General features: G+C 35.7%; 51 protein-coding genes, 2 tRNA genes, 1 pseudogene and 1 other annotated feature (2 of these 55 cut by a window edge). Of the genes and pseudogenes, 48 read left to right on the forward strand and 6 right to left on the reverse strand.

The features are described 5' to 3' along the window. Positions 1-505, forward strand: the final stretch of a protein-coding gene (gene pheT / locus GH741_RS09465) for a phenylalanine--tRNA ligase subunit beta (RefSeq protein ID WP_153736559.1). It extends 1,922 nt beyond the left edge of the window; 505 of the gene's 2,427 nt are visible here — the last part of the coding sequence; the start codon falls outside the window, past its left edge; it ends in the stop codon at positions 503-505. A 41-nt stretch (positions 506-546) separates the two neighbouring features. Here pheT and rnhC read toward each other — a convergent pair whose 3' ends face one another. Beyond that, positions 547-1,476 carry a ribonuclease HIII gene (gene rnhC / locus GH741_RS09470; protein ID WP_153736560.1) on the reverse strand — a complete coding sequence of 310 codons (930 nt, stop codon included), beginning with the start codon at positions 1,474-1,476 and terminating at the stop codon, positions 547-549. A gap of 124 nt (positions 1,477-1,600) precedes the next feature. Here rnhC and zapA point away from each other — a divergent pair, with 124 nt between their 5' ends. The 11 genes from zapA (at position 1,601) to uvrC (ending at position 14,080) form a co-directional block, all read left to right on the forward strand. Next, positions 1,601-1,861: a cell division protein ZapA gene (gene zapA / locus GH741_RS09475; RefSeq protein WP_338079332.1), complete on the forward strand. Its 261-nt coding sequence runs from the start codon at positions 1,601-1,603 to the stop codon at positions 1,859-1,861. A gap of 6 nt (positions 1,862-1,867) precedes the next feature. Next, positions 1,868-2,422, forward strand: coding sequence for a CvpA family protein (locus GH741_RS09480; protein WP_153736562.1), 555 nt, complete (start codon positions 1,868-1,870; stop codon positions 2,420-2,422). Positions 2,423-2,583: 161 nt separating this feature from the next. Then, positions 2,584-4,314 carry a DNA polymerase/3'-5' exonuclease PolX gene (polX, locus tag GH741_RS09485; RefSeq protein WP_153736563.1) on the forward strand — a complete coding sequence of 577 codons (1,731 nt, stop codon included), beginning with the start codon at positions 2,584-2,586 and terminating at the stop codon, positions 4,312-4,314. A 6-nt stretch (positions 4,315-4,320) separates the two neighbouring features. Continuing rightward, the gene (locus GH741_RS09490) at positions 4,321-6,663 is read left to right on the forward strand and encodes an endonuclease MutS2 (protein ID WP_153736564.1); all 2,343 of its coding nucleotides are present in this window, start codon (positions 4,321-4,323) and stop codon (positions 6,661-6,663) included. A gap of 124 nt (positions 6,664-6,787) precedes the next feature. Further along, a complete protein-coding gene (locus tag GH741_RS09495; RefSeq protein ID WP_153736565.1) occupies positions 6,788-7,195 on the forward strand; it encodes a DUF350 domain-containing protein in 408 nt (135 codons plus the stop codon). A gap of 236 nt (positions 7,196-7,431) precedes the next feature. Next, complete coding sequence (locus GH741_RS09500; protein WP_153736566.1) at positions 7,432-9,138, forward strand: AMP-binding protein; 1,707 nt, start codon at positions 7,432-7,434, stop codon at positions 9,136-9,138. Between the two features lie 120 nt (positions 9,139-9,258). Continuing rightward, entirely contained in the window at positions 9,259-9,840 is a 582-nt protein-coding gene (locus GH741_RS09505) for a TetR/AcrR family transcriptional regulator (RefSeq protein ID WP_153736567.1), read from the forward strand. A gap of 77 nt (positions 9,841-9,917) precedes the next feature. Further along, a complete protein-coding gene (locus GH741_RS09510; protein WP_153736568.1) occupies positions 9,918-10,691 on the forward strand; it encodes an electron transfer flavoprotein subunit beta/FixA family protein in 774 nt (257 codons plus the stop codon). Positions 10,692-10,705: 14 nt separating this feature from the next. Continuing rightward, on the forward strand, positions 10,706-11,686 hold the full coding sequence (locus tag GH741_RS09515) for an electron transfer flavoprotein subunit alpha/FixB family protein (protein WP_153736569.1): 981 nt from the start codon (positions 10,706-10,708) through the stop codon (positions 11,684-11,686). 189 nt (positions 11,687-11,875) lie between these two features. Beyond that, on the forward strand, positions 11,876-12,190 hold the full coding sequence (trxA, locus tag GH741_RS09520; RefSeq protein WP_153736570.1) for a thioredoxin: 315 nt from the start codon (positions 11,876-11,878) through the stop codon (positions 12,188-12,190). Positions 12,191-12,280: 90 nt separating this feature from the next. Next, positions 12,281-14,080 carry an excinuclease ABC subunit UvrC gene (gene uvrC, locus GH741_RS09525; protein ID WP_153736571.1) on the forward strand — a complete coding sequence of 600 codons (1,800 nt, stop codon included), beginning with the start codon at positions 12,281-12,283 and terminating at the stop codon, positions 14,078-14,080. 37 nt (positions 14,081-14,117) lie between these two features. On the opposite strand, the gene GH741_RS09530 is transcribed toward uvrC, so the two are convergent. After that, on the reverse strand, positions 14,118-14,552 hold the full coding sequence (locus tag GH741_RS09530; protein ID WP_153736572.1) for a YslB family protein: 435 nt from the start codon (positions 14,550-14,552) through the stop codon (positions 14,118-14,120). A 271-nt stretch (positions 14,553-14,823) separates the two neighbouring features. Between GH741_RS09530 and GH741_RS09535 the strand changes: the two genes are divergently transcribed. From GH741_RS09535 to racE, 8 genes are all read left to right on the forward strand, one after another. Continuing rightward, positions 14,824-15,444, forward strand: a complete 621-nt coding sequence (locus GH741_RS09535; protein ID WP_153736573.1) for a succinate dehydrogenase cytochrome b558 subunit — start codon at positions 14,824-14,826, stop codon at positions 15,442-15,444. A 37-nt stretch (positions 15,445-15,481) separates the two neighbouring features. Next, a complete protein-coding gene (sdhA, locus tag GH741_RS09540) occupies positions 15,482-17,233 on the forward strand; it encodes a succinate dehydrogenase flavoprotein subunit (RefSeq protein ID WP_153736574.1) in 1,752 nt (583 codons plus the stop codon). A gap of 18 nt (positions 17,234-17,251) precedes the next feature. Next, positions 17,252-18,013 carry a succinate dehydrogenase iron-sulfur subunit gene (gene sdhB, locus GH741_RS09545; RefSeq protein WP_153736575.1) on the forward strand — a complete coding sequence of 254 codons (762 nt, stop codon included), beginning with the start codon at positions 17,252-17,254 and terminating at the stop codon, positions 18,011-18,013. 114 nt (positions 18,014-18,127) lie between these two features. After that, entirely contained in the window at positions 18,128-18,571 is a 444-nt protein-coding gene (locus GH741_RS09550) for an acyl-CoA thioesterase (protein WP_153736576.1), read from the forward strand. A gap of 223 nt (positions 18,572-18,794) precedes the next feature. Next, a complete protein-coding gene (locus tag GH741_RS09555) occupies positions 18,795-19,019 on the forward strand; it encodes a helix-turn-helix domain-containing protein (protein WP_153736577.1) in 225 nt (74 codons plus the stop codon). 213 nt (positions 19,020-19,232) lie between these two features. Continuing rightward, positions 19,233-20,708, forward strand: coding sequence for a potassium/proton antiporter (locus GH741_RS09560; protein WP_338079371.1), 1,476 nt, complete (start codon positions 19,233-19,235; stop codon positions 20,706-20,708). A 50-nt stretch (positions 20,709-20,758) separates the two neighbouring features. Beyond that, a complete protein-coding gene (locus GH741_RS09565) occupies positions 20,759-21,223 on the forward strand; it encodes a MarR family winged helix-turn-helix transcriptional regulator (protein ID WP_240795455.1) in 465 nt (154 codons plus the stop codon). A gap of 13 nt (positions 21,224-21,236) precedes the next feature. Beyond that, on the forward strand, positions 21,237-22,052 hold the full coding sequence (gene racE / locus GH741_RS09570) for a glutamate racemase (RefSeq protein WP_338079334.1): 816 nt from the start codon (positions 21,237-21,239) through the stop codon (positions 22,050-22,052). On the opposite strand, the gene GH741_RS09575 is transcribed toward racE, so the two are convergent. Continuing rightward, a complete protein-coding gene (locus tag GH741_RS09575) occupies positions 22,036-22,386 on the reverse strand; it encodes a hypothetical protein (RefSeq protein WP_205677321.1) in 351 nt (116 codons plus the stop codon). The two genes, racE and GH741_RS09575, sit on opposite strands and share 17 nt — an antisense overlap. Before the next feature lie 441 nt (positions 22,387-22,827). On the opposite strand from GH741_RS09575, the gene GH741_RS09580 reads away from it, so the two are divergent. The 12 genes and pseudogenes from GH741_RS09580 (at position 22,828) to yihA (ending at position 35,798) form a co-directional block, all read left to right on the forward strand. Then, positions 22,828-23,946: a GerMN domain-containing protein gene (locus GH741_RS09580; protein ID WP_153736581.1), complete on the forward strand. Its 1,119-nt coding sequence runs from the start codon at positions 22,828-22,830 to the stop codon at positions 23,944-23,946. Between the two features lie 145 nt (positions 23,947-24,091). Further along, positions 24,092-24,844: a ribonuclease PH gene (gene rph, locus GH741_RS09585; protein WP_153736582.1), complete on the forward strand. Its 753-nt coding sequence runs from the start codon at positions 24,092-24,094 to the stop codon at positions 24,842-24,844. Between the two features lie 21 nt (positions 24,845-24,865). After that, positions 24,866-25,456 (forward strand): XTP/dITP diphosphatase, encoded by a 591-nt coding sequence (locus GH741_RS09590; protein WP_153736583.1) that lies wholly within the window; start codon positions 24,866-24,868, stop codon positions 25,454-25,456. 33 nt (positions 25,457-25,489) lie between these two features. Then, positions 25,490-25,987 carry a YfcE family phosphodiesterase gene (locus GH741_RS09595; protein WP_338079335.1) on the forward strand — a complete coding sequence of 166 codons (498 nt, stop codon included), beginning with the start codon at positions 25,490-25,492 and terminating at the stop codon, positions 25,985-25,987. A 214-nt stretch (positions 25,988-26,201) separates the two neighbouring features. After that, a tRNA-Gly gene (locus tag GH741_RS09600) sits at positions 26,202-26,275 on the forward strand. Between the two features lie 175 nt (positions 26,276-26,450). Then, positions 26,451-26,524, forward strand: a tRNA-Arg gene (locus GH741_RS09605). Positions 26,525-26,702: 178 nt separating this feature from the next. After that, positions 26,703-27,659, forward strand: coding sequence for a tetratricopeptide repeat protein (locus GH741_RS09610; protein ID WP_153736585.1), 957 nt, complete (start codon positions 26,703-26,705; stop codon positions 27,657-27,659). Positions 27,660-27,836: 177 nt separating this feature from the next. Continuing rightward, positions 27,837-29,123 (forward strand): trigger factor, encoded by a 1,287-nt coding sequence (gene tig / locus GH741_RS09615; RefSeq protein WP_153736586.1) that lies wholly within the window; start codon positions 27,837-27,839, stop codon positions 29,121-29,123. Positions 29,124-29,583: 460 nt separating this feature from the next. After that, positions 29,584-30,861 (forward strand): annotated as a pseudogene (gene clpX / locus GH741_RS09620) (ATP-dependent protease ATP-binding subunit ClpX). 187 nt (positions 30,862-31,048) lie between these two features. Continuing rightward, positions 31,049-32,713: an ATP-dependent protease LonB gene (lonB, locus tag GH741_RS09625; protein WP_153736587.1), complete on the forward strand. Its 1,665-nt coding sequence runs from the start codon at positions 31,049-31,051 to the stop codon at positions 32,711-32,713. A 159-nt stretch (positions 32,714-32,872) separates the two neighbouring features. Next, positions 32,873-35,206 carry an endopeptidase La gene (gene lon, locus GH741_RS09630; RefSeq protein ID WP_153736588.1) on the forward strand — a complete coding sequence of 778 codons (2,334 nt, stop codon included), beginning with the start codon at positions 32,873-32,875 and terminating at the stop codon, positions 35,204-35,206. Further along, positions 35,193-35,798, forward strand: coding sequence for a ribosome biogenesis GTP-binding protein YihA/YsxC (gene yihA / locus GH741_RS09635; protein WP_153736589.1), 606 nt, complete (start codon positions 35,193-35,195; stop codon positions 35,796-35,798). Before lon ends, yihA begins: the two co-directional genes overlap by 14 nt. A 63-nt stretch (positions 35,799-35,861) precedes the next feature. Here yihA and GH741_RS09640 read toward each other — a convergent pair whose 3' ends face one another. Beyond that, complete coding sequence (locus tag GH741_RS09640; protein WP_153736590.1) at positions 35,862-36,344, reverse strand: LiaI-LiaF-like domain-containing protein; 483 nt, start codon at positions 36,342-36,344, stop codon at positions 35,862-35,864. Between the two features lie 267 nt (positions 36,345-36,611). Between GH741_RS09640 and hemA the strand changes: the two genes are divergently transcribed. The 8 genes from hemA to GH741_RS09680 all read left to right on the forward strand — a co-directional run bounded on the left by hemA (position 36,612) and on the right by GH741_RS09680 (position 45,980). Further along, positions 36,612-37,985, forward strand: a complete 1,374-nt coding sequence (gene hemA, locus GH741_RS09645) for a glutamyl-tRNA reductase (protein ID WP_153736591.1) — start codon at positions 36,612-36,614, stop codon at positions 37,983-37,985. A gap of 15 nt (positions 37,986-38,000) precedes the next feature. Continuing rightward, positions 38,001-38,816 carry a cytochrome c biogenesis protein CcsA gene (gene ccsA / locus GH741_RS09650; protein WP_153736592.1) on the forward strand — a complete coding sequence of 272 codons (816 nt, stop codon included), beginning with the start codon at positions 38,001-38,003 and terminating at the stop codon, positions 38,814-38,816. A gap of 30 nt (positions 38,817-38,846) precedes the next feature. Then, complete coding sequence (gene hemC, locus GH741_RS09655) at positions 38,847-39,776, forward strand: hydroxymethylbilane synthase (protein WP_153736593.1); 930 nt, start codon at positions 38,847-38,849, stop codon at positions 39,774-39,776. Continuing rightward, entirely contained in the window at positions 39,776-40,564 is a 789-nt protein-coding gene (locus tag GH741_RS09660) for a uroporphyrinogen-III synthase (RefSeq protein WP_153736594.1), read from the forward strand. The genes hemC and GH741_RS09660 overlap by 1 nt, the downstream gene beginning before the upstream one ends. A gap of 9 nt (positions 40,565-40,573) precedes the next feature. Continuing rightward, positions 40,574-41,557, forward strand: a complete 984-nt coding sequence (gene hemB / locus GH741_RS09665) for a porphobilinogen synthase (protein ID WP_153736595.1) — start codon at positions 40,574-40,576, stop codon at positions 41,555-41,557. A gap of 4 nt (positions 41,558-41,561) precedes the next feature. Then, on the forward strand, positions 41,562-42,848 hold the full coding sequence (gene hemL, locus GH741_RS09670) for a glutamate-1-semialdehyde 2,1-aminomutase (protein ID WP_153736596.1): 1,287 nt from the start codon (positions 41,562-41,564) through the stop codon (positions 42,846-42,848). 902 nt (positions 42,849-43,750) lie between these two features. Beyond that, positions 43,751-44,860 (forward strand): stage VI sporulation protein D, encoded by a 1,110-nt coding sequence (gene spoVID, locus GH741_RS09675; RefSeq protein ID WP_153736597.1) that lies wholly within the window; start codon positions 43,751-43,753, stop codon positions 44,858-44,860. Positions 44,861-44,957: 97 nt separating this feature from the next. Further along, positions 44,958-45,980 carry a protein kinase family protein gene (locus GH741_RS09680; RefSeq protein WP_153736598.1) on the forward strand — a complete coding sequence of 341 codons (1,023 nt, stop codon included), beginning with the start codon at positions 44,958-44,960 and terminating at the stop codon, positions 45,978-45,980. Here the strand turns inward: GH741_RS09680 and GH741_RS09685 are convergent. Further along, the gene (locus tag GH741_RS09685) at positions 45,977-46,165 is read right to left on the reverse strand and encodes a hypothetical protein (protein WP_153736599.1); all 189 of its coding nucleotides are present in this window, start codon (positions 46,163-46,165) and stop codon (positions 45,977-45,979) included. The genes GH741_RS09680 and GH741_RS09685 overlap by 4 nt on opposite strands. A 130-nt stretch (positions 46,166-46,295) precedes the next feature. Next, positions 46,296-46,534 (forward strand) — a binding site (T-box leader). 114 nt (positions 46,535-46,648) lie between these two features. Between GH741_RS09685 and GH741_RS09690 the strand changes: the two genes are divergently transcribed. Next, a complete protein-coding gene (locus tag GH741_RS09690; protein ID WP_153736600.1) occupies positions 46,649-49,300 on the forward strand; it encodes a valine--tRNA ligase in 2,652 nt (883 codons plus the stop codon). 121 nt (positions 49,301-49,421) lie between these two features. Then, positions 49,422-49,871, forward strand: coding sequence for a hypothetical protein (locus GH741_RS09695; RefSeq protein WP_153736601.1), 450 nt, complete (start codon positions 49,422-49,424; stop codon positions 49,869-49,871). On the opposite strand, the gene GH741_RS09700 is transcribed toward GH741_RS09695, so the two are convergent. Further along, positions 49,872-50,765: an ATP-grasp domain-containing protein gene (locus GH741_RS09700; protein WP_153736602.1), complete on the reverse strand. Its 894-nt coding sequence runs from the start codon at positions 50,763-50,765 to the stop codon at positions 49,872-49,874. It abuts the gene before it with no gap. Positions 50,766-50,864: 99 nt separating this feature from the next. Between GH741_RS09700 and GH741_RS09705 the strand changes: the two genes are divergently transcribed. The 6 genes from GH741_RS09705 to GH741_RS09730 form a co-directional block, all read left to right on the forward strand. Further along, entirely contained in the window at positions 50,865-52,157 is a 1,293-nt protein-coding gene (locus GH741_RS09705) for a bifunctional folylpolyglutamate synthase/dihydrofolate synthase (protein ID WP_153736603.1), read from the forward strand. Positions 52,158-52,298: 141 nt separating this feature from the next. Continuing rightward, positions 52,299-54,023, forward strand: coding sequence for a sensor domain-containing diguanylate cyclase (locus GH741_RS09710; RefSeq protein WP_170287599.1), 1,725 nt, complete (start codon positions 52,299-52,301; stop codon positions 54,021-54,023). A 223-nt stretch (positions 54,024-54,246) separates the two neighbouring features. Continuing rightward, positions 54,247-54,669 carry a type IV pilus modification PilV family protein gene (locus tag GH741_RS09715; RefSeq protein ID WP_153736605.1) on the forward strand — a complete coding sequence of 141 codons (423 nt, stop codon included), beginning with the start codon at positions 54,247-54,249 and terminating at the stop codon, positions 54,667-54,669. A 10-nt stretch (positions 54,670-54,679) separates the two neighbouring features. Further along, positions 54,680-55,126 carry a type II secretion system protein gene (locus tag GH741_RS09720; protein ID WP_153736606.1) on the forward strand — a complete coding sequence of 149 codons (447 nt, stop codon included), beginning with the start codon at positions 54,680-54,682 and terminating at the stop codon, positions 55,124-55,126. A gap of 9 nt (positions 55,127-55,135) precedes the next feature. Further along, positions 55,136-56,581, forward strand: coding sequence for a DUF7305 domain-containing protein (locus GH741_RS09725; protein ID WP_153736607.1), 1,446 nt, complete (start codon positions 55,136-55,138; stop codon positions 56,579-56,581). A gap of 32 nt (positions 56,582-56,613) precedes the next feature. After that, on the forward strand, positions 56,614-57,671 hold the 5' portion of the coding sequence (locus tag GH741_RS09730) for a GspE/PulE family protein (protein WP_153736608.1). It continues 577 nt past the right edge of the window; the window shows 1,058 of its 1,635 coding nt (coding positions 1-1,058); its start codon is at positions 56,614-56,616; its stop codon lies off the right edge, out of view.

Here is a 57,671-nt window from a genome sequence, read left to right on the forward strand (position 1 = left end):
ATTAAATCTTTCGGTTGAATATAAGCAGGTGAAGATAGACGGAATGCACCCTGGAAGAACTGCTCAAATTTATTTACAAGAAAGACCAATTGGTTTTCTTGGTCAAGTGCATCCCAAATTACAAAAAGATTATGATTTGAAAGACACATACGTATTTGACATAGATTTGGACTATATTTTTGAGCTACATGATATCGAACCTAGCTTTTTAAAAATTCCACGTTATCCTTCTATTTCTAGGGATATAGCACTAGTAGTAAAAGAAGAAGTCTATGCAGGTGCTATTCAGTCTACTATTGAAGAGGCTGGCGGTTCACTTGTAAAAGAAGTTCAAGTATTTGATGTGTATCAAGGTGAGCATTTAGCTAAAGGTACAAAATCGATTGCATTCAATATCCTATATTTAGACCCAGAGAAAACCCTAAAAGATGAAGAGGTAGAGAAATCTTATCAAGCAATTCTATCTGCTGTACAAGATGTGCATCAAGCAGAGTTAAGAGGATAATAAGAAAGAGGCTGTCATCAATGACAGCCTCTTTCTTATTATCAATAATGTTTTGCTTTTTCCGTATTGGCAAAGTGAATTTTGGCATACTTTGAAAGCTCATCTAGACCGATGTTACGTAAGATACCACCAGCAACTTTATCTACTTTTTGAGAGGCTCCTTTTGGTAAGGTTACCCCTGCTAAGTCTGATAGTTTATCCATTTCCTTCACAAAACTAGCCCTTGCAATTATCGAACCAGTAGCTACGGCAATCGAGTGACTTTCCGCCTTGGTCATGAAATAAACGTTCTCCTGAAGCACTTCTCGTTCCGATTTAAGATGGTTTTTATAGCTGTGTGGTAGGGAAAATTGGTCAATTAAAATACCTACTGGCTTATTTGGTTCGATTTTTTTAAGTAGCTTTGTGATGGCATGATGATGTAGCATCGTTTTCATCTTTCCTTGTGTCCAACCCTTACTTTGAAGCTTATTATATTTTTCATTATGTAATATTACTAATGAATAAGGAACTTTCATTTTAACTATTTCTTTTGCGATTAATTGTATTTTATCATCGGTCAAGTTCTTTGAGTCTTTTACACCAATTTCTTTTAGTAATGGAATTTGCTCTTTTTTAACGTAAGCAGCAGCTACAGTAATTGGACCAAAATAATCACCGGTTCCAGCCTCATCAGATCCGATATGTGAAGAAGTAAAGAGTGAGGATGGGGGGGCATAGGAATGTGCTGATTTTAGGGTGCCTTTCTTGTTCTCAGAAGTAGTTTGTTGAACGCTCCCCCATTTAGCTGCTTCGGTTTCAGGTGATGCTCCTTGAAATAGAACCTTTCCGGACTTATATGCAGTAATTGAACTATTACTTGTTTTTGCTGAAAATATTGCTCCTGGTGGGGCAGCTTTTAAAGAGTTTTTGTAAAAAGATTTTAATTCTAGTATTTTTTCCTTAGATAGTATTAAGACGATTTGTGGCATAGTATCTCTCCAATTCTTTAATTATTCCATTATACCAATAATAAAGCCGTCAGAATAGTTTCCTAAATGATAGTCTTCATGTTAATATTAAATTTAGGATTTGATAGAAACGGGGGGTATAATCGTGTCCCAAACTGATAAAACACGTACTACGGTTGACATATATGGTAGATCCTACACGATAGTTGGTACAGAGAGAGCGCACCATGTAAGAATGGTCTCTAGTCTTGTTGACCAAAAAATGCGTGAAATTCATGATGCAAACAAAAGCTTGGACACTACCAAATTGGCTGTTTTAACAGCGGTAAATACAATGAATGATTATTTGAAACTGAAAGATGAATACGCAGAACTACTTGGTTCAATAAAACAGAAAGAGGATTAAGAAAAAATGATTGATATTATATTATTGGGAATACTAATTCTAGGTATTTTTATTGGTTTAAAAAGAGGATTCATTCTGCAATTATTCCACTTAATTGGTTTTTTTATTGCATTTATTGTCTCTGTTCTTTATTATGACAAGTTGTCGTCAAAATTGGATTTATGGATTCCGTATCCAGATTTACCCGAAGATGCTACATGGGCTGTTTTTCTAGATACGTTACCACTAGAATCTGCATTTTATAATGGTATCGCTTTCGTTGCAATCTTTTTTGCAACAAAGATTGTTTTACAAATCCTAACATCTATGTTGGACTTTGTTGCAGACTTACCTATTTTAAACTCAATTAATGTAATATTGGGTGCAATTTTAGGCTTTGTTGAAACATACTTTATTTTGTTTGTTTTTATTTACATATTGGCGTTGGCCCCTGTTGAATTTATTCAAAATCGACTAGAGAGCTCATCGATTGTTACGTATATGGTTGATAGCACCCCTTATATCTCAAACCAGATCAAAATTCTTTGGTTTGAACATGTAGTAACTTTGTTAGAACGTTAACTTCCTTGGATTTTAGGGTGACAATTTGATGTGACGGGATTAATATATTCAGGAGAGAAACCCTTGCGGACAGTAAAGCAAGGGTTTTATCTACTTTAAGGTTAGTTACTCGTTAAATAAGAGTGGTCTTCATTAGATTATTTTTAGGAGGATTATTGAAGATGTCTATAGATAAAAAAGATGTTATCAAATTACTCGAATCTATATCAGTTTATTTAGAGTTAAAAGGAGAAAATTCATTTAAGATTGCTGCTTATCGTAAAGCAGCCCAAGCCTTAGAATCAGACGATAGGTCTTTAAATGAAATAGATGACTTTACTAAGATTAATGGAATTGGTAAGGGAACCTCGACTGTAATTCAGGAATTTATTAGTAATGGATTTTCGGATACATTGCAGCAGTTACAGGAAGAGGTACCTAAAGGCTTAATTCCATTGCTACAATTGCCAGGGTTAGGTGGTAAAAAACTATCAAAGCTATATCAAGAACTAGGTGTGACAGATGCTGCTTCACTAAAAGCATCATGCGAAAAAGGTGAGGTTGAGAATTTAAGTGGTTTTGGCAAAAAGACAGCTGAAAAAATTCTTAAGGGATTAAGTGAAGTATCTAATCGTCCGGAACGTTTACCAATTGCATTTATGCTACCAATAGTTGATAAAATTGAAAAAATATTAAGTGAGATAGATTCAATCAACAGGTTTTCACGTGCAGGTAGTGTTCGGAGAATGAGTGAAACAATTAAAGATTTAGACTTTATTATTGGTTCCGAACAGCCGCTAATTGTTAGAGATGAATTGTTGGAGATAAAAGATATTAAAAACATAATTGCTTCAGGTGAAACAAAGGTTTCGATTGTTTTGGATGTAGGCTATGATGTGAATGTTGATTTTCGTATTGTCTCACCTAAGGAATTTGCTACTACATTACATCATTTTACAGGTTCCAAGGAACATAACGTCGCTATGAGACAGCTTGCGAAATCACAAGGCATGAAGATTAATGAGTATGGGCTTGAAAACGTAGAAACTAGCGAAATAATAACTTTTGATAGTGAAACAGATTTCTTTAAACACTTTGGTCTCAATTATATCTCACCAGAGCTTAGAGAAAATAAGGGTGAAATAGAGGCGTTTCGTTCGCAAGTTCCTCTTGTCACACAAAAAGATGTTCGTGGTGACCTACATATGCATACGACATGGAGTGATGGAGCACAGTCGATAGAGGAAATGGTAAACATGGCCATTAGCCGGGGATATGAGTATATAGCTATTACTGATCATTCAAAGTTTTTGAAAGTAGCTAATGGTCTTGATGAAAAGAAAATACGTAGGCAACGAGAAGAGATAAATCGACTAAATGACAAATATAAGAACTTTCATATTTTTGCGGGAATAGAAATGGATATCTTACCTGATGGAACATTAGACTTTTCGAATGAATTTTTAAAAGAAATGGATTATGTAGTTGCTGGGATTCATTCTAGCTTTAATCAATCAAAGGATAAAATTATGAAACGTTTGAATTCTGCCCTAGAGAACCAGTATGTGAATGTAATTGCTCATCCTACTGGGAGATTGATTGGTCGAAGAGAAGGTTACCAGGTGGATGTCGAGCAGTTAATCATGGGTGCTAAGGAAACGGGAACTGTACTTGAGTTAAACGCTAATCCTAATCGTTTTGATTTATCGTGGGAATGGATAAAACTTGCGCAGGAAAATGGAGTTAATATTGCTGTTAATACTGATGCGCATAGCTACACGACACTAAATAATATGGAAGTAGGAATAGGGATTGCCCGTAAAGGATGGTTACGTAAAGAAACGGTAATTAATACCTGGACCAAAGAAGAGTTGAAAAAACTTTTTCATAGCAAAGGATTAAAAAAGGAGTAACTTGTCATGAATAGTCGAATATTTAATGTCTTAGAATATAACAAAATAATAGAAATGCTAAACTCTCAGGCTGCTTCTAGCCTAGGAAAGCAAAGAACAGCATCATTAAAGCCTTCGATAAATTTAGAAGAAGTGATTCAATTACAAGACGAGACTGATGAAGCTGCTAATGTTTTACGGTTAAAAGGAAATGTTCCTCTAGGTGGAATTTTTGACATTAAACCAAGTATTAAAAGAACCATCATTGGTGGTACTTTAAATCCACATGAATGTCTTGATGTATCAAGTACAATTTATGGTGGTAAACAAATAAAAAAATTCATCGAAGATATAGAAGAGATGGAACTACCTATCTTAAGAGAGTTAGTTAGTCAAATCCTCCCTCTAAATGAATTAGAGCGAATAATTAAAAGTTGTATTGATGATAACGGCCATGTCATGGACAGTGCATCAGATAAACTCCGTACAATACGGTCAAAAATAAAAACAAATGAAAGTCGTGTGCGCGATAAGCTGGATTCGTACACGAAATCGAAAAGTAAAATGTTATCAGATGCCATTGTTACCATACGTAATGATCGTTATGTTTTACCTGTGAAACAGGAATATCGTGGTTCCATTGGCGGAATCGTTCATGATCAATCCTCTTCCGGAGCAACTTTGTTTATTGAACCACAATCAGTTGTAGATTTAAATAATCATCTTCAGGAAGCAAGAGTGCAAGAAACTCATGAGGTTGACCGAATTTTACGTGGCTTATCCGAAAAAATTGCTGATAGTGAATCCTATTTGTTTCAAAATGTTGAAGCGTTAGCGCAAATAGATTTTATGTTCGCTAGGGCAAAATTGGGAAAAAGCATGCGAGCATCCATGCCTAAAATGAATGACAAAGGCATTATTAAAATGAAGCAAGGTAGACACCCCTTAATAGATGAAGACGAAGTAGTACCTAATGATGTTGAAATAGGAGAGTCGTACACTTCAATTGTTATCACTGGTCCAAATACAGGAGGAAAAACAGTAACATTGAAGATGGTTGGGCTATGTACATTAATGGCTCAATCCGGATTACAAGTTCCGGCTTTAGATGGTTGTGAAATGGCGGTTTTTTCCAATGTTTTTGCTGATATTGGTGATGAACAATCGATTGAGCAAAGCTTAAGTACCTTCTCATCTCACATGACTAATATCGTCAATATATTAAAACATGTTGACCACCAGACGTTAGTGCTATTTGATGAACTTGGTGCTGGTACGGATCCCCAGGAAGGTGCAGCTCTTGCAATGTCTATTTTAGATGAGGTTGTTAGACGAGACGCTAGAATTATTGCGACGACCCACTATCCTGAATTAAAGGCATACGGCTATAATAGAAATGGAGTAATCAACGCGTCTGTAGAGTTTGACGTACAGTCGTTAAGGCCTACTTACCGTTTACTTATTGGTGTACCTGGTCGTAGTAATGCATTTGAAATATCTAAAAGACTTGGATTAAACGAAGATATCATTGAAACTGCTAAAACTCATATTGGTACTGATTCCAAGAGTGTTGAAAATATGATAGCGTCACTAGAAGAATCAAGAAGAGGCGCAGAAAATGATTATCAAGAAGCAGAACAGGTGTTAATTGAGGCAGAGGAATTAAGGCAAGATTTACAACACCAGTGGGCACAGCTTGAAAAGAACCGTGAGGATATCTATAAGAAGGCGGAGCTAAAGGCTGAAAAGGCATTGCAAAAAGCTAGGGAAGAAGCAGAGCTAATTGTATCTGAGATGCGAAATATGAAAAATCAAGCTAACTTGAAAGAACATGAATGGATTGAAGCGCGAAAAATGCTTGATGAAGCACAGCCTAAGTTAACAAAAGCCCAGAAAGAAAAAGTGAAAAAAACGGATATTGAAAAAGATCTACAAGCTGGAGATGAAGTCAAACTTCTTTCATTGAACCAAAATGGTACGGTCATCGAGAAAATTAATGATAAAGAATTTCAAGTGCAGGTTGGTATTATGAAAGTAAAAGTAAAACGTAAGGATCTTCAATTTATCAAACGTGAAGAACCATTAGTAGAAAAGCCAATTGCCACAGTTAAGGGATCAAACTATCATGTTAAGACAGAACTTGATCTAAGAGGAGAACGTTATGAGGATGCAATTCAGCAATTAGAAAAGTATATTGATGATGCTTTGCTTGCAGGTTATCCTAGTGTATCTATCATACACGGTAAAGGCACAGGAGCTCTTAGAACAGGTGTTCAAACCTACGCTAAGAAACACCCACATATTGAATCCTATCAAGCCGGAGGAATGAATGAGGGCGGAAGTGGAGTAACTGTGATAAAATTTCGTTAATAGTGTAGTAACTATTGACACCGACTTATCCAATTTACGTTCATAAGAATGAGTTGATAATTAACTTCAGTTAGGATATAGATACAAAAAAAAAAGAGATAATCCTAGAATAGGAGGAGAAAAAATGAATAGCTTCTGGGAAAATCCATTTGTAGAAACAGCTGCAAGATATAGTGTAGCTGTCTTATGTTTGGTTGTGTTTTTGGCTATTTTTGAGATTGTGACTTCTTATAAAAATTGGGAGGAAATAAAAAATGGCAATTTCGCAGTCGCTATGGCCACAGGTGGAAAAATTTTTGGTATAGCTAATATTTTCAGGTATTCCATTGAGCATAATGATACGTTAATTGAGAGTATAAGCTGGGGAAGTTTTGGTTTTTTGCTATTGTTATCTGGCTATTTTATTTTTGAATTCTTAACTCCTACCTATAAGATTGATCAGGAGATCGCTAAGGATAATCGCGCCGTAGGATTTATCTCTATGATTATTTCAATTGGTTTATCATTTGTAATAGGGGCAAGTATTGGATAGAAGGAGAGAACTTAGGTGAAAACTCTAGCTAGAGTATTAATTTGCATTGCGTTATTATTTTTCATTATTGGAATTGTTTTTATCATTCAGTCCATGTAAAGGAGTCGTTTTTAACGGCTCTTTTACTTTTTTCGGTAGCTGTTCGATAAAAAAAATTAAACTAAAAAGTAATTAATATTTAAAAAATTGTGAAAAGTGGTTATAATGGAATTAATTAGAGAAAAGGAGGTAGTTGAATGAGTGAATTACGTGAAAAGGTTTGGCTTTCACACTATCCATCTGAAATACCTAAAAGTATTGCTTACGACGAAAAGCCTCTCCATGTTTTCTTAGAAGAAGCGACAAAACAAAACCCAAAAATGAAAGCGCTTCATTTTTTGGGGAAAGAACTAAGTTATGAAGAGGTTTATACGCAATCTAAAAAACTAGCAGCTTATTTACAGCAACTAGGGTTAGAAAAAGGGGATCGGGTTTCAGTTATGCTACCAAACTCTCCACAAGCCGTTATAAGTTATTATGGTATCTTAATGGCAGGTGGTATAGTTGTTGAAACAAACCCCCTTTATCAAGAAAGAGAATTAGAGTATCAAGTAAAAGACTCTGGCTCGAAAATGATTATTTGTTTAGATTTACTCATGCCAAAAGTTCTTAAGGTTAAGGAATCGACTTCGTTAGAACATGTAATTGTTACCGGAATTAAGGATTATTTACCATTTCCTAAAAACCTTCTTTACCCTTTAGTTCAAAAAAAGCAAGGTACTACAGCCGTTAAAGTGAAACAGTCTGCAGAACTCCATCCTTGGACATCAATAATTGCTAAAGAAGAATCTGAGTTTATAGAGCATGTTATAAATCCTAAAGAAGACTTGGCACTATTACAATATACTGGTGGAACGACCGGATTTCCTAAAGGTGTTATGTTAACTCACTATAATTTGGTATCCAATGTTCAAATGTGTAAAGCTTGGCTTGGAAAAGAAAGAGAATCACAAGAAACAGTCTTAGGTATTCTTCCATTTTTTCACGTTTACGGTATGACGACAGTCATGAACTACTCTGTATTTACTGGCGCGAAAATGATTTTAGTACCAAAGTTTGATGCTGAGGATTTGTTGAAGACGATTGAGAAGCAAAGACCTTCAGTTTTTCCTGGAGCCCCAACTATATATATAGCATTGTTGAATCATCCCAAGATAAAAGAGTTTGATCTTTCATCGATTGAGGCATGTATAAGCGGTTCTGCACCATTACCAACAGAAGTTCAGGAGGAGTTCGAACGTGTTACTGGTGGACGATTAGTTGAAGGTTATGGATTAACGGAATCATCACCTGTAACCCATTCTAATTTCATAGCACCAAACTTAGTTCATGGCGGTATCGGAGTGCCCTGGCCCGATACAGAATCCAAAATAGTAGTTATGGGTACGGACGAAGAGGCAGAGCAAGGAGATATAGGTGAAATAGTAGTTAAGGGTCCTCAAGTGATGAAGGGTTATTGGAATAATCCAGAAGAGACAGAACAGGTACTAAGAGATGGATGGTTATTTACAGGAGATATTGGTTACATGGATGAAAATGGATGTTTTTATGTAATGGATAGGAAAAAAGATATGATCATAGCAGGTGGATACAACATATATCCTCGAGAAGTAGAAGAAGTTTTATATGAGTATGAGGGAATCCAAGAAGTTGTAGTTGCTGGTATTCCTGACCCTTATAGAGGTGAAACTGTCAAAGCCTACATTGTAACTAAATCTGGTTATCATTTACATGAGGAATCTTTAGATGAATTTTGTAGGGAACGAATGGCTGCATATAAAATTCCTAGAATTTATGAGTTTAGGGAAGAGTTGCCGAAAACAGCTGTTGGTAAAATTTTAAGAAGAAAATTAGTTGATGAGGAAAGAAACAAGTTAAGTGAGATAAAGGATCAATCTGTTTAAGGCTTGTTTTATTTAGTAAATAAGACAGGCCAGATAGTCTTGACAAAACAGTATAGAGGATATAAGATAAATATGAATGAATAATCATTCATATTTATCTTTAGTTAGGAGCCCCTCAGTATGAAAAATAATAAGCCGAAATTTAAACAGATTATTGACGCTGCAGTTACAGTTATAGCTGAAAATGGTTACCATGCTTCAAAAGTCTCAAAGATTGCTGCACAGGCAGGTGTTGCAGATGGAACTATCTATCTCTATTTTAAAAACAAAGAAGATATTCTTGTTTCTTTATTCCAAGAAAAAATGGGTCAATTTATAGAAAAAACTGAACAGCAGATCGATTTAAAACAAAATGCTGAGGAAAAAATGAAAACTTTAATTCATATGCATTTTAGTCAGTTGTCTGATGATCATGATTTAGCCATTGTAACACAATTAGAGTTAAGGCAATCCAACAAAGAGTTAAGATTGATGATTAACGAAGTATTAAAGCGATATCTTAGTATTATCGATCGTATTGTTGAAGAAGGTATTGCTGAAGGCTCATTTGATCCTAAACTGAACATAAGACTAGTACGCCATATGATATTTGGTACTTTAGATGAAACTGTTACGAATTGGGTAATGAAGGAGCAGAAATATAAGCTTGCAGATCAAGTTAACGAGGTTCATAAATTAATTATTAAAGGGTTATCTCGATGAAAGTTAAATTGCTATATTTTAATCTAGTCAGTTATTATTGACTGTATTTTATTTATTATAGAAAGGGGATTTGTTCAATGAATATTTTTGTCCTAATGAAAAGCACCTTTGATACAGAAGAAAAGATTATTATCAATGATGGAAGAATCGATGACGATGGAGCAGAGTTCATTATTAATCCATATGATGAATATGCAATTGAGGAGGCCATTAATCAAAGGGATACACACGGTGGCGAAGTGACTGTTGTGACCGTCGGTACTGGGGAGTCAGAAAAACAGCTGAGAACAGCCCTTGCTATGGGTGCTGATAAGGCAGTATTAGTTAACACAGAAGACGATATGGAGCAAGGTGATCAATATTCAACAGTTAAAATTCTTGAAGCGTTTTTCAAAGATAAAGAAGTAGACCTTATCTTAGCTGGTAACGTAGCTATTGATGAAGCTAGTGGCCAAATAGGGCCCAGATTGGCAGAAAGGCTAAACATTCCGTATGTGACAACAATTACTGATATAAACATTGACGGTACGAAGGTGTCTATTGAAAGGGATGTAGAAGGAGATACAGAAATAGTTGAGACAACAATTCCTTTGTTGGTTACATGTCAGCAGGGTTTAAATGAGCCTCGTTATCCATCACTGCCTGGCATTATGAAAGCCAAAAAGAAGCCGCTTGATGAGTTAGAACTAGATGATTTAGATTTAGATGAAGATGATGTAGAACCAAAAACGAAAACAATTGAAATTTTTCTGCCCCCAGAGCGACAGTCTGGCAAGGTGTTATCAGGTGAATTTGATGAACAGGTAAAAGAGCTAGTTTCTTTGTTAAAAAATGAAGCGAAAGTATTGTAGAGGGGAGAAACTTCATGAGTAGAAAAGTATTAATAATAGGTGAAGTACGGGACAACAGTTTACGAAATGTTACTTTTGAGGCTATTTCTGCAGCAAAGTCAGTGAGTGATGGAGGGGAACTTGTAGGAGTAATTTGTGGAGAGAACAACCTTGAACCGTTGGGCAATGAAATGATTCAGTATGGTGCTGATCGTGCAATCATAATTCAAAACGATAAATTGAAAGCGTATTCTTCAGAAGGATATTCGCAAGCTATTTATCAAGTTATTGATGAAGAGTCCCCTGAAGCAATTATTATGGGGCACACAGCTATTGGGAAGGACTTAACACCAAAGCTTGCTAGTAGATTAGAAACCGGATTAATATCAGATGCAATTGAAATAGATGTTGTAGGAGAGAACGTAGTATTTACTCGACCAATCTATTCTGGGAAGGCATTTGAGAAAAAAATTATCACAGACGGAATAATTTTTGCTACAATTCGACCTAACAATATACCTCCTCTTGAACGTGATGAATCACGACAAGGAACAGTGTCAAATCTAGACGTTGAAATATCGGATTTACAAACGGTAATTAAAGATATTATCAGAAAGACTACTGAAGGAATAGACTTGTCTGAAGCAAAAGTTGTTATTGCTGGTGGTCGTGGGGTTAAGAACAAAGAAGGCTTTAAACCCTTATATGAATTAGCCGAAGTACTAGGAGGAGCAGTAGGTGCTTCCAGGGGGGCATGTGATGCAGATTATTGTGATTATTCCCTTCAAATCGGTCAGACAGGTAAAGTTGTTACTCCCGATTTATATATAGCATGTGGTATTTCTGGAGCAATTCAACATTTAGCAGGTATGTCTAATTCTAAAATAATTGTTGCCATTAACAAAGATCCCGAAGCAAATATATTTAATGTTGCAGACTATGGTATCGTAGGCGACTTATTCGAAGTTGTGCCTAAATTGATTGAGGAAATAAAGCAAGTGAAGGTAAATGCATAAGATAATGATAATAAACTGGACTGCGACAGTGTTAACACCTGTTGCAGTTTTTAGTTTTTTCTAGACATTATCTGTGAATGAAGTACAGAATCCTAGGGGATATTAGGGTAAAGCAAACTAGTGGTAATTATCTAAAACGAAATGATATACTCTTCATGAAGATATCGTTAATAAGAGGAGGAATAATAAATGGCAATTGTAGCCGCTACTGATCAAAACTTCAGTACAGAAACAAGTGAAGGTGTTGTTCTTGCAGATTTTTGGGCACCATGGTGTGGTCCATGTAAAATGATTGCTCCAGTCCTTGAAGAAATTGATGGCGAGATGAGCGATAAAGTTAAAATTGTAAAACTTGATGTAGACGAAAATCAAGAGACTGCAGGTAAATTTGGTGTTATGAGTATCCCAACGCTTCTTTTATTTAAAGATGGAGAAGTAGTTGATCAAGTTGTTGGATTCCAACCTAAAGAAGCATTGGTTGAATTAATAAACAAACACGCTTAAGTTTGAATAGAACCTGTATAATAATCCCTTGTTGCATTTGTAACAAGGGATTATTATTATTTATAGTAAGGATAGGTATGGGGTGAAAAAATGAATAATCAAATAAAAGAAAAAATAGCTGTTCTCCCCTCTCAGCCAGGCTGTTATTTGATGAAGGATAAGAATCAGGCAATTATCTATGTGGGTAAGTCGAAGCTACTTAGAAATAGAGTTAGATCTTACTTCACTGGTGCAAACGATCAAAAAACACAACGGTTAGTTCAAGAGATAGTTGACTTTGAATATATTGTCACTTCATCTGAGATTGAAGCTTTAATTTTAGAGATGAATTTAATTAAAAAGTACGACCCTAAATATAACGTATTACTAAAGGACGATAAATCATATCCTTATTTAAAAATCACTGCTGAGGAGCACCCAAGGTTAATTGTTACTAGAAAGGTAAAGAAAGACAAGGGCAAATACTTTGGTCCATATCCCAATGTTATAGCAGCAAGAGAAACAAAAAAATTACTTGATCGATTATATCCATTACGTAAGTGTGATAAAATGCCTGATCGTGTTTGTTTATACTTTCATATGAATCAATGTCTTGGTCCTTGTGTTTATCCAGTATCACAAGAGACTAATAAAACAATTGTACAGAGTATTACTTCTTTTTTAAATGGCGGACATCAGGAGATTAAGAAAGACTTGAAACAAAAGATGCTCGCAGCTTCAGAGGAATTAGACTTTGAACGTGCCAAAGAATTACGTGATCAAATTCAACATATTGAGTCTGTAATGGAACAACAAAAGATGACGTTAAATGACCAAGTAAATCGTGATATTTTCGGTTACTCTTATGATAAAGGGTGGATGTGTGTTCAAGTTTTCTTCATTAGACAAGGAAAACTGATTGAAAGAGATGTGTCTATCTTTCCATTCTTTGATGATGCCGAAGAAACATTCCTTACGTTTGTCGGTAGATTTTATTTGCATCAAAATCATCCAAAACCAAAACAAATATTAGTTCCGGCTCCTACAAATAATGACTTGCTTAAGGAACTTTTAGGTGTTGAGGTGCATATTCCATACCGTGGCAGAAAAAAGGAATTAGTAAAATTAGCTGAGAAAAATGCAAAAATTGCCCTGCATGAAAAATTCTCTCTAATTGAAAGAGATGAAGAAAGAACAATAAAGGCTGTTGAGCAACTAGGTGAAAAACTTCATATTGAAATACCACACCGGATTGAAGCCTTCGATAATTCTAATATCCAAGGAACTGATCCTGTTTCTGCAATGGTAGTATTTATGGATGGTAGGCCTTTAAGGAAAGAATATAGGAAATATAAGATTAAAGATGTAAAAGGACCAGACGATTACGAAACAATGAGAGAAGTAATTCGAAGAAGGTACACAAGAGTATTAAAAGAAAACTTGCCTTTACCTGATCTAATTGTTATTGATGGAGGTAAAGGGCAAATGAGTGCCGCTTTGGATATTTTAGAAAATGAATTGGGGTTGGATGTTCCACTTTGTGGACTTGCTAAAGATGATAAACATAGGACGAGTGAGCTATTATACGGTAGCCCACCAACTATTGTTGACTTAGATAGGCAATCGCAAGAGTTTTATTTGATTCAAAGGATTCAAGATGAAGTACATCGGTTTGCAATAACTTTTCATCGACAATTAAGAGGGAAGAGTGCATTTAAATCAGAATTAGATAATATTCCTGGAGTGGGTGAAAAGAGGAGAAGACTATTGCTAACTCATTTTAAATCAATTGATGAGATTAGAAATGCCAAAAAAGAAGAATTAAAAAAGCTTGGTTTACCAGATCCAACAGCTGAAATAATAATAAACCACCTCAATAACAAAAGCTCACAATTAAATGAGAATGAATAAACAAACCTCTTATACACAGTATAAGAGGTTAAATTCTTTATTTTGAATAAATAACATTGAATTGAACCAGTTGTTTTTTTGTTCGATTTTCTTCAACACACTCACAATCAGCATTTTTCACTTGCTGCATAGCTTCAGCCAAAAAACCAGATTCCAGTCGGTATTCAGTATCGATATCTTGCTGATTACGTTGAGAGATGGTATCCCCGGTTAATTCAAAAATGAGCTCCCGCCTTTTTTCCTTCATCAATATTAGATTTCCCCATCCAGCTTTTTTAAAGAAATTAATAATATCATCTATACTCTCTAATTTAATGTTTCTGGCAAGATTTTTACCCATTACATAAAGAATAGTATTGGCATCTTTTCCTAATAAGTCCGGTAAACAAACATAACGAAGTATATCATGTCCAGAACCGGATGTATGTATGTGATTAAGGATTTCGTCTATGTTTTGTTGGTTTTTTTGCATCTAATCCATTCCCTTCTCTCCATGTATTATCGCTTGAATTCTACTAGTTTGCAACCTATCAGAAAGTATATTTTTATCTTTGATAAGGCATAGATATGGTAATTAGTTTTCTTGACGCTTACACTGGATAGAAGTACAATAGTTGTGTCACAAAATATACATTTTTTCTTAAACTTAAACGATTAGAAGAGAATAAAGCGCTTTAATGTTTTTAAAATGTATATCTATAACGTACTAAATAGAATTAGTTTATTTGTTGAGGGGGGTACACATGATAGAGAATCGGGAATTTTTTTATCGAAGGCTACATTCATTACTTGGAGTTGTTCCAATCGGTGTTTTCCTTATCCAGCACTTAGTGATCAATCACTTTGCTGTGTACGGAGAAGAAAGCTTTAACAAAGCAGCAGGATTTATGCATGACCTACCATTTAGGATTTTACTAGAAACTTTTGTTATTTTCCTTCCCATTTTATTCCACGCTATTCTAGGGGTCTATATTGTTTTCGTAGCTAAAAACAATACTACTAGATATGGATTCTTTCGGAACTGGATGTTTTATCTCCAAAGAATAACAGGAATTATTACATTAATTTTTATTGTATGGCACGTTTGGGAAACTAGAGTTGCTATTGGCATGGGTAATGCTGAGCTTGATTATAGTTTAATGGAAGACATCCTATCTAATCCATTTATGTTTTGGTTTTATATAGTTGGTGTTGTTTCTACTACGTTCCACTTTGCTAATGGACTATGGAGCTTTCTTGTAACATGGGGAATCACTGTTACACCAAAATCTCAAAAAATCGCAACTTACGCTACACTTTTGATTTTTGTCGCTGTGACTTATATCGGCGTGAGATCATTAATTAAATTTGCATATGGCGTGTAAAATAAATAGACAGTTAAACTAGGGGAGTGAACTTAGAATGAGTAATCGCAATATTGTTGTAGTAGGCGGCGGACTTGCTGGCCTAATGGCAACCATTAAAGCGGCAGAAGAAGGCGTTCACGTAGACCTATTATCGATTGTACCTGTAAAACGTTCTCACTCTGTTTGTGCTCAAGGTGGTATAAATGGAGCGGTTAACACAAAGGGAGAAGGAGATTCTCCATGGGAACATTTTGATGATTCGGTATATGGAGGAGACTTTTTAGCTAATCAGCCTCCTGTCAAAGCAATGTGTGATGCTGCTCCAGGCATTATTCATATGTTGGACCGTATGGGAGTTATGTTCAACCGTACACCTGAAGGATTGCTAGACTTTCGTCGATTTGGTGGAACACAACACCACCGAACAGCATACGCAGGTGCTACAACCGGACAGCAGTTGTTATACGCTTTAGATGAACAGGTTAGACGTTTTGAAGTGGAAGGACTAGTAACCAAATATGAGGGTTGGGAATTTGTGTCTGCAATTATTGATGATGAGGGCATTGGTCGAGGTATTATTGCTCAAAACATCCAGTCTCATGAACTAAAGTCTTATAGAGCTGATTCGGTTATATTAGCTACTGGTGGTCCTGGAATCATTTTTGGTAAGTCTACTAATTCAGTTATCAATACAGGTTCAGCAGCAGCGGCATTGTACTTACAAGGTGGAATTTATGCAAATGGTGAATTTATTCAAATTCACCCAACTGCAATCCCTGGTGATGACAAGCTTAGACTAATGAGTGAATCTGCTCGTGGTGAAGGTGGACGAGTTTGGACGTATAAAGACGGTGAGCCTTGGTATTTCCTTGAAGAGAAATATCCAGCATACGGTAATTTGGTTCCTCGTGATATCGCGACTAGAGAAATATTTGATGTATGTGTAAACCAAAAGCTTGGTATTAATGGTGAAAACATGGTTTATTTAGACTTATCCCATAAGGATTCCAAAGAGTTGGATGTTAAACTTGGTGGTATTATTGAAATTTATGAGAAATTTGTAGGTGAAGATCCTCGTAAAGTTCCAATGAAAATATTCCCTGCGGTTCATTATTCAATGGGTGGTCTTTGGGTTGATTACGATCAGATGACTAATATCCCTGGTATTTTCGCGGCTGGTGAATGTGATTATAGTCAACATGGTGCTAACCGTCTAGGAGCTAATTCATTATTATCATCTATTTATGGTGGAATGGTCGCTGGACCAAACGCAATTAAATATATTAATGGACTTGATAAAACTGCGGACGAAATGCCTTCCGACTTGTTCGATAACAAGTTAAAAGAGGAACAGGATCATTTTGAACAGTTAATGAATATGAATGGTACAGAAAATGCATATCAAATTCACAAGGAATTGGGTGAATGGATGACAGATAATGTTACTGTTGTTCGTGATAATGCTAAATTGGTTAAAACTGATGAAAAAATTCAAGAGTTACTTGAGAGATGGCAAAACATTAATATTAATGATACGTCTCGATGGAGTAATCAAGGTGTTATGTTCACTCGCCAATTAAAAAACATGTTACACTTAGCACGTGTTATTACAATCGGGGCTTTAAATCGTAATGAGAGTCGTGGTGCTCATTACAAGCCAGAATTTCCAGATCGAAATGATGAAGAATGGCTCAAAACTACTAAAGCTCAGTTTGATCAAGAAACAAATGCTCCAACATTCACTTATGTAGATGTTGATGTATCTCTTATCGAGCCGAGAAAACGCGATTATAGTAAGAAAAAGTAAAAAGGGGGATGGAAACAAATGGCTGAAAAAACAATTACTCTAATAATTACCCGTCAAGATAGCCCGGATACGTCTCCTTATGAGGAGAAATTTGAAGTAAATTACAGAGAGAATATGAATATAATTTCAGCTTTAATGGAAACACAGAGAAATCCTGTTAATGCTAAAGGGGAAAAAACTACACCTGTAAATTGGGAGTCTAACTGTCTTGAAGAGGTTTGTGGTGCCTGTTCCATGATTATTAATGGTGAGCCGAGACAAGCGTGTTCAACATTAGTGGATAAATTAGAACAGCCGATTAGATTAGCGCCTATGGCAACTTTTCCAGTAATGCGTGACTTAGCTGTGGATAGAAGTAGAATGTTTGAGTCGTTAAAGAAAGTGAAGGCATGGATTCCAATTGATGGTACACATGATCTTGGTCCTGGACCACGTATGCCAGAGAAGAAGCGACAATGGGCATATGAACTTTCAAAATGTATGACTTGTGGAGTATGTTTAGAAGCTTGTCCAAATGTTAACAGCAACTCTGACTTCATCGGCCCTGCTGCATTATCCCAAGTTCGTCTATTTAATGCTCATCCGACAGGCGAAATGAATGCAGGAGAACGTTTGGAAGCTTTAATGGAGGATGGCGGCATATCGGGTTGTGGAAACTCACAGAACTGTGTTCAGGTTTGTCCAAAGGGAATTCCATTAACTACCTCGATTGCAGCGATGAATCGTGATACTAACATCCAATCATTCAAAAACTTCTTTGGTAGTGATCATTCTTACTAAAGAATTCGGATAAACCACTAAAATTTAAGACTTTTTAAAGAGCCTTCATCAATTTTATTGGTGAAGGCTTTTTGTTAAATTAGATAAGATTTTTGGTAAAGGGGATTGATTTAATTGAAGGCTATTAATTACATTGAGGATTTTGACCAGTGGAAGAGAGAATTTTCATTCTATATACCAATTAAAATTAGATTTGCTGAGACGGATATGTTTGGTCATTTAAATAATGTATTTGTATTCATGTACTTTGAGGAAGCAAGAATCGAACTTTTAAAAACAGTTGGATTTTTTCAGAGTTCTTCTAAATTTGATACTATGCCAATTGTTGCTGACTTACAATGTGATTATATAAAACAAATCTATTTCCACGATGAATTGCGAGTTTACGTTAAAGTAAATTATGTAGGGAATACTTCACTTGATATTCATTATCTAGTAACAAACAAGCTAGATGAAGTGTGCTTGACAGCTCGTGGAAGAATGGTACAGGTAAATTCTACTACTGGAAAACCCGTTCCATTTACTGAAAATATGAGAGAAAAACTATTGTCCATATAATACATACACGAAAAGACGAAAAAATGAGTGAACTAGATAATTCATCTAGCTATATACAAGAAACATGTTATTTAAACACAAGTGTTATCACTTATATTAAGACTTCTACCTGAAAAATAGGTTATATTCGAAGCACGAATTAACTTAGCCGCACATAGAATACCATGACTAAATAAATACCCTTCAAAGAGAGGCTCTAAAGACAGCAAGGAGGGGTTAACACTTGAAAGAAAATGACTACAAGCCGAAGCAACTATTAACAAAACGTGAGAAAGAGGTATTTGAACTTCTAGTACAAGACAAAACTACAAAAGAAATAGCCCAGGAATTGTTTATTTCACAAAAAACAGTTCGAAACCACATTTCAAATGCTATGCAAAAGTTAGGAGTCAAGGGGCGTTCACAGGCTGTGGTTGAGCTCCTTCGTATGGGGGAACTTAAGCTATAATAAAAACCGACTTTCTTAATGGAAGTCGGTTTTTTGCCTTAGCATTAAAATAAAAATAATTAGTAAACTGTGACAAAATTAGTTTTGCAACTACAATACAAACCATAAACGTAAACTTGCCTAAGCTTGATTTAATATCATGTTTATAGGGTAATAATTAAACTATAAATTAAGTTAGGGAAAAGTTTAGATACCCTATAAATGGAGGTCTGAATCATCCAGGAGTTAGTAGAGTCCAATCAGTTTATATTATTAGTAGCACTTTTATTAATTATAAGTATTTTGGTTACTAAATTCTCTTCACGTCTAGGAGTTCCTTCCTTGGTATTATTTATAGGGGTAGGGATGGTAGTCGGGAGTGATGGATTAAATATTATTTACTTTGATAATGCTGAAATAGCACAGATAATCGGTATTTTTTCTCTAGTAGTTATCCTGTTTGAGGGTGGATTACAAACTAAATGGGTCACGATACGACCTATTTTAGCACCAGCTATTTCCTTAGCAACGATTGGAGTATTAATAACTTCTAGTATTGTGGCAGTTGCTTCTAAATTTATTTTTGGCTTTACTTGGTTAGAAGCTTTTTTAATAGGCTCAATCGTTGGCTCAACAGATGCCGCGGCAGTTTTTGCTGTCTTAAAAGGAAAAAACATTAATAAGAATATCGAAGCTACGCTAGAGGCTGAATCGGGAACTAATGATCCGATGGCTGTATTTCTAACCGTATCCTTAATTGAATTAATTACTATGACTAGTGACACCAATATCCTTTTATTAGCTGGATCTTTTTTTTGGCAGATGGGTGCTGGAGCAATGATTGGCTTCATTGTTGGTAAAATTGCAGGCGAATCTATCAATAGAATTAATCTTGATTCTAGTGGGCTCTATCCTTTATTTGCGCTAGCATTTGCTTTTCTATCCTATAGTGCGACTTCGCTTGCGAACGCGAGTGGATTACTTGCTGTTTACATTACAGCTCTTGTTTTAGGAAATTTAGATTTAACTTATCGTCAATCAATCCTAAGATTTAATGAGGGATTCGCATGGATGGTGCAAATCCTAATGTTTATTATATTAGGTTTGTTTGTTTTTCCTTCAAATCTGTTTACATTTAATATTTTGGTCAAAGGTTTAATGCTGTCCATCGTTTTAATATTTCTTGCTAGACCGATTGCTACTTTTGTTTCACTATTTAATTTTCCATTTAAAATTAAAGAAAAATTATTTCTTTCTTGGGCTGGTTTGAGAGGAGCTGTTCCAATTGTATTAGCTCTTTTTCCATTGCTAGCTGATATGGAAAAAAGTCAGGTATTTTTTAATGCAGTATTCTTCGTTGTTCTTACATCTACTCTAATACAGGGTTCAACAATCTCCCTCCTAGCGAAAAAATTCGGATTAGTAGGACCTGAAAAACCACCTCCAATGCATGCGTTGGAATTAATTTCTATCGGAAAAACAAATGTAGAAATAGTAGAATATGAAGTAGTTGAAAACAACACTATTGTTGGAAAAAAAGTGCAAGAAATAAATTTGCCTGAGAATGCACTGATTAATGCTATAATACGTGAAGGTGATATTATCACTCCCCATGGTCAAACAGTTATTCATAAAGGTGATATTTTATATATCATGGTGCCAAAGAATCACATTTACAAGCTGAAAGAAATGTTGAACGAAAGTTCGTGAAAATGATAATCAGGATTAGTTATAATTTATCACAAAAGGTGGTGCAACCATTGAATAATATAACACCTACTTCTACTATCGCTGGGGTAGAAAAAGAGTTAAGATCTATATCTGGGATCGTTAAGAAAAAAGGAAGAGAAATTTTAAACAACTATCCTATTACTCCTCCACAGTTCATCGCTTTGCAGTGGTTACTAGAAGACGGGGACTTAACAATTGGTGAATTATCTAATAAAATAAATCTAGCATTTAGTACAACTACTGATTTAATTGATCGTATGGAGAAAAATAATTTGGTTGAAAGAGTTCGGGATTCTAAAGATCGCCGAGTAGTTCGAATACATTTGTTAGAAAAAGGAACGTCAATTATCCACGAAGTTATACAAAAGAGACAAGAATATCTTGGAGAAGTTTTAGAAAATGTACCTGAAGATAAGGTGAATTCACTTTATTCCATTTTGAATTTACTACATGAGAATATGAAGGAAGTTGAAAAAAAATCAACATCGAGATAAAGAGGGGATTATAGTGGATCAACCAATAGGTGTTATTGACTCTGGAGTGGGTGGCTTAACAGTGGCAAGTGAACTTCTGCGTCAGCTTCCGAAAGAACAACTTATCTATCTTGGAGATACATTAAGGTGTCCTTATGGACCAAGACCAAAAGAAGAAGTCGTCCAATTTACTTGGGAGATGGTTAATTTCTTACTCCAGAAAAATATCAAAATGTTAGTAGTTGCCTGTAATACTGCTACTGCTTTTACATTAGAGCAATTAAGGTTAGAATTAGACATACCAGTAATTGGTGTAATACAGCCTGGAGCAAGGGCTGCGATAAAGATGTCTCAAAATATGAGAATAGGCGTAATTGGTACAGAAGGTACAATTAATAGTAAGGCCTATCCAAACGCGCTGAAAAACATTAATTCTAAGATACTTGTAAATGACCTAGCATGCCCGCGTTTAGTTCCAATGGTTGAAGAGGGGATTCTTTCCGGACCGGAGGCTTATAAGGTTGTTAATGAGACATTACAACCCTTAAAAGAACAAAATCATATTGATACACTAATTCTAGGATGCACACATTACCCATTAATAAGGGAGATCATCCAGGAGGTAATTGGTGAACATGTAAATGTTATTTCATCAGGAGAAGAAACAGCTCGTGAAGTTAGTACTATCATGGGATACAATAAAAAATTGTATAGTGGAGATCGGATTCCCAAACACCAGTTTTTTACTACAGGACGATTAGATGTGTTTAAACGGATTGCAAGTCAGTGGCTAGATCAACCTTTCAAAGTAGTTGAAAATGCTGTAATAGGTATCAATAAAACAAACTGAAAAAAACAAGCAAGTAGATAACTAACTTATCTTCTTGCTTGTTTTTTTGGCTTTTTTTCGCAAGTTTTGTTGCCATTTGGTTTCGCATTTGATATAAATTGCGTCGTAAAGTAGCTACTAGTTGATTTGCGCTTCGGACAGTCGCTTTCCGCAGGCAACGCTTCAACTTCCTCGGAAGAAAACCGCTTCCTGTGGGATTTTCAGCTGTTGCTTTTCCCGCAGGAGTCGACTGCCCTCCGCTCCAATCACCATCATTTATGTAACAGTAATGAAAGAAAGATGGATAAAAACCAAAATCTAGTGTAGTTTCGCAGCTTGGATAGTTTGTGTTCAAGAAGATGAAAATTTTTTCACGTAAAACCATAGACTTTTCCCTCGATAATCAGAACACTATTAACAGCGTAGGCAAAAAACGCAGACTCCTGTGGGAACAGCAATGGTTTTCGATGGGACGAGTAATCGCAGTCCCACGAGTCCGAAGACCCCGCAGTAGTGGTTTTCTACGAGGAGGCTAAGGCCGTGCCCACGGAAAGCGAAGTTTTTTGCCGAAGCGATTGTAGAAAGCATATATGAATAAATAGATAGAAGTTACGTCGGAGTTTATAGTTTTTATGTCTTAAAATAAGTATCTTTAAGAAAACAAGCCTTTTTACTTGAAGGATAAGTTAGGTATCCTCGAAAAATTAAATCATTTATTTAAATTTAATATAGCGTGGTCTATTTTAGTTTTGAGCTCGTATATATAGTAGTACAAACCATCGTAGGAGGGAAAAGCATGAGGAAACGATCGCATTGGATTCATATTGGCGTATTCAGTCTAACACTCATATTATTAACTGGTTGTGGTGTATTTCAAGGAGAGCAAACGTTAGAGGAGATGGATTCTCCTCCTGAAGAGGCAAGTTATACAGATGATTTAGATGGAGTTCCTGAGGAAGGTACAGAATCTGAAGAAGGCACAGAAGTAGAGGAAACAGAAACAGAAGAAAGTCTGGAAACAGTAGCAGAAACAGAGACAATTCAGAGAGAGCTATATCTACTAGATTCTAATGGTATGGTGGTCTCACAAGTGTTAGAGCTACCTAAAAGAGAATCTAACGAGGTAGCAACTCAGGCTCTTGAATATTTGGTTAAAGGTGGCCCAGTAACAAATATCTTGCCGAATGGCTTTGAGGCTGTGCTTCCAGCAGGTACTCAGATATTAGGTTTGAACTTAAAAGAAGATGGTACATTGGTTGTAGATGTTTCAAAAGAGTTTGCTGAGTATCGACCAGAGGATGAACAAAGAATTATTCAAGCAATGACTTTCACACTTACACAGTTTGAAAATGTAGAAAAAATAAATCTTTGGATCAATGGCTATGAACAAAAAGAGATGCCTGTAAATGGAACACCTATTTCAGAAGGATATTCCCGTGCAAACGGTATTAACATCTATCACGGGGATACAGTTGATTTAATGGATAGTAAAGCGGTAACGCTTTACTATCCGGCTCAACACAATGAAAACTTTTATCACGTTCCAGTAACCCAACATATTGAGATGAAAAATGATGATTTATATCAATCCATTGTACAAGCATTAATTGAAGGACCTTCTTATGAACTTGATTTGTTAAACGTATTCAATAATGGTGCGACCTTAGTGGAAAATCCGAACTATAAGGATGGAGTACTCACACTTAAATTCAATGAAAATATTTTAAATAGTGTAGCTGAAGGCTCCATTTCAGATGAGGTAATGGAAACGCTAGTCTTAACTTTAACAGATCAACCAGGGGTTGATGCCGTCAGTGTTGGAGTTGAAAATATGCAACAAGTATTTAATGAAAGCGGAGTACCTTATTCTGAGCCAGTTACTAGAGATACCTTTGTACCTACAGAAAGTCTATAAGATTCGGGAGCTGGTTAGTGCCAGCTCCTTTTTTCATTTTCAAGGGTTAAGTTTATTAAATTTGGTGGTTTAAATGAAGGTATGAACTTATATTATTTGGCAAAAATATGTTACGATTGAATCGGTAATATAAGGAGGAAAATTAATGAGAAGTAGTGAGCGAGAAGTAAATCAACTAAGACCAATAAAAATTGAGACCGAATATACAAAGCATCCAGAAGGCTCTGTTTTAATTTCTGTGGGTGAAACGAGAGTAATTTGTAATGCTAGTATAGAGGACCGTGTTCCTCCTTTTATGAGAGGATCAGGAAAGGGTTGGATTACTGCGGAATATTCAATGCTTCCTAGAGCAACAGAACAAAGAAATATTCGTGAATCATCTAAAGGAAAAGTATCGGGAAGAACAATGGAAATACAGCGATTAATCGGTCGCTCCCTGCGAGCTGTAGTAGACTTGGAAAAAATAGGTGAACGAACAGTTTGGGTTGATTGTGATGTTATTCAAGCAGATGGAGGTACTCGAACTGCATCAATAACAGGTGCTTTTGTCGCGGTCGTCCTTGCGTTTGGAAAGCTTCTAGATAAAAAGGCGATTAAGGAAATGCCGATTACAGATTTTCTTGGGGCTACTTCAGTTGGTGTTCTTCCAGATGGAACAGAAATATTAGACCTACAATATGAAGAAGACTCTCAAGCTAATGTAGATATGAATGTTGTTATGACCGGAGCAGGTGAATTTGTTGAAATTCAAGGAACAGGGGAAGAAGCAACTTTTACCTTTGAACAATTGAATACAATGCTCGAACTTGCAAATCATGGATTAAAAGAAATTTTTGAGATACAAAAAGAAGCTATTGGTGAGTGGGTAAATCAAATAGGATCTATAAACAAACAGTAGAATATCAACTGGAGGATAATCATGGAAAGGTTATTAATTGCTACCAAAAATGAAGGTAAAATTAAAGATTTCAGGCAGTTGTTTTCAAAATATGGGATAGAAATCCTCTCACTTTTAGATTTGGACTTTAACCAAGATATTGAGGAAACAGGTACAACATTTGAGGAAAATGCAGCAATTAAGGCTGAAACAATTGCCAAACAATTTCAAATACCTGTACTTGCTGACGATTCAGGCCTCGAAATTGATGCCTTAGATGGAAGACCTGGTATTTATTCTGCAAGATATGCAGGCGAAAAAAAAGACGATCAAGCTAATTTACATAAAGTTTTGAAAGAGTTAAAAGGAATTCCTAACAAAGATAGAACCGCTCGATTTGTATGTGTACTCGCTCTAGCAAGACCTAACATACAAACTATTTTTAAAAAGGGAACTTGTGAAGGGATTATAGGTGGATCACCAGTTGGTGAAAATGGATTTGGCTATGACCCTATTTTTTATCCATTAGGACATTCCGCAACAATGGCACAAATGACGCATAAGGAAAAAAATGAAATTAGCCATAGAAGTAATGCAATAAAACAGTTAGATGATTGGCTTAGTCTGGAATAGTAGAAAGGGGATATTATGCCTAAAGTTTTAATAATGAGTGACAGTCATGGTTTAGAAAAAGAAGTTAGTATGATTAAACAACGCCATATAAATGAAGTAGATCAAATGATACATTGTGGAGATTCAGAATTAGAAATGGACTCAGATGAACTTGATCACTTTATGAAAGTGGCAGGTAATTGTGATATGGATACTCGTTTTCCTAACGAACTAGATTTTGTTGTTGATGAGATAGGGTTCTTTGTAACCCATGGGCATTTATTTCAGGTGAAATCAACATTAATGCCCCTATCTTACCGAGCCGAAGAATTAGGAGCCCATGTTATTTGTTTTGGCCACTCACATATTGCTGGTGCTGAACAGTCGGGAAATCAACTATTTATAAATCCGGGTAGTATCCGATTACCTCGAGGAAGACAGGAAGGAACCTATGCAATACTTTCTTGGGAATCAAGGAAAAATATTTTAGTTGAATTTTTTGACATTAATGGTGAATTAGTTAATGATTTAGTATATAAAACCTCTCTTTGAAGGCTTTTAAACTAAGTGGAAGTATAAAGGAAACTTATTTTGAATGAGATTAACTTCAAAAATCATTGACAATGATATCTAGAATTAATATAATGAAACTTGTCTGTTAGGAGACTTCACGCTAAGTTTTTCTTTAAGATTAATCGTATGGTTAAGCTAATAGATGCAGGGACGTAGTGCGTGTATCATACAAAAGACTAGAAGTATTACGAGTGCGGGTGTAGTTTAGTGGTAAAACCTCAGCCTTCCAAGCTGATGTCGAGGGTTCAATTCCCTTCACCCGCTCCAATATTACTAGTTTCATTATATTTTCTAACCATGTCCCAGTAGCTTGCCACCAACATCTTTGAATTGCATCCATGTGCAGGCATGTACCGAAGCATTAATCATCCTGAAATAACTAGAAGATGCAGGTACACAAAACTAAAGAGTAATTACTAGTTTCATTATATTCTCTAACCATGTCCCAGTAGCTCAGCTGGATAGAGCAACGCCCTTCTAAGGCGTGGGTCGGGAGTTCGAATCTCTCCTGGGACATTACTGAACTGAACTAATAATAAAAGGGATCCAACATTGTTGGATCCCTTTTATTATAATTAAAAGACAGTACCTTTCTTTTGATTATCCCGTTCTTTTTAGGTAAGCTTTATTAAAGAATAATACATATGCAGAATAGGGAATGATAAATCTGAATACAAAAAAGGATAAAGTAATAATGTTTCCTAAATGGAAATCAACTCTCGAACAGGAGAGTATGAATGCCCTTAAGGAAAAAAGGTATGATGATGCCTTAACAAAATTGAATCAACTAATCGCTCATGATGTAGTCACACATGAAATTGTAATGGGTAAGTTAATCTGTTTGATGGAGATAGGAAACTATGATGAAGCAGAAGATTTATGCCATCAACTAATTTCCAATAATGATTCACATTTATTTGATTACATACATATTTATAGCACTCTGTTATTCCAACAAAGTAAATACGAAATGCTAATCGAAGAATTAGAAGAGGTATTTCAACGGACCGACATACCTAACTCGCTAAAACCCCAATTGAATCAGTTATATGAAATTAGCAAGAAGTTAAATATTGATAAGAAAGAAGAAGAGGCAACCCGGAATATTAAGAAACTAAAAACTGCTATACGAAAACAAGACTACCCTCAACAGTGGAGAATATTAAAAGACAGCCGAGAAGTTTCAGTAGATTCACACATAGAATATCTAAAGGAGTTGTTAGTAGACTTTAGTATTAATCCGATAATAAAGACTGCAGTCATTCAATGGTTGCAGGAACAAAAGATTAACGATCCTATCGAAGTTACCAAGTTTGAAACTGCTGAAACCGTTATACCATCGCAGTTAAATACATTGACTTCACATCCAATCACTATTCAAATAGAAGGGTATTTACATGAAATAGAACAAAACAATCCATCATTATTTGAATTAATCAAAAAACTGTTATATCGTTATCTGTACGTCAGATTTCCTATCATGCCTGCAGATGAAGAGCTAGTCCATATATCGGAAGCTTTAAAACTATTAGGGTATCAATACCTTCAGATGGAAACTAATATGGATATAGAAGATGAGGAAAAATTAAATAGTTATTTAATAGATATAATTACCTCAGAAAAAGAGTATTTTGAAATCGTAGGTGAATAAGCTCTTTGGAAATGGAAGAATGCACTCTTCTGAACGCGCATTGCAAATTGTTGAAAGCAATATGGATTATGTTATAATAAAGTGGTTGCAATTTGCGTTCCGCCTAAGTAGATAAATTTAAAAATCGAATGAACGTCAAAACGACATATTGAAATTATAGATTGTGGAGGGAAAACTATGTCAGTAAAATGGGAAAAACAAGAAGGTAATGAGGGAATTCTTACTGTTGAAGTAGGAGCAGAAGCATTCGATCAAGCGCTAGACCAAGCTTTTAAAAAGGTAGTTAAACAAGTTCAACTTCCGGGATTCCGAAAAGGTAAGGTACCTCGTGGATTGTTTGAACAGAGGTTTGGAGTTGAATCACTTTATCAGGACGCAGTAGATATTATCTTACCAGAACAATATACTAGTGCTGTAGAAGAAGCAGGAATTGAGCCTGTTGATCAACCTGAAGTAGATGTAGAGCAGATTGAAAAAGGTAAATCTTTAATTTTTACTGCCAAAGTAACTGTAAAACCAGAGGTAAAACTTGGTGATTATAAGGGGCTAGAGGTTGAAGAGGTAGAAACTGAAGTAACAGATGAAGATGTAGAGCATGAGTTAAAACATCAACAAGAGCATCAGGCAGAACTAGTCGTTAAAGAAGAAGGTTCAGTAGAAGACGGGGATACAGTTGTAATGGACTTTGAAGGATTTGTTGATGGAGTAGCATTTGAAGGCGGACAGGCGGAAAACCATCAATTAGAAATCGGATCAGGGTCATTTATTCCGGGATTTGAAGAACAACTAGTTGGTAAGGAAACAGGAGCAGAAACAGAAGTTGTGGTTACTTTCCCAGAAGAGTACCACGCGGAAGACTTAGCTGGAAAAGAAGCTACATTTAAAGTTAAGATTCATGAAGTGAAAGCTAAAGAATTGCCTGAGCTTGATGATGAGTTTGCTAAAGATGTCGACGAAGAAGTTGAGAGTCTTGAAGAATTAAAGAAAAAAACTAGAGAGCGTCTTGAAGAACAAAAAGCAAATGAAGCTGATAATAAAAAACGTGAATCTCTAATTGAGCAGGCTTCTAATAATGCAGAAGTTGAAATCCCAGAGGCAATGGTTTCAAGTGAATTGGATCGCATGCTTAAGGAATTTGAACAAAGACTTCAACAACAAGGTATGACAATGGATATGTATTTCCAATTCTCAGGCCAAGATGAAGATGCTTTAAAAGAGCAAATGAAAGAAGATGCTGGAAAGCGTGTAAAAACTAATTTAACGCTTGAAGCTATTATTCACGAAGAAAATGTAGAAGTTAGTGATGAAGATGTCAATAAAGAATTAGAGTCAATGGCTTCTATGTACCAAACAAATGTGGAGCAATTAACGCAAATGTTAGGTGGAAATACTGGCGCAATAAAAGAAGACCTTAAATTTAAGAAGGCTATTGATTTACTAGTTGAACATAGTAAATCAAAGTAATAACATACATTCAGCTAAATAGAATAATATAAAACAAGGCATGAAATATTCGTGCCTTGTTTTCTCTAAAATAAACAAGCTGTTTCATCATGGCCCACTAGTCGTTATTTAAACTAACAGTAATACATAGAATAATTTTTCGGTGACTCGATTAACTGTTCATTCAAATTAAACTACATATCATTTGACATTTCGTTAACTTATTACATAATTAGATGTACATTAAAAATTACCTTGCAAAACATAATCTTCTGTTTGAATTTTTAAAAAATGTGTGATTCCGTTTATTGTTGTAACCAGTTGGTAACACTTTCATTAAAGACGTTTATTAGATCGTTCGAAAGGTTTATTGCTTTTTAAACCTTTGATAATCTGATATTATGAGCTAAAGAAAGAATAAGAAAATTTCATATGATTTTTTCATATCATATAGATACTTATAACTCGAGGGGTGAAATAAATGTATAAGTTTAACGAAGAGAAAGGACAACTGAAATGTTCATTCTGTGGAAAAAGTCAGGACCAAGTTCGTAAATTAGTTGCTGGTCCAGGTGTATATATATGTGATGAGTGTATTGAACTTTGTACGGAAATTGTTGAAGAAGAGTTAGGTAATGAAGAAGAAGTTGAATTTAAAGATATTCCGAAGCCACAAGAAATTTGCGACATTCTGAATGACTATGTTATTGGTCAGGAAAAAGCCAAGAAAAACCTGTCCGTAGCGGTTTATAACCATTATAAACGGATTAATTCATCAAAGAGTTCTGATGAAGTTGAATTAGCTAAAAGTAATATCGCGATGATTGGGCCAACAGGTAGCGGTAAAACATTGTTAGCACAAACGCTGGCAAGAATATTGAATGTTCCATTCGCAATTGCTGATGCTACCTCATTAACTGAAGCAGGGTATGTCGGTGAAGATGTTGAGAACATCCTTCTGAAATTAATTCAGTCTGCGGACTATGATGTAGAGAAAGCAGAAAAAGGAATTATCTATATTGATGAAATTGACAAAGTTGCTCGTAAATCTGAGAACCCGTCAATTACTCGTGATGTTTCTGGTGAAGGTGTTCAACAGGCATTACTGAAAATTCTTGAAGGAACTGTTGCAAGTGTACCTCCACAAGGTGGTCGTAAACATCCTCATCAAGAATTCATTCAAATCGACACGACTAATGTATTATTTATTTGTGGCGGTGCCTTTGATGGTATTGAGCAAATCATTAAACGACGTCTAGGCAAAAAAGTTATTGGTTTCGGGTCAGAGGAATCCAACCAAGATCTGGGTAAAGGTGAACTACTTGCGAAGGTATTGCCTTAAGATTTACTTCGTTTTGGATTAATTCCAGAATTTATTGGCCGTCTACCAGTAATTGGTGCACTTGAGCCATTGGATGAATCGGCTCTAATTGAAATTTTGACAAAGCCAAAAAATGCTCTAGTGAAGCAATATCAAAAACTCTTCCAAATTGATAATGTGGAATTAGAATTTGAAGAAGATGCGCTAGTCGAAATTGCTAAAAAGGCAATTGAAAGAAATACTGGTGCTCGTGGTTTACGTTCGATTATAGAAAGTATCATGTTGGATGTTATGTTCGAACTACCTTCTCGTGATGATATTGAAAAGTGTATTATCACAAGAGAGACTGTTATGTTAGAAAATGGTCGTCCGAAGCTAGTATTGATTGATGGAACAGTTAAGGATGAAAATAAAGAATCACCAAAAGAAAGTGCGTAAGAATCAATAAAATTTATTGATTATTGGCATTTGATAATATGTCTTATGAAATCCCTTGTTATGTGTAACAAGGGATTTCTATATGAATGAATTAATTACGAAAATTTGTATACAAGATGAGTTTATTGTTTAGTCTGAGAGATTGCGGAAATACTAACAAGTATCAATTTGGTTTTGGAGGTACATCATGGAGCTTGTTAGTATTGTAGTAATCATCCAACTATTCTTTGGAATAGTAATAGGTCTGTATTTTTGGAATTTATTAAGAAATCAACGATCAAATAAAACCTCTATCGAAAAAGAATCACAGAAGGAAATGGAAAAGCTACGAGCAATGCGTTCTGTATCTCTAACAGCACCATTGTCAGAACGAATTAGACCCAAGGACTTATCTGAAGTAATCGGACAAGAAGACGGAATTCAAACTTTGCGAGCAGCATTATGTAACACAAACCCTCAACACGTCATTATATATGGGCCTCCTGGAATAGGGAAAACTGCTGCAGCCAGGTTAGTATTAGAAGAAGCCAAAAAAAACAAGAATTCACCTTTTAAATCAGCTTCACCTTTCATTGAATTGGATGCTACAACAGCAAGATTTGATGAAAGAGGCGTGGCAGACCCATTAATTGGTTCAGTTCATGACCCAATATATCAAGGTGCAGGAGCAATGGGGCAGGCTGGAATTCCTCAACCAAAACGCGGAGCGGTTTCTAACGCACATGGTGGAGTTTTATTTATTGATGAGATTGGAGAACTACATCCGATTCAAATGAATAAATTGCTAAAAGTACTAGAGGACAGAAAAGTAAACTATGAAAGTGCTTATTATAGTGAAGAAAACAAAAATATTCCCACACATATCCATCAAATTTTTAAAAATGGATTACCTGCTGATTTTCGGATGATAGGGGCAACAACAAGAATGCCTGAAGAAATTCCGCCAGCAATTCGTTCTAGATGCCTAGAAATCTTTTTTAGAGAATTAGAGCCAGAAGAGGTAATTCAGGTTGCAACTAGAGCAAGTGAAAAAGTAAATAGCAAAATAGAAGAAAAAGCATTGAAAGTCCTATCTATGTATGCCCGCAACGGAAGAGAAGCAGTTAATATTATCCAAATAGCTGCAAGTATATCAAAAAAAGAAAATAGAGAAATGATTTCGCAAGGCGATATAGAATGGGTTGTTGATTCAAGCCGACTCTCACCAAGACTTAAACCTTCTGTTTCAAAAATAAATAGAATCGGAAAAGTAAATGGATTGGCTGTCAGCGGACCTAGTACAGGATTTTTACTCGAAATAGAAATTATGATCTTGCCTACGCTTAGCAATGGGAAAATTACTATTACTGGAATTGCTGAAGAAGAAACGATAGGAAATCAATCTAAATCCATTAAAAGAAAAAGTATGGCCCGAGGATCAATAGAAAATGTAATTACATTGCTACGTTCTTTAGGGGTACCTGCTCACGAATATGACGTTCATGTTAACTTTCCTGGTGGCATTCCAGTTGATGGCCCCTCGGCAGGATTAGCGATGGCGATTGGAATTTATTCAAGTATTAATAAAATACCAATCAGGTATGATACTGCTATGACTGGAGAAATTAGTTTACATGGTGAAGTGAAGCCGATTGGTGGGGTTTTAACAAAAATTAGAGCAGCAAAGCAAGCAGGCGCCAAGCGGGTAATCATCCCGAAAGCTAATTATCAGGCTATTTGTGATAAAATAACTGGAATAGAGATATTTCCAGTAGAAACCTTTCGTGAAGCGTTACCACTTGCTATCGAGAAAATGGAGTATCGGAAAATTAAAGAAGATTACGAGTCTGAGCCTTCTACAAAATCCATTTAAACGCGTAAAGATTTACAAAGGATTCAGTTTTCATTAAACTTAGGAAAAGAAGCATCGAAAAGTTATACTTCATTTTATTTCTAATTACATTTAAGTGATAGGAATTATTTTGACAGAGTCGAATGCAAATATAAATGTAAAATTGCGGAGGTGCAACAAATGACAGAAACCAATAAAGTACAAATCCCCCTCCTTCCACTAAGAGGTATTTTAGTATTTCCATCTATGGTGTTACACCTAGATGTTGGCCGTGATAAATCGGTGAATGCACTAGAAAGAGCAATGATGGAGGATCATAATATCTTTTTAGCTGCCCAAAGAGAAAGTTCTGTTGATGAACCAGATGCAAAAGACATATACAGAATCGGAACAATGGCAAAAGTAAAGCAAATGCTCAAGTTACCCAATGGAACCATTAGAGTTCTTGTTGAAGGAATATATCGTGGTGAAATTATCCAATTCATAGAAGAAAAGGACCAATTTTTAGTAGAGGTACAAGAGTTTAAGGATGTTCATGGGACCAAAAACGAAGAAGATGCTTTAATGAGATCTCTATTAGAACAATTTGAACAGTACATAAAGGTATCTAAAAAGGTCAGTCAAGAAACGTTGGCTACAGTTGCTGATATCGAAGAACCAGGGCGACTTGCGGATATTATTACCTCTCATTTGTCCTTGAAAATTAAGGACAAGCAAGAGTTGTTGGAAACGGAGGATATTAAGAAACGCCTTCAACAGCTAATCAATTTTATTAGTAATGAAAGAGAAGTATTGAGTCTAGAAAGAAAGATTGGTCAACGTGTAAAGAAATCAATGGAAAAAACGCAAAAAGAGTATTATCTAAGGGAACAAATGAAGGCGATTCAAAAGGAGTTAGGGGACAAGGATGGTAAGACGGGTGAGGTTGCTCAACTTAAAGAAAAACTTGAGAAAGCTGATATGCCAGAAAGAATAATGAAGGTTGCAAATAAAGAACTTGATCGATATGAGAAAGTACCACAGAGTTCTGCTGAAAGCTCCGTGATTAGGAATTATATTGATTGGCTTGCTTCTCTTCCATGGTCGAAAGAAACAGAAGATAATTTAGACATTAATCATGCCGAAAAAATACTCGATGAAGACCACTACGGTCTAGAAAAAGTAAAAGAACGAGTATTGGAATACCTTGCTGTACAAAAATTAACTCAATCTTTGAAAGGTCCAATTCTATGTTTAGTAGGGCCACCAGGTGTCGGAAAAACCTCTTTAGCTAAATCTATTGCCCGGGCAATAAACCGGAATTTTGTTCGAGTGTCTCTTGGCGGTGTTAGAGATGAGGCTGAAATTAGAGGACACCGAAGAACATATGTAGGTGCAATGCCAGGTAGAATGATGCAAGGTATGAAAAAAGCTGAGACAATTAACCCTGTATTTTTACTAGATGAACTTGATAAAATGGCAAGTGACTTTCGCGGTGATCCGTCCTCAGCGATGCTCGAAGTTCTAGATCCAGAGCAAAATAATTCTTTCAGTGATCACTATATTGAAGAAACATACGATTTATCAAAGGTGATGTTTATTGCTACTGCCAATAATTTGGGGTCAATTCCTGGTCCTTTATTGGATCGAATGGAAGTAATTTCTATCGCAGGTTATACCGAGGTAGAGAAATTACACATTGCAAAGGACCATTTATTAACGAAACAAATAAAGGAAAATGGATTAACTAAAGGTCAATTACAATTACGAGATGATGCATTACTTAAATTAATTAGAATGTACACAAGGGAAGCTGGTGTCCGTGGGTTAGAGCGGCAATTAGCATCCATTTGTAGGAAAGCTGCAAAGACCATTGTATCTGATAATAAGAAGCGTGTAGTAATTACTGAAAAACAATTGGAAGCTATGCTTGGAAAACCAAGATTTCGTTACGGTATGATGGAAGAAGAAGATCAGGTTGGTGCTGCAACTGGACTTGCTTATACTGCAGCTGGTGGTGATACACTATCTATAGAGGTTTCTTTGTATCCGGGTAAGGGGAAATTAACATTAACCGGTAAACTTGGAGACGTTATGAAAGAGTCTGCTCAAGCTGCCTTTAGTTATATTAGATCTAGGGCGATGGAACTGAATATCGATCCTGATTTCCATGAAAAGAATGATATCCATATCCATGTTCCTGAGGGTGCAACACCTAAGGATGGTCCGTCGGCGGGGATAACAATGGCAACTGCTCTTGTTTCCGCTTTAACAGGACGTCCTGTTAGGAAAGAAGTTGGAATGACAGGCGAAATAACGTTGAGGGGTAGAGTGTTACCAATTGGTGGGTTAAAAGAGAAATCACTGAGTGCTCATCGAGCAGGAATAACTAAGATAATTATACCTGCTGATAATGAAAAAGACTTGGAGGATATACCGGAAAGTGTAAGAAACGACTTAACTTTTATTCCAGTTCAACACTTAGATCAAGTGTTAGAGCATGCGTTAGCGGGGGAAAAACATGAAAGTAACTAGTGCGGAAATAGTAATTAGTGCAGTATCGCAAAAGCAATATCCAAATGATCCATTATTACCAGAAATTGCACTGGCTGGCAGATCAAATGTCGGTAAGTCATCATTTATTAATAAGATGATTAATAGAAAGAATCTTGCAAGAACTTCTTCAAAACCGGGGAAAACTCAAACGTTAAACTTTTACAAAATTAACGACGTTTTCTATTTTGTTGATGTTCCAGGTTACGGTTACGCTAAGGTATCAAAGAAAGAACGTGAAGCATGGGGGAAGATGCTGGAGGAATATTTTGTTGAACGCAAAAATCTAAAGGCGGCTGCTCTGATTGTAGATATTCGACATGATCCCACTGCTGATGACATTACCATGTATAATTTTTTTAAGCACTATGAATTGCCTGTTGTTGTCATAGCAACTAAGCTAGATAAGGTTGCAAAAAACAAGCGAGAAAGTCATATGCGACGGACAATGAAAGTACTGGAATTGGAGGATGGGGATGTAGTAATCCCTTTTTCTTCTGAAACAGCTGAGGGTAAAGAAAAAGCTTGGAAAGCGATAGAACACTTTATTAACTGGAAAAAAGAAAACAACTAAATTTTTATCTGACTGCCATAATCCTAATAATAAAAAAAATAGCAACTGCAAAATCTGCAGTTGCTATTTTTTGTTAAATAACATGTATCCACCAACTACAATTAGAACGATGGGCCAAAAGTTTATGATTGAGGCTATAGCTTGATCAATCCAGTTAAACCAGCTAGGCTTATCGGGGACAAAAATTGCAAAAATGGATATAACTAGTAATATTAGGCCGGGAAACAATCCAGACTTAGATTTCTGAAAGCGAATAAAAAAAGCAATCGCAATAATTAAGGTGTAAATACCCCAATGATCAATCCAAAAAGAGTAGTGGTTCAGGCCATGAAAATGGATACCTAAACCAAGAATTATTGTTCCTGGGAATAAATTTTTGTAATCATTGGAAATATAACCATGAGATAAAAAAGCTACTCCAATAATTATCAGTAAACTTGGCCAGGAGTAGAAGTCTGTAAGTATTGGAAATTGAAGTTGTCGTAATAGGAAGTAGGCACCGATTCCTACAAGTAAAAATCCGATAAACACGTTTTGTCTTTTCATTTGCACCTCCATACATTATAATGATTATTAACTAGTAGCGATTTCTTGATTATATTAATTGATTATGATAAAGTACATAAAGATTAAATGACTAGAAGCACTTATATTCATTATATTATCATAGTTGTAAAATTATTTCACAATCTGTTCATATTTTAAAAAGAATTCATAGTCTGTTCATATTTAAGCAAGAAAATGAAACTAATTACATGTTACAATTGGACATGTTACAAATCTAGCTTGATGTTTTTTTTGGGGGTAGATATTATGCATATATTAGTGGTCGGTATAAACTATAGAACCACCCCTGTTGAAATTAGGGAGAAATTAACTTTTCAAGATGATAAAGTTGCAGAAGCAATGCAACATTTAAATAACCAAAAAAGTATTTTAGAAAATGTGATTATTTCTACATGCAACCGTACGGAAATCTATGCGGTCGTTGACCAGTTGCATACAGGACGGTATTACATTAAACAATTTTTAGCTAATTGGTTTAATATGGATAAGGAGGTTTTCTCTCCACACCTTGCCATATATGAAACTGATGGCGCAATTGAACACCTTTTTAGAGTAACTAGTGGACTGGACTCGATGGTAGTTGGTGAAACCCAAATTTTAGGTCAGATGAAACAAGCTTTTTTATTAGCCCAAAAAAGTGGAACTACCGGAACTGTTTATAATGAGTTATTTAAACAAGCAATTACTTTAGCGAAGCGTGCACATAAAGAAACTGAGATTGGTAACAACGCAGTTTCTGTTAGTTATGCAGCTGTAGAATTAGCTAAAAAAATATTTGGAGACCTGTTAAATAAACATGTGGTTATACTTGGTGCTGGTAAGATGGGTGAATTAGCTGCTAAGAATTTAAAAGGTTCCGGGGTAGAAAAAGTAACCGTAGTAAATCGGACATTGGAAAAGGCCCAAACCGTAGCTGAACAGTTTAACGGTGAAGCTAAATCAACAGAAGATTTAATTGATATTTTACGTGAAGCAGATATATTGATTAGCTCTACTGGTTCCAATGATTATGTGTTAACGAAAGATGTACTAGCACCTGTTCACAAACAAAGAAAGGGTCGCCCTCTTTTTCTTGTGGATATTGCTGTTCCAAGAGATCTTGATCCAAGACTTAGTGATCTAGAGAGTGTCTTTTTGTATGATATCGATGATTTACAGGGAATTGTCGACGCAAACCTAGCAGAACGTCAGCAAGCATCAGAAGAGATAGAAATTATGATTGAAGAAGAGATTGTCCTTTTCAAAGCATGGTTGCAGACTCTGGGAGTTGTACCTGTAATTTCAGCCCTAAGAGATCATGCTTTAACAATACAAGCAGAAACAATGGAGAGCATCGAAAGAAAAATGCCTAACCTAACGGACCGTGAGAGAAAAGTATTAAGCAAACATACAAAAAGTATAATAAATCAGTTGCTTAAGCAACCAATATTACAGGCAAAGGAATTAGCAGTAGAACCAAATGCTGATGAATCCCTGCAATTGTTTATGCGTATATTCGGCATAGAAGATATTGTAAAAGAAGAGCTAAGTAAACAGGATACAACTAAAATTATTAACTTCGAAAAAAGTAAAGAAGTGTCCTTATCTACATCTACTATTAAAAAAGTATCCACTCACTAATGAAAGGCTATTGTTATGCTTGAGATAAAATGGCTGTATGAACTCATCTTAATTATATATGGCACGAGTGTAGTTGGATATTTTATTGATTTTGTTCAACGTAACCGGAAGGCGAACACCACTGCCTTCTGGTTACTTAGCTTGGTTTGGATATTACAAACCCTTTTATTGCTATATCAAATTTTCGCTAAGATGAATTTTCCGGTGTTAAATGTTTATGATGGACTATACTTTTATGCCTGGATCTTGGTCACTTTTTCATTGTTAATTAATCGATTCTTTAAAATTGATTTTTTAGTGTTTTTTACTAATTTATTAGGATTTCTCATTATGTTATTGCACATAACTGCAAAGGTAGAAGGTAATGATGTGATAGGTGTTCAATTAGTCAGTGAATTGTTAATTGCACATATAGCACTTGCTTTAGTCTCATATGGTTTATTTACGCTCTCATTTATATTTTCTTTCATGTATTTATTGCAGTATCAACTGTTAAAAAAGAAGAAAGGTTATAAATGGCTGAAACGATTAGGAGACTTAAAGAGATTAGATGATTTAGCTTTTCTGTTTATAACTATTGCCACTCCAGCACTATTACTTTCTGTTATTTTAGGTGTTGTTTGGGCTTACTCTTCAGGCGCAGAGTTTTATTGGTATGATATTAAAACAATTGGTTCGTTTGTAGTCCTTTTTGTTTATGTTGTTTATTTGTTGTTGAGGTTGGGGAAGAATTATCAAGGAAGATCAATTGCACTATATAATACCGCGGCGTTCTTATTTTTACTAGTTAACTTTTTGCTGTTCAGTACACTATCAAGTTTTCACTTTTAACGACATCCCACCATTAGGAGGACATACAATATGAGAAAAATTGTGATTGGATCACGAAAAAGTAATTTAGCAATTACACAAACTGAATGGGTTATCGAACAACTTAAACAAGCTGGAGCACCCTATGAATTTGAAATTAAGAAGATTGTTACTAAAGGCGACAAAATTCTTGATGTTACTCTTTCAAAAGTTGGAGGTAAAGGGTTGTTTGTAAAAGAAATTGAGCAGGCTATGTATGATAAAGAAATAGATATGGCTGTTCATAGTATGAAGGATATGCCCGCAGAAGTTGCAAAAGGACTAACTATTGGTACTATTCCTGTAAGAGAGGACCATAGAGATGCTTTAGTATCTAATAACAATGTCCTACTTAAAGATTTGCCAAAAGGGTCAATTGTAGGTACAAGTAGTCTTAGACGTGGAGCTCAAGTATTAGCGGAACGCCCAGATCTAGAGATAAAATGGATCAGAGGTAACATTGAAACACGCTTAAGAAAATTAAAAGAAGAAAATTATGATGCTATTGTTCTTGCTGCTGCTGGATTAATACGTATGGGTTGGGGAGACGAGATAGTGACAGAGTATCTTGAACCAGAGATTTGTGTACCAGCTGTAGGTCAAGGAGCTTTGGCTATTGAATGTAGAGAAGATGATGCTGAACTAATTGAATTGTTGCAAAAAATTAGCGATGAAAAGACAACTCGAACAGTTACTGCAGAGCGTACCTTCTTGCACTTGCTTAATGGAGGGTGTCAAATCCCAATTGGTGGCTACGCCTATTTGGAGGGAAATGAAGTTGTTTTGACAGCTTTAGTAGCAACTTCTGACGGCAGTACTATTCTTAAGGAAGTAACTCGTGGAACAGATCCTGTATCGGTCGGAGAAGAAGCAGCAAATCGTCTTAAGGAACAAGGTGCACAGAAGATTGTTGATGATGCAAGAGAGGAGCTAGACCAGTAATGGCTAGCCCGTTAGCTGGAAAAAAGATCCTTGTTACACGAAGTGAGGATCAGGCTACAGCATTTATAGAAAAATTAAAAGAAGAGAGTGCAATTCCTTTAGTTGCACCTTTACTTAGCTTCAAGCCCAGAATACTGTATGAAAACAAGAAAATTTTCACTAAACTTCACGATTTCACATGGGTGTTTTTTACAAGTGCCAATGGCGTGAAGTTTTTTTTCAATCAATTGGACTATTGGGGTCTAAGCCATTCTGTCATAGATAAACTGAACACTGCAGTAGTAGGGAAAAAAACCAATGACATGCTACGTGAATTTGGATTTAAGGCAGATTTTCAACCGGAAAATTTTCAAGGGCGTCAAATGGTTCAAGAATTCCTTCAACAATATTCTCAAAAAGAAAGAATAATACTATTTAGTGGTAATCGCTCAAACGATGATATACCAAGAGAGTTAGAACAAAATCACGTATTTTTTCGAAAAATAGTCATTTATGATACGCTATTAAATGAAGAATCCAGGCAACAACTTCTTGAATACATAGAGAATGATATCCCTGATGCATACACATTCACGAGTCCTTCCACAATAGATGCCTTTCTTGAATTAACAAAAGTTCATGAGGAAAGAGTTAAGTCAATTAAAATGACAGGGCTCTGTGTTTGTATAGGAACTACTACAGAAAACAAAGCGATAGAAGAAGGGTTTAAGCATATACTTGTTCCTGATGTGTTCACAATTGAGGGAATGACTGTTGAACTAACTAATTACTTTTTGATGAAAGGATAAGGTGAAAATATGGAAGAGTTATCTTTTAAGCGTCACCGTAGGCTGCGAAGAACTTCAAGTATGAGAGCACTAGTAAGAGAAACGACTTTATCTAAAGATGATCTCATATATCCTATGTTTATAGTTGAAGGGGAAAATGTAAAAAAAGAGGTCTCTTCTATGCCGGGAGTCTATCAAGTTTCTTTAGACCATTTAACAGAACAATTACAGGAATTGGTGAAGCTAGGCATTCGTTCTGTATTACTATTTGGCATCCCAAAACAAAAGGATGACGTTGGTACACAGGCCTATTGTGAAACCGGCATTGTCCAAGAGGCGTTAAGAAAAATAAAAAATGAGTTTCCAGAGATAATTACAGTTGCTGATACATGTCTTTGTGAGTATACTTCTCATGGTCATTGTGGCGTGATTCACGATGGAGATGTACATAATGATCAATCACTAGAGTTACATGTGCAAACTGCAATATCTCAAGCGAAAGCGGGTGCAGACATTATTGCTCCATCCAACATGATGGATGGGTTTGTGGCTACGATTCGAAAAGGACTTGATAAAGCTGGGTTTGCAGATATCCCAATTATGTCCTATTCAGTTAAATATGCATCCTCTCACTATGGTCCATTTCGAGAGGCGGCTGAGGGAGCACCACAATTTGGGGATCGTAAATCATATCAAATGGATCCGGCAAATCGTTTAGAAGCATTTCGTGAAGCAGCGTCAGATATCAGCGAGGGTGCAGACTTTTTAATCGTAAAACCCGCCCTTTCGTATCTAGATATTATCCGTGATGTTAAAGAGCGTTTTAATGCACCATTAGTTGCTTATAATGTAAGTGGAGAATATGCAATGGTTAAAGCTGCAGCACAAAATGGCTGGATTGATGAAAAAACGATTGTACTTGAACAATTAACTTCAATGAAACGCGCTGGTGCTGATTTAATCATTACTTATTTTGCGAAAGATGCTGCTAAATGGATAGAAGAAGGGGAGTGAATCTATGCGAAATTTTACTAATTCAATAGATGCTTACAAGGAAGCTGTAAATTTGATGCCAGGTGGGGTCAATAGCCCAGTTAGAGCATTTAAATCCGTTGGAATGAGCCCTATTTTTATGGAACGTGGTAAAGGATCCAAAATATACGATATCGACGGAAATGAATATATAGATTATGTATTGAGTTGGGGACCACTGATTTTAGGTCACGCCGATGAACGTGTAGTAACTAAATTAAAGGAAGTTACCGAAAATGGGACAAGTTTCGGTGCACCTACCTTAGCTGAAAATAAGTTAGCCAATCTTGTATTAGAACGGGTTCCTTCGATAGAAATGGTACGTATGGTTAACTCAGGTACAGAAGCAACTATGAGTGCATTACGATTGGCTCGTGGATACACAGGTAGAGATAAAATATTAAAATTTGAGGGCAACTATCATGGCCATGGCGATTCGTTATTAATTAAAGCAGGATCAGGTGTCGCTACATTAGGATTGCCTGATAGCCCCGGTGTTCCAGAGGCAATTGCTCAAAATACGATTACAGTCCCTTATAACGACATAGAGAGTGTTCGTTATGCTTTTGAACAATTTGGTGATGAATTAGCAGCTGTAATTATCGAGCCAGTATCTGGAAACATGGGTGTTGTACCTCCAAAGGATGACTTCTTACAAAACTTAAGAGATATTACCGAAGAAAATGGAACACTCTTAATTTTTGATGAAGTAATGACCGGATTTCGTGTTGGCTACAATTGTGCTCAAGGTCATTTTGGAGTAACGCCAGATATTACTTGCCTTGGTAAAGTAATTGGTGGTGGACTACCAGTTGGGGCTTACGGTGGTAAGCGCGAGATTATGGAAAGGATTGCACCAGCCGGAGATATTTATCAAGCAGGAACATTGTCAGGTAATCCTCTAGCTATGACTGCTGGATATGAAACATTGGTTGCAATGAACCAAGAGGCATATCAACAAATTAATAGAAAAGTTGATCGACTTATAGATGGTTATCAGCAGGCTGCTAAAGAGCACAACATTCCTTTGCAGGTTAACCGAGCAGGATCTATGGTTGGCTTCTTCTTCACTGATGAACAGGTTGAAAACTTCGAGTCGGCAAGCAGATCTAATTTAGACCATTTTGCAAGTTACTACCGTTCTATGATTGAGGAAGGTATTTTCTTACCTCCGTCTCAATTTGAAGGTATCTTTTTATCAACAGCCCATTCAGATGAGGATATTGAGAAAACAATCGAAGCAGCAAAAACAGCCTTTTCTAAATTAAAATAAGGCTGTTTTCCAAAAGATTGTTGTTATTGACACAAAATCTATAGATTGCGCAGTAACTTTTTACATTTTTCCTTAATCGACTGCTATGTTGATTTGCGCTCCGGGCAGTCGCTTTCCGCCGGCACGGCTTCAGCCTCCTCGTGGAAAACCGCCACTGCGGGGTCTTCAGACGCGTGCTGTTCCGGCAGGAGTCGACTGCCCTCCGCTCCAATCAACTATCATAAGTGTAGTTGCACAAACAGATTACTGTATAGCGTAGAACGAAGGAAATACACTAAAATTTCATTGAGAAGTAGTATTCAACGTTATTGGTATTTTTCTTACTTTAACAGAAAGCTTTTCTAAGTTGGAGAAAAACGCTCCCTTTCAATTGGAGAAATACGTGAAACTTGATTATGGGTTTTATTATCGCAAATCAGAACACGATTACTAGTGTAGGCAGAATACGTAGACTCCTGTGGGAACAGCGCGTTCCGAAGACCCCGGAAGAATCGTTCTTTGATTCTGAGGAGGCTGAGGTCGTGCCCACGGAAAGCAAAGTATTCTGCCGAAACGGTGTATAGCAGAGCCGATTATATACAGAATGTAGAAATCAACTATCAGTTACTTTGCATTTTACATCCACTGCGAAAAATTAAAACAAATAAGCTTAAAATAATGACTCGTTATGAGCCACCACAAAAATATCTGTCATGATATTTTTGTGGTGGCTCATTTTTTATATGGATTAAGATAATAAGTATTTGCTTCTATTCTGTCATATAATTCATAAGTTCATATAAGGCCATCTATAAAATCTAGGGTCAATAAGGTATTAAATGCATAATTCTATAATAATTTCATATATCTGAAATGTGAGGGTAATGTACGATTGCATGTGATTCTGAGGGGAGGAATTAGTGTTGGCAAATGGTGATCAGTCAGTTTTCACTTTTGATCTAAGTGAATCTTTATGGTTTGAAAAGGGACAGGAAGTTGACGAAATAATGGGGATATCTCTAGAACCTGAAATTTCAATTCAAGAGTTTGATGATTTTATATCTATTAGAGGCGTTATTGAATTGAAAGGAGAATATTTTCAGGTAAGGGAAAGTGCAGAAGAGGAAGTTCTTTCTTTACGTGACCATCCTTCTCAACGGTTTGTTGACAGGGTAGAAAGCTATGAGGATGGAGTAAATGAATTTTTCCATAACTTTCCTGTGGAGGTTTCTATTCCAAAGTACCGAATTGATTCATTAGATGACGTCATGGTAGGTATTGAGTCATTTGACTATGAACTGCCAGAAAACAGTCAATTAAAGCTTAATGCGGTTATTGCTATTCATGGTGTGGTGGAGGATCGTACAGAACCTACGGAAGAATATCAGGAACCGGGGAAAAGTTATGATGATGTTGATGACATAGACGAATCTGAGCGCGAAGAGGAAGAAGAGATCATCTATGAAGAGCCTTTAGTTGAAGAACCAGAACCAGAGGTAGAGATTGATGAAACTTTTGAATTCGACCTTAAAGAAAAAGAAGAAGAAAATAAAGTAGAAGTTAAAAGAGATGAACATGAAGAAGTGAAATCAGGGAAAAAAGATTCTAAAAACACAGAAAAAGAAAGATGGAAAAACAAAAAATCACAATCATTGTCTGAGTTTTTTGGTAGTATGGATAAACCTAAGAAAGCAGAAAAAGTAGAAGATGTTGCTGAATCAATGGAATCTTCAAGTATAGTATCATTTTCTTCCTATTCAAAGGAAGAATCAGAAGATGACTATGAATCATCGAGAGAAGAAAGAGTCCAACAGGACACTACTTACTTGATGAACATATTTGAGGATGATGATGAAGACCGATTTTCAAGTATGAAGATGTGTATCGTCCAAGAATCTGATACATTGAGCTCCCTTGCAGAAAAATATAATATATCGGCACTTAATATCTCCAAAACAAACAGGTTAGAGGATGACCAATTATCAGAAGGACAAATTTTATATATACCAAATAAGAATGCAAAGGTTAAATAGTAAGACTACAAATCCCTTGCCACGTGAGTGACAAGGGATTTTGTAGTATGTTTGTATTGCTCAATCTAAATTTGGAAGCTGTTGGAGTGGTTAATTGATGACAAATGTAAGGAGAATATTAGAAGCCTATCAAATTGTGCCAACAGAAATCACAGAAATTTCTAATCGATTATATAAGATTCAAAGTCACAATTATTCGTTTGCCTTGAAAAGATCTAGTCTAAATGAAAATTCTATTGATAACTGGAAAAATGTGTATCATTTATCAAATGAACATCATCTTACTTCAATTCTGCCAGTATATATGACTGTTAAAGGGGACATAGTTCATAAATACAATAATGAAATTTATTATTTAACACCGTGGAAGGAAAGAAGACAAAGTGACGAACCGAAGTATGAGGTTGAATCACTTTACCAAACAATTGGAAGTATTCATCATAAAACCAAAAAGGAAATAAGCTTACGAACTGACCAGGTTGAACAACTTATACCACAAGAAAAAGAAAGAGTAGCGACTTATAAAGGCAAATTAACCAGTTTTGTAGAAAAATTTGAACGCCGTCGCTACATGTCACCGTTCGAATTAAGAGTTTGTATGCAGTACCGTGATTTAGAGCAGGTCTTTAAGAATATTGATTACTGGTATGATTACTATTTGGAAGATCTTATTAAAGATGGTGTCAGCTATTCATCACTTTGTCATGGAAACCTTCGTTCTTCCCATCAAGTTTATCACAATGGTACTACCTATTTAATTAATTGGGAGCACTCTTTTCATGGAAATTCAATCCGAGATTTAGCAATCTATTTTTTTCATGAGCTAAGATATCATGATAGTTATTTAGAACACCTCGCAAATTCATTTCCAATTTATGAACAATATAATCCACTGCTACAAAGTGAGAGAAGCTTATTAGCTATTTATCTTATAAATCCTTACAGTTACTTAAACCTAATTGAAAGCTACGATCAAAATAGGCTAAAAAGCGTACATCCATTTCAAGTTAGATTATTAGAACATGGATATCGACGTCTAATGCAGGGATTAACTTTTCAAAATAGTCTACATGAAACGAGGCAGAAAATTATAGAACAACAACAGGAATCGGAAAGTTAGATATACTGGAAATAGAATGCAAAGAAAATCCCAATAAAAATCCCTAACAGAAGAATATCGAAGGTAGTTGGAAAAAAAAGTGTCCGTACTAATTGGAAAATTACAATTGGTAATGTTGCTCGTTCTATAACGAGTAGCCAATATCTTGCCCATGGGGGAAGTCGATAACGATAATATCTTGCCATATTTTCACCCCTTCTAGTCTTTTGGTGTATCATATGTAATCAACCTATTCAATGGTGCATAGAAAAAATAAATAAATTTGTTGACTTATTTGTGTTATTTTGGATAAAATAGCTAGTATAAATAACACGAATAAATGCAGTGAAGAGGAAGAGTATTTTGCAAATACCTGATAGAGAGGGAATCGTTAGCTGGAAGATTCCTAGGATTATTTGCATTAGAAAGTCACCTCTGACGCAGCTTCTTTGAACAAAAGTAAGTAGGAGAAGCCGGTGATGAACCGTTAATGAATGAAGTGTGCATACATGAATGAGTAGAAGTGTATGCAAACGAAGGTGGTACCACGGAAATAAATCCTTTTCGTCCTTTATGGATGAAGGGGATTTTTTATATTGTTTTTTATTGAAGGGTAAGGCTTCTTGGATATTAAATGAGAAATCAATTGTCAGGGTGCTATTGCTACTTAAACAAAGGAGGAAGTAAACATGGATGAAAATAAAGAAATTTCATTGCCACCAAAGTATGATCCAACTGCTGTTGAAAAGGATCGTTACAAATATTGGTTAGATGGTAAGTTTTTTGAAGCAAAAGGTGACAAAAGCAAAAAGCCGTTTACAATTGTAATCCCACCCCCGAATGTAACAGGAAGATTGCACATTGGGCACGCTTGGGATACTACATTACAAGACATTATTACTCGTATCAAACGAATGCAAGGCTATGATGTACTTTATTTGCCTGGTATGGACCATGCTGGTATTGCGACTCAGGCTAAGGTCGAAGCAAAACTAAAAGAACAGGGACAATCTAAGTATGACCTAGGCAGAGAAAAGTTCTTGGAAAAAGCTTGGGATTGGAAAGAAGAATATGCTGAGTTCATTCGAGAACAATGGTCCAAAATTGGGTTAGGTTTAGATTACTCGCGTGAGCGTTTCACCTTAGATGAAGGGCTTTCTGAAGCTGTCCGTGAAGTGTTTGTAACGCTTTATAATAAGGGGCTCATTTATCGTGGTGAGTATATTATTAACTGGGATCCTGCAACAAAGACCGCTCTTTCAGATATTGAAGTTATTCATGAGGAAGTAAAAGGTCACTTCTATCATATGAAATATCCTTTAAAGAATGGTTCTGGTCATATCGAAGTTGCTACCACTCGTCCAGAGACAATGCTCGGAGACACAGCCGTTGCCGTTCATCCTGATGATGATCGTTATAAGCACTTAATCGGTGAAAAAGTTGTCTTGCCAATTGTTGGACGTGAAATAGAAATAGTTGCAGATGACTACGTGGATATGGAATTCGGTTCAGGCGCTGTTAAGATTACACCAGCCCATGACCCGAATGACTTTGAAATTGGTAATCGACATAAACTTGAACGCGTTTTGGTAATGAATGAAGATGGTACGATGAATGAAAATGCCGAAAAATACCAAGGAATGGACCGTTTTGAGTGTCGCACACAAATAGTAAAGGACCTTCAAGATAAGGGAGTATTGTTTAAGATCGAAGAACACATGCATTCTGTTGGTCATTCCGAGCGAAGTGGAGCGGTAGTAGAACCGTATCTCTCAACACAATGGTTTGTAAACATGCAACCTTTAGCAGATGAGGCTATTGAGCTGCAAAAGCAATCATCAGATGAAAAGGTAAACTTTGTACCTCAACGCTTTGAACGGACCTATTTAAATTGGATGGAGAATATTCGTGATTGGTGTATTTCCCGTCAACTATGGTGGGGTCATCGAATTCCAGCTTGGTATCATAAAGAGACTGGAGAGATGTATGTAGGAAAAGAAGCACCGGAGGACGAAGAGAACTGGGAACAAGACAATGATGTGTTAGATACGTGGTTCTCTTCAGCGTTATGGCCTTTCTCTACGTTAAATTGGCCGGATACTGAGAATGAGGATTTCAAGCACTTTTTCCCGACTAATGTACTTGTAACTGGTTACGACATCATTTTCTTCTGGGTTTCCCGGATGATTTTTCAATCAAAAGAATTTAATGATCAACGTCCGTTTGAAGATGTATTAATTCACGGCTTGGTTCGTGATGCAGATGGTCGAAAAATGAGTAAATCACTTGGCAATGGTGTCGATCCGATGGAAGTAATTGATAAATATGGAGCAGATTCATTAAGATATTTCCTATCTACAGGTTCGACTCCTGGTCAAGATCTGAGATTCCAATGGGAAAAAGTAGAATCCACCTGGAATTTTATAAACAAAATATGGAATGCGTCACGTTTCGTGTTAATGAACCTAGACAATTTAAGTTATCAAGATATAGATTTAACTGGTCGAAAGTCAGTTGCAGATAAGTGGATACTGACCAGGTTAAACGAAACGATTGATCAAGTGAATAAAAACGTTGATAAGTATGAATTTGGTGAGGCTGGCAGACATTTATATAACTTTATTTGGGATGAATTCTGTGATTGGTATATTGAAATGGCGAAGCTACCATTGTATGGAGAAGATGAAAAAGCTAAACATACGACAAGGTCAATCCTTGCTCATGTACTAGATCATACAATGCGTATGTTACATCCATTTATGCCTTTTGTTACAGAGGAAATATGGCAACAGCTACCACATCAAGGAGAATCGATTACGCAAGCAGCATGGCCAGAGATTAAAGCAGAATTACATGATGAAACAGCAGCTGAAGAGATGAAACGATTAATGGCAATTATTCGAGCTGTACGTAATATTCGAGCTGAAGTTGATACGCCAATGTCAAAGCAGGTTCAACTGATGATCCAGGCAAAAGATGAGCAAATTGAAGGTCAGTTAGAACAAAATCGATTGTATTTAGAGCGTTTCTGTAATACTAGTGAATTAATAATCTCAACAGCGGTTAATGCACCCGAAAAGGCGATGTCAGCAGTTATTACTGGTGCTGACTTGTACTTGCCACTAGAAGGATTAATTGATGTAGACAAAGAAATTGCACGCCTGAACAGTGAATTAGATAAATTAAACAAAGAAGTAGAACGTGTCGAGAAAAAGCTATCTAACGAAGGTTTTGTTAAAAAGGCACCGGAACAGGTTGTTGAAGAAGAAAAACAAAAACAACAAGACTATATAGAAAAACGTACGAAGGTTGAAGCGAGAATTAAAGAACTTCAATCCTAAATTTAATATTAAAAAAATGGAATCTATTTAGATTCCATTTTTTTATGGATACATAATACAAAAAAATGACAATTTATGGTAAAATAAATATTATTATTATTTTTACAAACGGGGTCACAGAATGAAAGAATCTACGGTAAAGAAAATAAGAAGTATCCTTCTGCACACCTTAGTTATTTTAGTTTCTTTAGTTACAAGTTATACGGTTGTATATACATTTCAATACTTACCAAAAGGTTATGAAATTATCTCAAAGGAAGAGGCATCTATTACATTAAAGTCCAACAATATAATAGGAATCGAAGAAGAGATAATTGGTTTCAATCCACCTGATAAGCAGCAATCATGGAAGATGGAGTATTTAGTTAATACAGTGAACGAACAAGAACTTTATTTGTTTTTGTTTTTTATTACAGCTCTTGCATCTATTTTTCTTTTTGTATATCGCCTGAATAAGGGAGAAAAATTCAGTCATTCTTTATTTAAGAGTGGCATCGGTGCAGCATTAATTGCTTTGTTACCTTACATCCAAACATTAGACAGAATCGATTCAATCTTGTATTCCATCTAGCTATTTTAATTTTGAACATATATAGTCCATGATATAGTTAGCCACATTGATCTTGGTACACTCATAAATATTACGAATGTGAGCATTAGAATTTATTTCGCAAACGATAGGTTCATCGTCTGGACCAAAAAGTAAGTCCACACCTGAGAAATCAGCACCGATTGCTTTAGTAGCAGCAATTGCTAATTCTTTTTCTTGTAAGGATGGATGATATATCTCCATTTTTCCTCCTGCACTAACATTTGCTCGAAAATCATTACTAGATGTTCGTAGCATCGAGGCAACCACTTGATCACCAACAACATTCAAGCGTATATCTTTGCCGTAGCTTGATGAGATGAATTCCTGTAATACAAAAGGACGACCCTCTAATCTAGCAAGCTTTAGAAATAGCTCTTGCCTAGACTTAATAAGATATACTTGTTCACCAAAAGATCCATAGGCCTCTTTGACAACTATAGGAAAGTTTAAATAGTCCTCTAGGTGATTAAATCCACTCGTGTCTATGTCTGTTACTCCAGCAAAAATTTTTGGGCCGACAATAGTTTTTGGTATAGGTAATCCCTTTTCAGCTAATCGTTGATAAGTAGTTATTTTATTATCACTTATCTCAATAGCTTCTGATGAATTGAAGACCGGAATATTCATCAATTCTAATTGCTTAGCAAGATGAATATCCTTGTCACCAAACAAAACAAAATCAGGACGTTCAAATTTAGCACGCTCAATTATACTATTTCCCTCAGAGCTAAGCAGGGATAACAAATGATTATTTTTAATGATTCTAGTAGATAAATCAAGTTTAGTTGCGGAATCCTGCATCCACTCAGCGAATTCCAAGAATTTCCCACCTGGTAGATGGCCATTATAAATAATCCAGCCGTGTTTTTCCATAGTAAATTTCCTTTCCAAAGGTTCCTAGTTTTAAACAACAATTGTTTCTTGATATAATACGTTCATTATAAATATTTTTATAAAAAGGTAGGCTCTAGCATGTACACAAACATAGAGGATGTATTAAGATTTCTGCAATCTAGAAATGGCTTAGGTATAAAACCGGGTCTTGAACGGATGACCAAAATGTTAGAGCAATTGGATCATCCAGAACAACAATTAAAAGTAGTACATATCGCTGGTACGAATGGAAAAGGTTCAACTCTAACATTTATTAAACAAGCGCTTGTACAAAACGGATACAAAGTAGGCTCATTTACTTCTCCTAGTATAGATAGATTCAATGATCAAATAAAGATTAATGATCAAGTGATTCCAGATTCATCATTAATGAAAATCACGAACAGATTGATACCAATTATTGTAACCTTAGATGAAGATGGTGATCCCCCAACTGAATTTGAGATAACAGTAGTGATAGCTATATTGTATTTTGTGAAAACAGTTGATATAGCACTAATCGAAGCCGGTATGGGTGGGAGAGACGACTCTACCAATTGTGTCTTACCAATATTGTCTATTATAACAAACGTGGGAATGGATCACGTTGCTTTTTTAGGTGATACGCTTAGAGATATTGCTTCCCATAAAGCAGGTATTATTAAACAAAATATACCGATAATCTCTGGTGAGATGAATAGCGACGTGTTAGCAATTATTGAAAAAGAAGCATTAGGTAAGGCCGCAACATTGTATCGGTATCAAAGGGAGTATTCTATTGCAAATAAACACCTATCAAAAGAAAAACAGGAAACATTTTCGTTTGTAGCAGGTGATTATCAGATAGATGCTATTGAATTATCAATGAAAGGTGAACATCAAATCAAGAATGCCGCACTCGCTTGTATGGCATTAGTGCAATTACAAGCTTTAGGATATGAGCTAAGTACCGATACTATTAAGAAGGGTATAAAGATAGCCTTGATTCCAGGTAGATTCGAGCAAGTTTATTCAAATCCTATTGTTATTATTGATGGAGCTCATAACCAAGAAGGGGTTCAGGCTTTTCTTAACACTACTAAACGTCTTTATCCAGAAATGGAAAAGCAAATAATTTTTGCAGCATTTAAGGATAAGCCTCTGAAACAAATGATTGATCAAATGGAGGGTAACTTTGAAAAAATAACCTTCACAACTTTTGACCATAGTCGTGCTGCTGAGGCAACACAATTGTTCGGGATATCCAATAGTAAAAAGAAAGAACTAGATCTGGACTGGGAGAACGCAGTATCTTCCTTTTTATCGAAGGAGTCTAGTCAAAAAATGTTATTCGTTACGGGATCACTACATTTTATTAAATTAATTCGTAAATATTTTGAGTATTTAGAATAATTATGGTATGTTTGTACTATGCTTTTTGAAACGTATAGGTATTTAGTCCTTTAATTATCATTCCATGTGAGGTTGGTCACATGACGAATCTAACTTTTTCTAAAAACTAAGTAAGCTATGAAAACTATGGGAGTTGTTAATATGGTAGAAAAAAGAAAACAAATAGCTCTCTGGATAGCATGGATATTTATTTGGCCTATATCTCTAACGTTAATTTATGTGCTATGGACACCGAGTTTTGAAGGTCAAACAATTGATATTTTATCTTTTGCCATTTTAGCATGTATTGTTGCCTTCTTCCCATTATTGGTTAATAATACTCCTATCTTTTTCGTTCACGGAATTAGCTTTGCGGTATTTTTATATTATGGTTTATTTATAGAGGTTCTAATAACTCAATTAGCTATTCTTACTCTACTGGTAAAACTTAGAATAGAACGGACTGAGCTTTTTCGAATACCTTTAAATATGTTAATGTTCTTAATTATCTCTATCCTATCAGCTTCAGTATATAAACTTCTTGGTGGTGTAAATGGATCAATCTATTTTACTTCAATAAATGATGCAATTGCAGTGATAGGTTATATAGTTACTGTATTTGTATCGAATCAAGTTCTCTTATTCGGTTTTCATAAGGCGATTTATAATTTGGATAGAAAACTAATAGATAAAGGATTCGCATGGGAATTTATTACGACGTTATTCGTCTTACCAGTTGGATTCATTTTGTATCTCATGTACAGGGATTTCGGTGTTTCGGCCATTTACTTTGTCGGTCTGCCGTTTATCAGTATATCCTTCATTCTAATGCTCTATTATTCTAGTAGAAATATTAATTATTACTTACAAAAAACAAGTGAAATAGGCCATGAGCTTACAGTCCAAATGGAGGTTAATGAGGTAATTGATTTATTTATTGAACGAGTAACTGAATTACTTCCAATTGACTATACTTTCGTCTACGAAGTAACCGATGAAGAAACACTGAGACTTTCAAGATTTTGTGATAAGGAGAAGCTATTAGATTTTCCGACTAAAGATCGTTTAGCTAAATTCGAAGCAATCAGTGGTAATGTATGGGGACATAACAAAAGCATCCATTATCAAAATAGACGGCAATGGGGACATATTGAAGATGTAGACCTCCCGTTATTAGGTCAGAGTGTTGTTTCTTTACCTGTTGAACGAAATAACAAAGTTACAGCGGTAATTACACTGTTGTCAAAGAAGAAGAGGGCATTTGAAAAGCACCAATTTATGATTTTAAATATATTGACAAATTATCTTGCTGTTGCACTAGAGAATGCACGGAACTATGAGGAAACAAAACGAAAAAGTGAACGGGATCCTTTAACAAGGTTATTTAATTTCCGCTATTTCCAAGACTACTTAGAGGATTATTTTACCGAGGAAAAAAAACAATTATATCCTCAGGAAGATATGTCCTTAATATTGTTGGATTTGGATCATTTTAAAGAAGTGAATGACACATATGGTCATGAAAGTGGAAATGAAATTTTAACGGCCTTGGCTTCACGTTTAACTAGTAAAATAGGAAATCAAGGAACCGTTGCTCGTTACGGAGGAGAAGAATTTGTAGTGTTTCTTCCAGATACTTCTAAAGCCGAATGCCAGATGATTGCAGAAGATCTAAGAAAAGAAATAGCAGAAAAAATGTTCGCATTATCTAATCATATATTGGAAAATAAAGAACCAATTAAAGTCCAAGTTACGGCTAGTATTGGGATTGCAACATGCCCAGAAGACTGTGATGAGCCGTTAGAACTGATTCGTCATGCAGATCGGGCCATGTATTTAGGTGCAAAACAAAAGGGAAGAAATAAAGTAGCATTGTATAGTAGATAACTTCCTGAAATTCTAATTATTTAATAGCTTTTCCAAATACTAAAGACAACCTTGTTCAGAATCCTTAAGGTTGTTTATTTTTTTTGAAATAGTTATTTATAAATTCGAACACCATCTAGAATATTATCCTTATTCGATTTACATAACCTATAAATGAATCTATACTAAGATTAGACAAATATAGACAATGTTATAAAGGCTGAAAAAAGAAGGATGGTGAGTAATGAAGGAATTAAAGTGGTTATATAATTCTAAAGGTTTAACATTGGTAGAAGTAATGGCCTCAATTACTATATTATCCATCATTATTGTTTCATTTTTAGCACTCTTCATACAATCAGCCCGAACCAATCAAATCTCCCAGGATATAACGGATGCAACATATATAGCTCAAACTGAAATGGAAAAGATATATAATCTTAGCAATACTTCTGACGGGTACTGTTCTGCTGTTTCAACCCTAGCAGCTGAAACGTGTGAAGATTATACCCTTTATAAAGACGTTGAAGGATATTATGTCGAAATTCAGTTGTTCCAACCTGATCCTGATAATGACATAGGTAATGTCCTAGTAAAAGTATACGAAGACAACTCCTTGAGTAAGTTAGAAGCCCAAATGGAAACTATTTATAGTTGGAAAGAATAAGAGGGTGGATATGTTGATAAATAATGAAAAAGGCATCACTTTAGTAGAACTAGTTGCAACACTAGCGATCATGTCGATGGTGATTGTGCTAATTGGTTCGGTCCATATATTTGGTCAAAAACAGTTCTCTAGCCAAACGGAACAGATTAAAAACCAGTCTAACGTAAGGGTAGCGATAAACACAATAACTAAAGAAATCAGAAGCGTAGGTAAAACAGAAGTAACTGTGAACGAAAATGTTTTAACAGTTGGTACGGGAGAAAATTCAATTAATTATCAACTAGTTAATTCTGAGATTAGAAAAAACGGGAAACCAATAATTACTGGTATAGAAGGATTTTCAGTAAAGAGTGGTAGTGATGAAAACACTAATGAAATTAATATAACTATTACTAGTTCACCTGATCAGCAAGGAAACACCTCAACTTTGACTACTGTAATTTACATGAGGGAGTAGGTGTGGAAAATGAAGAGAAACCTTTGGCGAAGAGTCCAGATTTTGTTGAATAACGAACGTGGAGTTACTCTGGTGATGGTACTGATGGTCTTGATGGTACTGTCTGTTTTGGGATTGGGATTATTAGGAACTGCTGTAAGTAATGCAAACCTAAGTTCTGTTGACAGGGACCATCAGTCAACTTACTATATTGCTGAAGCGGGAGCAACGGAACGGTTAAGTGAAATTAAGAGCAAGGTAGCTGGTGTTTATGATGAAACATCTAATGAAGCTGCTTTTTATAATCAGCTAGAGAATGAGATGTTAGGTTCCGTTTTAAATGATAAGTTCGAACCTCATTTTGGTGATCAACCACAGGCTTCTGTCAATGTGGAAATAGAAACTGTCGGTAATCCGAGAAAATATAAAATTATCTCCTTAGGCACTATTGGTAAGCGAACACGAACAGTAGAACGGATGTTTACTGTTGATTGGCAACCTAAAGGGGGGCTAAATATTCCACAGAATATGGCTGCCTATACAAATACGACCATTAGTTTAACTGGCGGTGCAACAATAGACGGAAATATAGGTACAAATTCATCGGAAGCCAATTCAATTGAATTAAAAGGTGGTGCCTCTATTATAAATGGTGTAGTTTATGTACCGGAGCCTGCCCTCGATATTGCGCTGGATAATGGTAGTGATGTTGATGTTTCAGTGTCAGCTAAACCACCAACACCTTTGAAACTACCACCATTTCCTAATATTCCTACTTTTCCTGTCTATCCAGATTCACAAGTAGATGGGTACAATGTAATAGAAAATGGTGCATTAAGAGTAAATCAGAAAACAACTAATGGCTATGTGCTGAATTTAACGGATAATACATCCTTTACTGAAATAGAAATTAAGAATGATAAAGTATTAACTATAAATACCAATAATTCTGATAAAACCATTGTAGTAGATGACTTGTACATCCAACAGGGCAACTTAAATATTGAAGGTTCAGGTAAGCTGACCATATATGTCCTTAACTCGATTTCGATGGGAGGCGGGGGTACAATAAATGACAATGGGGACATTGGAAAACTAAATATTTATTACAGTGGTACTGATGAAGTAAAGTTAGCGGGAAGTCAAAAAATTTATGGTTCATTATTCGCGGAAAGTGCTGACATAAATATAACAGGTGGCTCAGGATTCTTAGGTCACATCTTAACAGGTGGTAACAACTTGGAAATAAGTGGAAGTACGTATATCCCAACTTTATTCTTTGCTCCAAATGCAGATGTTCAATTAAAGGGCGGCGGTGAAGTGGAAGGTGCGATTATATCTCACTCACTATCTGCTGTTGGTGGCACTAATTTGAAATTCAGTGAGCCTGACACAATAGATATTCCATTTGGTTCTAATACGAGTGGAGATTCACCAGAAAATTTGCTCCAAATAGGCACTATTAAAGAAAAATAAGTTATCTATATTACTTTGAAGAGGGGGGTTCTATGGCTATAGGAAATAGAAAGAAAAAGCTTGGTGACGTACTAAAAGAGGCGGGAATTTTAACAGAAACACAAATTGTTGATGCTCTTGAACAAAAGAAGGACGGGCAGAAGCTCGGGGATGCTCTTCTTGAGCAAGGTTTTATAACAGAACAACAGTTGTTAGAAGTGTTAGAAATTCATCTGCGGATTAATAGTGTTTCATTATACAACTACCCGTTAGATAAAAACTTAATAACTCTTGTGCCAAAGGATGTAGCAAGAAAATATCTTTTAATTCCTTTATCACAGAAAGAAAATACTATTACTGTTGCGATGAATGACCCAATGGATTACTTTGCAATCGATGATTTGGAGCTTTCAACAGGGTTTGAAATTAAGCCTGTTATAGCATCAAAAGATGATATTTTACAAGCAATAAATAAATATTATGATCTAGGTGGAAATGATTTCGAAGACGAACCGGATGATATGGATGATGATGCACCGGCAATTAAGATTATGGATCAGATTTTGCAAACAGGAGTTCATTTAAAAGCAAGTGATATTCATATCGATCCATATGAAGTCAAACTCGCGGTAAGGTACCGTATTGATGGAGTGTTACGTACGGAGAGAAATGTACCGAAAAGACTACAAAATTCTCTGATTGCTAGAACTAAAATCCTTTCTAATTTAAATATAACAGAAACGAGATTACCTCAGGATGGTAGGGTCAGGCTTGTATTAGATAATAAACCAATTGACTTACGTATCTCTACGCTACCAACCGTGTTTGGTGAGAAGATTGTAATTCGAATACTGGACCTAAGTAATATATTTAAGAAGTTAACAGATTTAAACTTTAGTGAAATCAATCTAGAAAAGTATGAAAAAGCAATATCACAACCATCTGGTCTTATATTGTTAACTGGACCAACAGGTTCTGGGAAAACATCAACACTTTATGCTTCCATTAATAAATTGAATCGGGAAGACGTAAATATTATTACCATTGAAGATCCGGTAGAATACCAACTAGATGGTATTAATCAAGTTCAGGTTAATAGTGGAGTAGGTCT

It is taken from the genome of Aquibacillus halophilus (assembly GCF_009649745.1).
GTDB classification, from domain to species: domain Bacteria; phylum Bacillota; class Bacilli; order Bacillales; family Amphibacillaceae; genus Aquibacillus; species Aquibacillus halophilus.

Bases quoted from the DNA above. Each gene is read 5' to 3' on its own strand.
- rnhC (WP_153736560.1), bottom strand. From the start codon at position 1,476: ATGCCACAAATCGTCTTAATACTATCTAAGGAAAAAATACTAGAATTA.
- GH741_RS09480 (WP_153736562.1), top strand. From the start codon at position 1,868: ATGATTGATATTATATTATTGGGAATACTAATTCTAGGTATTTTTATT.
- polX (WP_153736563.1), top strand. From the start codon at position 2,584: ATGTCTATAGATAAAAAAGATGTTATCAAATTACTCGAATCTATATCA.
- GH741_RS09490 (WP_153736564.1), top strand. From the start codon at position 4,321: ATGAATAGTCGAATATTTAATGTCTTAGAATATAACAAAATAATAGAA.
- GH741_RS09495 (WP_153736565.1), top strand. From the start codon at position 6,788: ATGAATAGCTTCTGGGAAAATCCATTTGTAGAAACAGCTGCAAGATAT.
- GH741_RS09500 (WP_153736566.1), top strand. From the start codon at position 7,432: ATGAGTGAATTACGTGAAAAGGTTTGGCTTTCACACTATCCATCTGAA.
- GH741_RS09505 (WP_153736567.1), top strand. From the start codon at position 9,259: ATGAAAAATAATAAGCCGAAATTTAAACAGATTATTGACGCTGCAGTT.
- GH741_RS09510 (WP_153736568.1), top strand. From the start codon at position 9,918: ATGAATATTTTTGTCCTAATGAAAAGCACCTTTGATACAGAAGAAAAG.
- GH741_RS09515 (WP_153736569.1), top strand. From the start codon at position 10,706: ATGAGTAGAAAAGTATTAATAATAGGTGAAGTACGGGACAACAGTTTA.
- trxA (WP_153736570.1), top strand. From the start codon at position 11,876: ATGGCAATTGTAGCCGCTACTGATCAAAACTTCAGTACAGAAACAAGT.
- uvrC (WP_153736571.1), top strand. From the start codon at position 12,281: ATGAATAATCAAATAAAAGAAAAAATAGCTGTTCTCCCCTCTCAGCCA.
- GH741_RS09530 (WP_153736572.1), bottom strand. From the start codon at position 14,552: ATGCAAAAAAACCAACAAAACATAGACGAAATCCTTAATCACATACAT.
- GH741_RS09535 (WP_153736573.1), top strand. From the start codon at position 14,824: ATGATAGAGAATCGGGAATTTTTTTATCGAAGGCTACATTCATTACTT.
- sdhA (WP_153736574.1), top strand. From the start codon at position 15,482: ATGAGTAATCGCAATATTGTTGTAGTAGGCGGCGGACTTGCTGGCCTA.
- sdhB (WP_153736575.1), top strand. From the start codon at position 17,252: ATGGCTGAAAAAACAATTACTCTAATAATTACCCGTCAAGATAGCCCG.
- GH741_RS09580 (WP_153736581.1), top strand. From the start codon at position 22,828: ATGAGGAAACGATCGCATTGGATTCATATTGGCGTATTCAGTCTAACA.
- rph (WP_153736582.1), top strand. From the start codon at position 24,092: ATGAGAAGTAGTGAGCGAGAAGTAAATCAACTAAGACCAATAAAAATT.
- GH741_RS09590 (WP_153736583.1), top strand. From the start codon at position 24,866: ATGGAAAGGTTATTAATTGCTACCAAAAATGAAGGTAAAATTAAAGAT.
- GH741_RS09595 (WP_338079335.1), top strand. From the start codon at position 25,490: ATGAGTGACAGTCATGGTTTAGAAAAAGAAGTTAGTATGATTAAACAA.
- GH741_RS09610 (WP_153736585.1), top strand. From the start codon at position 26,703: ATGTTTCCTAAATGGAAATCAACTCTCGAACAGGAGAGTATGAATGCC.
- tig (WP_153736586.1), top strand. From the start codon at position 27,837: ATGTCAGTAAAATGGGAAAAACAAGAAGGTAATGAGGGAATTCTTACT.
- lonB (WP_153736587.1), top strand. From the start codon at position 31,049: ATGGAGCTTGTTAGTATTGTAGTAATCATCCAACTATTCTTTGGAATA.
- lon (WP_153736588.1), top strand. From the start codon at position 32,873: ATGACAGAAACCAATAAAGTACAAATCCCCCTCCTTCCACTAAGAGGT.
- yihA (WP_153736589.1), top strand. From the start codon at position 35,193: ATGAAAGTAACTAGTGCGGAAATAGTAATTAGTGCAGTATCGCAAAAG.
- GH741_RS09640 (WP_153736590.1), bottom strand. From the start codon at position 36,344: ATGAAAAGACAAAACGTGTTTATCGGATTTTTACTTGTAGGAATCGGT.
- hemA (WP_153736591.1), top strand. From the start codon at position 36,612: ATGCATATATTAGTGGTCGGTATAAACTATAGAACCACCCCTGTTGAA.
- ccsA (WP_153736592.1), top strand. From the start codon at position 38,001: ATGCTTGAGATAAAATGGCTGTATGAACTCATCTTAATTATATATGGC.
- hemC (WP_153736593.1), top strand. From the start codon at position 38,847: ATGAGAAAAATTGTGATTGGATCACGAAAAAGTAATTTAGCAATTACA.
- GH741_RS09660 (WP_153736594.1), top strand. From the start codon at position 39,776: ATGGCTAGCCCGTTAGCTGGAAAAAAGATCCTTGTTACACGAAGTGAG.
- hemB (WP_153736595.1), top strand. From the start codon at position 40,574: ATGGAAGAGTTATCTTTTAAGCGTCACCGTAGGCTGCGAAGAACTTCA.
- hemL (WP_153736596.1), top strand. From the start codon at position 41,562: ATGCGAAATTTTACTAATTCAATAGATGCTTACAAGGAAGCTGTAAAT.
- GH741_RS09680 (WP_153736598.1), top strand. From the start codon at position 44,958: ATGACAAATGTAAGGAGAATATTAGAAGCCTATCAAATTGTGCCAACA.
- GH741_RS09685 (WP_153736599.1), bottom strand. From the start codon at position 46,165: ATGGCAAGATATTATCGTTATCGACTTCCCCCATGGGCAAGATATTGG.
- GH741_RS09690 (WP_153736600.1), top strand. From the start codon at position 46,649: ATGGATGAAAATAAAGAAATTTCATTGCCACCAAAGTATGATCCAACT.
- GH741_RS09695 (WP_153736601.1), top strand. From the start codon at position 49,422: ATGAAAGAATCTACGGTAAAGAAAATAAGAAGTATCCTTCTGCACACC.
- GH741_RS09700 (WP_153736602.1), bottom strand. From the start codon at position 50,765: ATGGAAAAACACGGCTGGATTATTTATAATGGCCATCTACCAGGTGGG.
- GH741_RS09705 (WP_153736603.1), top strand. From the start codon at position 50,865: ATGTACACAAACATAGAGGATGTATTAAGATTTCTGCAATCTAGAAAT.
- GH741_RS09710 (WP_170287599.1), top strand. From the start codon at position 52,299: ATGGTAGAAAAAAGAAAACAAATAGCTCTCTGGATAGCATGGATATTT.
- GH741_RS09715 (WP_153736605.1), top strand. From the start codon at position 54,247: ATGAAGGAATTAAAGTGGTTATATAATTCTAAAGGTTTAACATTGGTA.
- GH741_RS09720 (WP_153736606.1), top strand. From the start codon at position 54,680: ATGTTGATAAATAATGAAAAAGGCATCACTTTAGTAGAACTAGTTGCA.
- GH741_RS09725 (WP_153736607.1), top strand. From the start codon at position 55,136: ATGAAGAGAAACCTTTGGCGAAGAGTCCAGATTTTGTTGAATAACGAA.